The organism is Oceanomicrobium pacificus (assembly GCF_009833495.1).
In the GTDB taxonomy this organism is placed as follows: Bacteria; Pseudomonadota; Alphaproteobacteria; order Rhodobacterales; family Rhodobacteraceae; genus Oceanomicrobium; species Oceanomicrobium pacificus.
Genome location: NZ_WUWG01000001.1, coordinates 54,679 through 111,372, shown reverse-complemented (window position 1 = coordinate 111,372; position 56,694 = coordinate 54,679). Strand labels below are relative to the sequence as shown.

Sequence of the window (56,694 nt, the reverse complement as noted above, 5' to 3'; positions counted from 1 at the left end):
ATGGCGGACCCTATCCGGCCTCGACCAATTTCGGCGCGACCTCGGTCGGCACCCTGTCGATCCGCCGGTTCCTGCGCCCGGTCTGCTACCAGAACATTCCCGGATCCGTCCTGCCGGACGATCTGGCATCGGTCTGACAGGGCAGGCAGTCATTGAAATGGCGCGGCGGCTTGGGGAACCTTGCCGCCGCGTTTTGCATTTGTCCCTGTCGGACGAACGGACGGGAGGGTTCCGAATGCGGTTTGTGTTGCTGTTGACGGCGGGATTGGCGCTCGGCGCCTGCGGGACGCAATATGACGTGCCCGAGGTGGCCGCGAACACGCCCCTGCCGCAGGGCCAGCAGAAAGCGCGGGTCGTGCGCAGCGAGGCAAGTGCCATCGCGGCTTACGAGCGGGTCGCGCCGCGGGTCGAACGGGTGGCTGAACAGGTCTGCCAGAGCCAGAACCCGAGCGCGGGCCGCGCCTATTGCAACTACCGGTTCTTTGCCGATCCCGATCCGCGCCTGCCAGCGAACGCCTACCAGACGATCAACCGTCAGGGCCAGCCGATCGTGGTGATGACCATGTCGCTGATGCGGTCGCTGGAAAATGACGACGAGTTTGCCTTCATCCTCGGGCATGAGGTCGGGCACCAGATTTCCAACCATCTTGTCAAACGCAGCCAGCAGCAGGCGCTGGCCGGCATCGCGCTCGGCGGACTGGTGGCGGCGAGCGGCGGGGCGTCGGATGCGCTGATCCAGCAGGCAATCGAGACGGGCACCTTCCTCGGCGGACGGGCCTATTCCCAGACCTATGAGCTGGAGGCCGATGTGGTCGGCACCTATATCACGGAACTGGCCGGCTATGATGCGCGCCGGGGTGCGCAGTCCTTTGCTCGCATTGCGGGCGGCGGGGGCGGGCTGTCGACCCACCCGGCTTCGGGCCAGCGGCTCGCCACTGTCGCGGCCACCGCGGACCGGATCGAGCGCCAACGGGCGAGTGGCCAGCCGCTGACGCTCCCGCGCCGCTAGACGAATCACGCCTGACAAGGCAGGCAGCGAAGCCTAGACTTGCGGACGCGCGACTTCGCGCGGCCCTCAGGTGGTGACCATCGACAGCAAAGGAGTGCGGCACCCATGTCCCGGACCCTCGACGAGCGCCTGCGGGCGGAACTGGCCGATATTGAAGCGCAGGGGCTGACCAAGTCCGAGCTTGCGATCCGTTCGCCGCAGGCGGCGGAGGTCCGCACGGACGCAGGCGCGCTCCTCAATTTCTGCGCCAACAACTATCTGGGCCTTGCCAATGATCCGGTGCTGCGCGACGCCGCCAAAGCCGCGATCGACAGCCACGGGCTGGGGATGGCGTCGGTGCGGTTCATCTGCGGCACGCAAGACATTCACAAGGCGCTGGAAGCGGAACTGTCGGCGTTCCTCGGGACCGAGGACACGATCCTGTTTGCCTCCTGCTTCGATGCGAATGCCGGGCTGTTTGAAAGCCTGCTGGGGCCGGAGGATGCGATCATCTCCGATGCGCTCAACCATGCGTCGATCATCGACGGTGTGCGGCTCTGCAAGGCGCGGCGTTACCGCTATGCCAACAATGACATGGCCGAGCTGGAGGCGCGCCTGAAGGAGGCCGCCGACGCCCGGACGCGGCTCATCGTCACCGACGGGGTCTTCTCGATGGACGGGATTCTCGCCAACCTGCCGGCGATCTGCGATCTGGCCGAACGCCACGATGCGATCGTGATGGTCGATGACAGCCATGCGGTCGGCTTTGTCGGGCCGCGCGGCGCGGGCACGCCCGACCATTGGGGTGTGGCCGACCGGGTTCAGATCCTGACCGGCACGTTCGGCAAGGCGCTGGGCGGCGCGGCGGGCGGCTATGTGGCCGCATCGCAGCCTGTCGTCGACATGTTGCGCCAGCGGGCGCGGCCCTACCTCTTTTCCAACGCGCTGCCGCCGGCCGTGGTGGAGGCCACGCGCCGCGCGCTGCAACTGGTGCAGGACAGCGCCGGGTCCCGCGCCCGTCTGGCCGACAATGCCAAACGGTTCCGCGCGGGCATGGAAGCGGCCGGCTTCGATCTTGTGCCCGGCGAACATGCGATCATACCGGTGATGCTCGGAGAGGCCCGACTGGCAGCAGACATGGCTGCCGAGTTGCGCAGCGCCGGCATATACGTGACCGCCTTCTCCTATCCGGTCGTGCCCAAGGGACAGGCCCGGATCCGCACGCAGATGAACGCGGCCCACAGTCCGGCGGAGATCGACCGCGCCATCGCCGCCTTCACGGCTGCCGGGCGCAAGCTGGGGGTGATCGCATGAGGGCGCTTGTCAAACAGACCGCCGGTCCGGGCCTCGATCTGGTCGATGTGGCCATGCCCGAGCCGGGACCGGGCGAGGTGCGCATCCGCATTCGCAAAGTGTCGATTTGCGGGACGGACATGCATATCTGGAAATGGGATGCCTGGGCCGAGGCGACGATCCCGGTGCCGATGGTCGTGGGCCATGAATATGCCGGTGTGATCGACGCGGTGGGCGCGGGCGTGACCGGACTGGAGCCGGGCCAGCGTGTCTCGGGCGAGGGGCATATTCCCTGCGGCAGCTGCCGCAACTGCCAGACCGGCCGAGCGCATATCTGCGCGCGGACGCGCTCCATCGGGGTCAATGTGCCTGGTGCATTCGCCGATTATCTGGTCCTGCCCGCCGCCAATGTGCGCCCGCTGCCCGATTTCGTGTCGGACGATATTGCCTCGATCCTCGACCCGCTCGGCAATGCGGTCCACACCGCGTTGGCCTTCGATCTGACCGGAGAGGATGTGCTCATCACCGGGGCGGGTCCGATCGGCTGCATGGCGGCTGCGGTCTGCCGCCATGTGGGCGCGCGCCGCATCGTCGTGACTGACCTCAACGACGACCGTCTGGCACTCGCCTCGCGGATGGGCGCCAGTCGCACGGTCCGCGCCGACCGCGAGGACCTGCGCGATGTGATGACCGAGATCGGCATGCGGGAAGGGTTCGATGTGGGGCTCGAGATGTCGGGCGCGGCACCCGCGCTCGATGCGCTGATCGAGGCGATGATCACCGGCGGCAATATCGCGCTTCTGGGCCTTTTCGGGAAACGGCCCGAGGTCGACCTGAACAAGGCGATCTTCAAGGGCCTGTCGATGAAGGGCATCTATGGCCGGCGCATGTTCGAGACCTGGCACAAGATGTACGGGATGCTGGAAAGTGGGCTCGATGTGGCGCCCGTCATCTCCCACACATTGCCGTTCGAACGTTTCGCGGACGGGTTCGAGGCGATCGGCAGCGGCGCGGCGAACAAGGTCGTGCTCGATCTGACGGCGTAACCTTTCCTTTACGTAAGCTGGATGTGACAATCCGCACATTTCGACTCAGAGTCTTCCGCTAACACCTTGCGATGTATAGAAAACATGCATCGCAAGGAGTATCGAGCCGATGATGAAACTGAAGGCGTCCCTCGCCATTGCCGCCGTTCTGGCCGGCACGGCCGCGCAGGCCGGCAACATGAGTTTCGAAGAGCCCATCGAGGAAGTGGTCGTGGTCGAAGAGCCCGCCGGGTCCTCCGCCGGGTCCTGGGGCTGGGTGATCCCGGTTCTGGCGCTGGCCGCTGTGGCCTATGCCGTGACCCAGAACAATGACGACGATGATGACGACACGCCGGCATCGCCGCCGCCGGCGCCGCCGACCTGATCGAATAGGTCTTCTGACCTGCGCAGGGCCGGTTCGCGTGGCGGACCGGCCTTTTTGCTGCCAGCACCGGCGCGGTCCCTCGCGGCGTCAAATGGTTAACCAATTCTGTTCACATCGGATCGCGTTGCGGTAGAGTGCCCCGCAACAGCAAAAGGGGCATTCGATGGCGAAGAAGAAGATCGCGGTTCTGGGCGGTGGCGTCGGAGCGATGGCGGCCGCATATGCGCTGACATCGGTGCCGGGTGCGGCTGAAAAATACGAGGTGACCGTTTACCAGATGGGTTGGCGTCTCGGCGGCAAGGGCGCGAGCGGCCGGAACCCGGCCATCGCCCAGCGGATCGAGGAGCATGGGCTCCATGTCTGGTCGGGCTTCTATGACAATGCGATCCGGGTGATGAAGGAGATGCTGGGCGAGTTGAACGGCACGCCGGGCGTCTACCATTCCTTCGACGAGGCCTTCATCCCGCACAATAATATCGCGCTCGGCGACAGGGTGAACGGCGAATGGAAGCCCTGGGTGCTGGAACCGCCGATGAACGATGCGGATCCCGGATCGGACGGGGTCACCCTGTCGCCCTTCGAATATTTCCAGATGCTGGTGAAATTCCTGACGGAGGTGGCCGAGACACAGGCGAAGGCCGGCGGGCGCGGGGCCGGTGACCTGCAGCGGTTGAACGCCCATGTCGCCGCCATGCCCAAGGACGCCGCCAACCACGACCCGCAGGACATGGTGCGTCTCGGCGCGCATCTGGGCCGCTCTTTCGTCGAAATGGCCGACGACCGCGATATTGCCCGCACCATCCTGACCGACGAAGAAGGGCTGGAAGCCGATCTCGACGACGACCTGCGCCGCGCGGGCATCATGCTCGACCTCGGCTTCGCGGTGATGCGCGGGATGCTGGAGAATGACGTGTTCCGTCAGGGGTTCGACGTGATCGACGACGAGGAGATCACCCCCTTCCTGAAACGCTACGGGGCGTCGGACACCTCGCTCGACAGCGGCCTGATCCGGGCGATTTACGACTACGCGTTCGGCTTCATGCATGGCCGCACGACGGACGAGAACCGTGCCATCGGTGCGGGCACGTTCATTCGGGGCTGTTTCCGGCTCTTCTTCACCTACAAGGGTGCGATTTTCTACAAGATGCGCGCCGGTATGGGCGACACGATCTTCACCCCCTTCTACCGCATCCTGGAACAGCGCGGGGTGAAGTTCGAATTCTTCCACAAGGTCACGGCGCTCGGCCTCGACGCCCGGAAATCCGCCATCGAGACCATTTCCATGGACCGACAGGTGACGCTGAAATCCGGCAGCTACGATCCGTTCGTGCGCGTCGGCGACCTCGATTGCTGGCCCTCCGACCCGCTCTATGACCAGATTGTAGAGGGGGAGGCGCTGAAGACGCGCGGCATCAATCTGGAAAGCTGGTGGTCGGACTGGGAACCGAAGGCCAGGCGCGATCTGGTGCGCGGGCAGGATTTCGACGAGGTGATCCTCGGCATCTCGCTCGGCGCGCTGCCCTATCTGTGCAAGGATCTGGCCGACAATGACCCGCGCTGGAAGCGCATGTTCGACAAGGTCAAGACCGACAGCACGCAGAGCTTCCAGCTCTGGTTCAAGGACAGTGTGGAGGATCTGGGCTGGCCGCACGGGGATTCGATCCTCACCGCCTATGCCGACGATCTGAACACATGGGCCGACATGACCCATCTCGATCCGACCGAGGACTGGCCAGAGGACAACAAACCCGGCTCGATCGCCTATTTCTGCGGACCGCTCGCCGATCCCGATGTTATCCCGCCGTTCACAGATCACGGCTATCCGGCCCGCGTGAAAGCCGAGGTCGTCGCCCGCTGCCGCGACTGGATGGAGAAGGAGGGCGCGTTCCTTTTCCCCAAAGCCTATGACGCCAAGGGGAAGTTCAAACCGTCGAGCCTGTGCGTGCCGAAAGGGACGAAGGCGGCCGACGCGTGGGACGCGCAATATTTCCGCGGCAATATCGACCCGAACGAACGCTATGTCCTGTCGGCCCCGGGCTCCACATCTGCACGGCTGCGGGCCGACGAAAGCGGCTTTGACAATCTCTGGCTCGCCGGGGACTGGACCTATACCGGCATCAATGCCGGCTGCGTCGAGGCCGCGACCATGTCCGGTCTGCGCGCGGCCGAGGGGCTGACCGGCGTCGACATGAAGATCGTCGGCGAAAACGAAGTGCCGGGCGCGATGCCGAAGTCGAAGCCCGTCTACCCGACATTGACAACGCTGCGTCCGCAGAACACGAAATTCCCATGGTCCGGCGCCTATGGCATGGCCCAGACGACGGGCCCGACGGTGATGCTGGGTCGCCCGCGCGCTGAAGTGGAGAAGCTCCTGCCCGAAGGGCTGGAACTGGCGCCGCAGGACCTGACCGGTCCTGACCAGCATCCGATCATCCTGCTTTTCGGACGGCAACGCGACGTGCGGCCGAACCTGCTTCCCATCGGAATGGATTATCTCGAATTCATTTGCGCGGTGCCCTATGTGCGCCACACCGACCCCGCGTTGCAGGACATGCCGCCGCTTATCACCCCGACGCGGCTCTACCTGAATGCCTTGCCGCCGATCCTGCTCGGCGTCTACGGCTACGGCTTCCCGAAATTGCGTGCCCGGATGAGTTCGGATGCCTCCTGCTACGAAGTGTGCGACCCGCGCGACGGCAGCCCGATCATCTCCTGCGAGTTCAAGTTTTCCGGCCCGCAGGCGCGGGCGGAGGACTATGAGCCGATGGCACGGGTCCGCCCGGCCTATGAAATGGCAATGGTCAACAAGAACAAACTGGGGATGTGGCAGTACGCATATTACGACTTTTCGCTGGGACAGGCGCTTGTTCAGCCCCTTGACATGGAGATTAAAGTCTATTCGGATTGCTTCGGGCTCGAGCCCTGCGTATTGAAACCGCCATCGGTAAAAGACAGTCCCCTGGGCGGTTTCTTCCTGACAAGCGCGGCGACCATCAACAATCCGCTGCAAAGTTTCGAGCTCAGGGATACACTGCGAAAGATAAAGAGTTGACTGCCGAATGCCCGTCCTGCTCCAACCCGGTCCGCGCTGAAGACCGGTTTTGTTCCATCTGTGGCGCCAAGCTGCTCAACCCCGGACGGGCGCGGCCACGTTACCTGACTGTCCTGTTCATCGATCTGTCGGAGTCGACCAGCCTGACGGCGGCGCTTGGCAATGAAGCCATGTTCGACATGGTGTCCCACTACCAGCAACTGTGCCAGGAGGTCATCACCAGTGCCGGCGGCTATGTCGCCCGGTTCATGGGAGACGGCGTGCTGGCCTATTTCGGCTATCCCGAAGCGGTAAAGAACAGCGCGGAGCTGGCCATCCAGGCGGCCGATCGCGTGATCCGGGCCGTGCAGGCCATGGATGTGCCAGACGGCCATGCGCTGAACGCCAGCGCCGGGATCGCGGCCGGCTGGACCATGGTCGGCGAGATGCACGAGGGCAAGCCGGCGCAGGAAGCGCTCGCCATCGGCGATACGGTCAACACGGCGGCGCGGTTGCAGGCGCTGGCCGGGGCCGGACGCGTGGCCGTGGCCGAGGATATCGTGCGCAAGGTCGATCCGGCGCGGGTGACGCTCGACGCGGGCGGCACGCGGGAGGTCAAGGGCCTGTCGGAGCCGCTTCAGGTCTGGTTTGCTCATCCGGTCGAGCGCCCGGTGGACATGCAGGACCTGATCGGACGGCGCGGCGATCTGGCCCGTCTGAACGCGGCGTGGGACCGGGCGGCCGGCGGCGCGCCGGTGCTCCTCGACGTGGTGGCCCGCGGCGGGTTCGGGAAGACAACGCTTGTGCGCGAGTTCCTGCGCCAGACCGTGCCGGACGGGTTGATCCTCGAATTGCGCGGGTTGCAGCACCGCCGGTTCCAGAGCTTCGCACCCTTCCGCCGGATGATCCGCGAACGGCTTGGCCTGCATCCGGGCGACGCGCCGACCGATCTGGCCGAACGGCTGGCGGCATGGGCGCCGCCTGCGGTGGTGCCGGGCCTGTCGCTTCTGCTCGGGCTCGACCCGACGCCGCTTGCCCCGCTTGTCCGTGCCCAGCGGATCACCGAGGCGCTGCGGCTCCTGATGCTCGAACTTGTGCCCGACACACCCTCTGTCCTTTTCATCGAGGACGGGCACTGGATCGATCAGGCCTCGTTCGACCTGATGCGGGATCTGGTAGAGGGGCTCGCCAGCAAGCCGGTGCTGATCCTGAACGCCCGCCGCCCCGAACTGATGGAGGGGTTCGGCGGGGACGCGGCCGAGACGCTCGATTTGGCCGAACTGGACGCCAAGGATGCGGCCACGATGGTCGCCCATATCGACGCCGACAACCGCCTGCCGGCAGAGGTGCGCGACCGGATCGTGACGCAGGCGCGCGGCGTGCCGCTCTATCTGCGCCATATCACGCAAGCCGTTCTCGAACGTCCCGAAGGAGGCGTTGCACAGGGTATCCCGCCGAGCCTGATCGAGGCGCTGCTGGAGCGGTTCGACCGGGTCGAGGATGCCCAGCCGCTGGTCGAGGCAGCGGCCGTTCTCGGCGGCGAGTTGCGCAGCGCGCTTCTGGCCGAGATGATCGGCCAGCCCGAGGAGGTCGTGCAGGGCCAGATCGCCGAACTGGTCCGGCGGCGGCTTTTCGCGTCCGGACCCAAGGGCACCGTGACATTCGACCATGCGCTCATTCAGGAAGCGGTGCTGGAGACGCTCCATTCACGCGACCGGCGCGCTTTGCACGGCAAGGCGCTTGCCGCCTATCACAGTATCGACCCCGAAGGCTTGGCGGCCGCGCCCGGCATCGCCGCGCACCACCTGCTCGGGGCGGAGGATTTCGCCGCCGCCATTCCCGCACTGAACGGGGCCTCGCAACTCAGCCTCATGTCGGGCGATCTGGCAGCGGCCGGGCGGCTGCTGGAGCAGGCCGAAGGCGCGCTGGAGCGGCTCGAACAGGGACAGGCGCGCGAACAGCTGGAAATCACCACACGCGTCAGCCAGGGAAATCTGCTCGTCCAGTCGCGGGGCTTCAACGACGATTCCGTGGGCGCGGCATTCGACCGAGCCCTCCAACTCAGCCTGAAACACGAAGCTGGCGGGCTGGCCGAGTTTCAGACCGCATGGGGCATCTGGGCGCACAAGCTGGTGCGCGGCGACCAGCGCGATGCGGAAGTGCTGGTCGAGCGGATGCAGGCCATCGCGGAGGACAATCCCGAGCTGGAGGTGCTCGCTTGCAGCGCAGCCTCGGTCACGGCCTTCACCGCGGGCGATTTCGCATTGCAGGAAAAGATGCTCGCCCGCACCGCGGCGCTTTACGACCTTGATGCCCACCGGATGCAGGCTCTCGTCTACCAGATGGACAGTTTGCAACTGGCGCAGCTTTTCGGGGCGCATGGCCGCTGGATCACCGGCAATTATACCGGCTTCCTGTCCCTGTCGGAAAAGATCGACCGGCACATGGCGGCGCTCGACCTGAAACCGCTGGAACCCTATACGCGCATCTTCTCCAAGGCGCCACATGCCTATGGCACGCCCCCGCCGGCCGCGCTGTCGGATATTCTCGACGCGATGGGTCTCGCAGAGACGCTCGGCCAGCCCTTCTGGCTTCTGGCCGGTTCGGCATGGGCGTCCCTGTCCCGCCGCCAGCTCGAAGGCGGCGCAGCCGCGCTTCCCGACCAGATGCAGGCTGTGGCGATGCTCGGCGGCGCCGGTCTGCGCCTGACCGCACCCATTCACGAGGCCGGGCTGGCGCTGTCCTTCATCGAGGCGGGTGAACTGGAAGATGCCGAGGCCGCGCTGGCGCCCGCGCTGGCCGATTGCCGCGCGGACCAGCAACTCTGCTACGGGCCCGAGGTTCTGCGTGTTGCCGCCCGGCTGTGCGCGGCGCGCGGGCATGATGCGGGCGCGAAGGCACGGCTCGACGAGGCAGCCGCCATGGCCGAAGCACAGGGCGCGCGGGCCTGGCTGGCCCGCATCTATGCCGACCGCGCGGCGCTGGACGACCGTGGAGAAGCGGACCTGCCCGACCTGATCGGTGGCCTGCACAGCGCCGACATGGCGGACCATCCGGCACTGGCGGCCCTGTCGCAGGGCTGACGCCCTTGCCGGGCGTCAGAGCCCGGCGAGTTTCGCCTGAAGGCTTGTGCCCCGCAGGTTGATCTGGACGCGGTCGACAGGCTGTGCGGTCAGATCGACGCGGACCAGCCCGCAGGTCGGCTCGGCGGCAAAGTCACGGGCGAGCATGAAGCGCATCTCGACCACGCGGCCCCGCGCATCCAGCGTGGCATCCTGCACGATGCCGAGCACTTCATCGTCTCGACCGATGACCACGGTGCCGATCAGCGGCTCGAAAGCGGATCCGTCGCGGCAGGTCATCTCCGGCGCGCGGTCCGGCAATATGTCGGTGGCCAGTTCCGACGGGCTCGCCACCGGCTGCGCGATGGCTGCCACGGGGGCGCAGATCGCCAGTGCCGACAGGGCAAGAGCGCGACCGAATGTCTGTTTCACAAGGGTGCAGGGCAAGGGCATGGCTTTGGCCATGGGAACCTCCGGATACTCGTTACACGTCACACAAAGCGCCAACGCGGCGCGAACACTGTTAAATTTATCACAAGTTTTTATGGCGCCAATAGGGCTGTCATGCGGCCATATCAAATCTGAAGCAAATCTGCCGCATTTCGGGTTGGTCCCGTTCGGTGATATGATCCTACCGTCCCCACGTGACCGAACGGCAAGACGGCGGACGCTATGGCCCTCAACATCACTGGACCGAGTTCCATTTCCATCGATGCGGGGCAGAACAGCACATCCGCCCAGTATGTTTCGTCCAAGACGGGCGCCGACTGGTTCATTGTCTCCAGCAGTTCCGGAACGCTGGGGCCGGATGACTATACTGTTTCGATCAGCGATTTGGGGGTCCTGACGGTCAACCTGGAGCCCGGTGCGGATGTGCCGCCCGGGGGTGCCAATATCATCGTTGTCATACGTGCCTCCACAGGGCCGGGTCAGGGCAATAACGGCTTCAAGGTCGTCCGCGTCAGGGTGGACGAGGATGCCGTGCCCTGTTTCGTCGCGGGCACATTAATCGCGACGCCGGACGGCCTGCGACGGGTCGAGGAGATTTCGGTCGGGGACATGGTGCTGACCCGCGATGCGGGTCCCCAGCCGGTTGTCTGGCGGGCGGAGCGCAGGTTCGAAGCTGGGCGGATCGCGGCAGCACCCTGGCTTTGGCCGGTCCGGATCGCCGCCGACCGGTTCGGGCCGGGCCGTCCCGCGCGCCCGCTATTCCTGTCACCCCAGCATCGGGTGCTGATCGGCTCGGCCTGGGCGGAACTCTGTTTCGGCAGCCATGACGTGCTGGCCCATGCTGTGCATCTGTGCGACGGCGAGCGGATCACTCGGCCGGAACCGGACGGCGCCGTCACCTACGTCCATTTCGCCTGCCGGACGCACCAGATCGTCTGGGCCGAGGGCTTGCCTGTCGAATCCCTCTACCCCGGAGAAATGGCCCTGCGCGCCATCCCCGAGGCAAGCCGGAGCGAATTGCAGGAATTGTTTCCGGAACTCGCCGCCGGCGCACCACCCGTGCCGATGGCCTGCCGCAGTTTGAGGGGGTTTGAAGCTCAGGCGATGGTTGGATCCGGCGCGACCAATCGACATTGAGCTCTGTCGATGACGCAGATTTGCAACCCGGTTTTTGAGCTGGATGCTGGTTTACCCGCGTTCTTTGGTGCTCGAATTCCTAGGGAATTGGCGCACCCGAGAGGATTCGAACCTCTGGCCTCTGCCTTCGGAGGGCAGCGCTCTATCCAGCTGAGCTACGGGTGCGTCGGGGCTTTCTATAGCGGCTGCGACCGGCCTGCGCAATCGCGATAATCACTTGCGGATGCGCGTCCGTCTATGGTCCTGATGGGGCAGGAGGATTGCACCCTGACAAGCCGAACCGAGACCGCGCCCTTCACGCTTCTGGCGGTGGTGCAGGGCGGGCGCCTGCAATATGAGGCGCTCCTGCTTATGGCATCGCTGAAGGCGCGGGCGCCCGACAGTGCCGTCAGGGTGGTTCTGGCCGAGCCGGTGCTGAACGACGCCTGGACCGAGGACCCGTCGATCGCGGATGCCGAGACGCGGCAGATGCTCGTCGATCTCGGCACCGAGATCGTGCCGTTCGATGCGCACCCGTTCGGCGCGCGCTATCCGCATGGCAACAAGATTGCGGCCCTCAGTATCCTGCCGGAAGGCGAGCCGTTCCTGTTTCTCGACACCGATACGCTCATTCAGGACGACCCGCTCGGCGTGCCGTTCGACTTCGACCGGCCCGGTGCATCCGCGCGCGTGTCGGGCACATGGCCCGTGCCGGACCTCTACGGCCCGGAGATCGGGGACATCTGGAAGTCGCTCTATGACCGCGCCGGTCTTGATTTCGAAAGTTCGCTCGACCTGTCCCAGCCCGAGGATTACTGGCGCCGCTACCTCTATTTCAACGCAGGTTACTTCTACTACCGCTGCCCGCGGGACTTCGGCGCGCTCTACCGCGAACTGGCGCTGATGGTGGAAAACGACCCGCCGCCGGAACTGGACGGGCAAGCGCTCTATCCGTGGCTCGACCAGATCACCCTGCCGCTCGTCATCCATGCGCTGGGCGGCGGGCGGGACAGTCTCGCGCCGGGCTATCTCGACGGTTCTGTGACCTGCCACTACCGGACACTGCCGCTCCTCTATGCGCGGGAAGCGGATGAAACGGTCGCGCTTCTGGAAGAGATCTGCGCGCCCAACAAGCTGAAAAAGCTTCTGAAACCGCATGAGCCGATCCGGAAGCTCGTTTATCAGGGCGGCGGGGCTAAGGCGCGGCGGCTCTTCAAGGGCCGGCGGGACCTGCCGGAAGACATGATGCGCAAGCGGTTGCGCAATCACGGGCTCTGGCTGCGCTAGAGCCCCGTGGGCAAAGACGCGTATGTCAGCCCGTCGCGCGGGCGCGCTTTTCCTCGATGCCGGACGTGCCTTCGCGGCGCTGCAGTTCCTTCATCACATCGTCGAGCGACACGCCGCAGGCGGTCAGCATGACGAGCATGTGGAAGAGCACGTCTGCCGCTTCCTCGGTCAGGTTCTTGCGGTTGCCCTTGGCGGCGGCGATGATCGCCTCGATCGCTTCCTCGCCGAATTTCTCCGCGCATTTGCTCTTGCCGCGCGAAAAGAGCTTCGCGGCATAGGATTTCTTCACATCCGCGCCCTGCCGGCTCTCGATGGTTTTGGCCAGACGGGCCAGGACTTCGATGTCGCTCATGTCATCCTCACGGGTATGCCGGCGGCGGCCATATGCGCCTTGGCTTCCTGAATCGTGTGATCGCCGAAATGAAAGATCGATGCGGCAAGTACGGCGCTTGCATGGCCTTCGGTGACGCCCTCGACCAGATGGTCGAGCGTGCCGACCCCGCCCGAGGCGATGACCGGGATATGCACCGCGTCCGCGACCGCACGGGTCAGCGGCAGGTTGAAGCCCGCGCGCGTGCCGTCGCGGTCCATCGAGGTCAGGAGGATCTCCCCCGCGCCGCGGCGTTCCATCTCTCGGGCAAATTCAAGCGCGTCGATGCCGGTCGGGCGGCTGCCGCCGTGGGTGAATATCTCCCACTTGCCGGGCGCGACCGTCTTCGCGTCGATGGCCACCACGATGCACTGGTTGCCGAACTTGTTGGCGCTCTGGGAAACCACGTCCGGATCGGCCACCGCGGCGGAGTTGAAGGACACCTTGTCCGCGCCTGCGAGCAGCAGGTTGCGCACATCGACCGGCCCGCGCACGCCGCCCCCGATCGTGAGCGGCATGAAACATTGCTCGGCCGTGCGGCGTGCCACGTCATACATGGTGCTGCGGTTTTCCAGCGTCGCGGCGATGTCGAGGAAGCAAAGCTCGTCGGCGCCCGCGGCATCATAGGCGCGGGCGGCTTCCACCGGGTCGCCGGCATCGATCAGGTCGACGAAATTGACGCCCTTGACCACGCGGCCGTCCTTGACGTCGAGGCAGGGGATGATGCGGGTCTTGAGCATTGCGGCCCTCGGTGGCGGGGCGAATCCGCCCCTGATCTTGGATTTACAGCTTGCACAGACGACGGGACCGATCCAGCCCTTCGCATCCGAAAGCCGCGCGGCGTTGCCGTCCCGTCAGGCGGACAGGATCTCGACCGCGGACGGCACGTCGATCTGCCCGTCATAGAGCGCACGGCCCGAGATCACCCCGTCGAGCGGCGCGCCGCTGGCCTTGAGCGCGCGCAGATCGTCGAGCGAGGAGACGCCGCCGGAGGCGATGACCGGGATCGAGACGGCGTTGGCGAGTGCTGCGGTCGCGTCGACATTCGGTCCCTGCATCGCGCCGTCGCGGTCGATATCGGTGTAGATGATGGCCGCCACGCCCGCATCCTCGAAGCGGCGGGCAAGGTCGAGCGCGGTCACATCCGTGGTTTCCGCCCAGCCTTCAACGGCGACCCGGCCGTCGCGCGCGTCGATGCCGACCGCGACCTTGCCGGGGAAGGCGGCTGCGGCGTCCTTCACGAGGGCGGGGTCGCGCACGGCCACAGTGCCGAGGATCACGCGCGCCAGTCCGCGCTCCAGCCAGCTTTCGATGGTGGCCATGTCGCGGATCCCGCCGCCAAGCTGGGCGGGCACCGAACAGCAATCGAGGATCGCTTCCACCGCGGCTGCATTGACAGGCGCGCCCGCAAAGGCCCCGTTCAGGTCGACCAGATGCAGCCAGGCGCAGCCCGCCGCCTCGAAAGCCGCGGCTTGTGCGGCCGGGTCGTCGTTGAACACGGTCGCCTGATCCATTTCACCTTTGTAAAGGCGGACGCAGGCACCATCCTTCAGGTCGATGGCGGGGTAGAGGATCATGGGCACTCCTTTCAGTCTGCATGCCCTCTACCGCGTTCACGGGCGCGATGCAAAAGCCGAGTTTCGACGTTACGTCACCGTTGACCGGATGCGGCGCTGCGCCGCAGGATCGGCCCGCACCATTCTCTGGGGAGGAACAGATGAAAACCGCACTTCTGGCACTGGCTCTGGCCCTGCCGACCGCTGCATTTGCCGATGTCACCGGCACCTGGAAAACGCAGACCTCCGACACCGGCGCCTACCTGCTCGTCGATGTCAAACCCTGCTCGGCCGGATCGGACCTGATCTGCGGCTGGATCAAGGAAGCGAAGAACACCGAAAATCAGGGCATCGTGGGCAAGGCGATCATCAAGAACATGGCGGCCCGCGACGGCAACCGCTGGCACAAGGGCACCATCTGGGCGCCCGACGATGACAAGACCTACAAGTCCAAGATGGAACTGAACGGCGATGTGCTGAAGGTGGAGGGCTGCGTGGCCATCATCTGCCGCGGTCAGAACTGGACCCGCGTGAAGTAAGTCGCGCGAACGGCTAACCTCGTGAGAGCCGGTCCGCGCGCCGCGGGCCGGCTTTTTCATGCGCTGAAGCCCGTCAGGGCGCCCAGGTCAGGAAGTTGGCGATCAGGCGCAGGCCGGTGGCCTGGCTTTTTTCGGGGTGGAACTGGGTGCCGATAATATTGTCGCGCCCGACCACTGCCGTCACATCCTGCGCATAGTCGACCGTGGCGAGCCGCAGCGCCTCATCCTCCACCACCATATGGTAGGAATGGACGAAATAGGCGTGTGCGCCATGGTCGAGCCCCGCCAGCACAGGGTGATCGTGCCGGATCTCAAGCGCGTTCCAGCCCATATGCGGCACTTTGAGCGCAGGATCGGAAGGTGCCAGGCCTACGACCTCTCCCTTGATCCAGTCGAAGCCTGCACAGTCCTGCCCATGCTCGCGGCCGATCGTGGCCATCATCTGCATGCCGACGCAGATGCCAAGGAAGGGCACGCCGGCCTGCACACGTTCCTCGATGGCCTCGAAGAGGCCCGGGAAGCTGCCCAGCCCGGCGCGGCAATCGGCGAAGGCGCCAACGCCCGGCAGCACGATCCGGTCCGCGTGGCGCACCGTGTCGGGGTCGGATGTGACCGTGATGGTGCCGGCGCCGGTTTCGGCGGCCATGCGCTCGAAGCTCTTGGCCGCCGAGCGCAGGTTGCCGGAATTATAGTCGATGATGACGGTGTTCATCGCTCAGAGCGTGCCCTTGGTGGACGGAATGTCATCCGCCTTGCGCGGATCGGTCTCCAGCGCGTCGCGCAGTGCGCGGGCCACCGACTTGAAGGCGGCCTCGGCCACGTGATGGGCGTTGAACCCGTCGAGACACTCCACATGCAGCGTCAGGCCGCTGTTCATCGCGAGTGCGGTGAAGAACTCACGCACCAGTTGCGTGTCGAACGTGCCGATTTTCTCGGCTTCGAAATCGACCTTCCAGACGAGATAGGGCCGGCCGGAGATGTCGAGCGCGCTGCGCACCAGCGCATCGTCCATCGCCAGCAGGCAAGACCCGTAGCGGCGGATGCCGCGCTTGTCGCCCACGGCTTCCGACAGGGCGCGGCCGAGCGCGATGCCGACATCCTCGACCGTGTGGTGGTCGTCGATATGCGTGTCGCCCTCGGCACGGATCTTCGTGTCGATCAGCGCGTGGCGTGCGAGCTGGTCGAGCATGTGGTCGAAGAAGCCGACGCCCGTTTCATTGTCGTAACGGCCCGACCCGTCGAGGTCGATTTCCACCGAGATCTTCGTCTCGGCCGTCTGGCGTGCTATTCTCGCGGTCCGCATCGGATGATCCTTTTTGCCGGAAGCAGCGTTCTTATATGGCGGGCATGGAACCGTTCCAAGTCCCTTTGGGTTCAGGAAAAGACAAGCATAGCAAAGGGAACACAGAGATGCTCAGATCCGTCCTCACCGGTGCCGCCGCCCTCCTCATTGCCGCCTGCTCGGGCAGCGGCAACTATCGCGACACATCGGTGCCGATCTCCACGGTGGAGCGGGTCGATCTGGAGCGCTATGCGGGTCTCTGGTACGAGATCGCCCGTTTCCCCAACAGTTTCGAGCGCAATTGCGTCGGTGTGACGGCGGAATATCTGCCGCGCGCAGATGGCAGCGTCACGGTCATCAACACCTGCCGGAAGAACGCGCTTGATGGCGAGGTCGAGCGTGCCGAAGGGATCGCAACCGTCAAGGACGGGTCAAACGGGGCCTGGCTGAAGGTTAAATTCGTCCAGTGGCTGCCTTTTGCGGGCGATTACCTGATCCTTGGTCTGGCGGAAGATTACAGCCTTGCCGTCGTGGGCGATCCGAAAGGCAATACAGGCTGGATTCTGGCCCGCGACCCGATGATCGACGCGGAGACCCTGCAGACGGCCCGCGACGTTCTGGCGCGCAACGGCTATGATCTGTCGCAGTTGCAGATGACGCCGCAACCGCCGGCCTGATCCATCTGCGGTGGTCCGGCCGACGCGCCGGGCCGCCGGCCGGGCCGATATGGCGGGATTGCGGGGCGGACAGAAGGCTTGCACCAAAACTGAACATGTGTTCAGTTAACGCGGGTCAGAGGAGGAATCGTCCATGTTCACCGCGTCCATGAATTTCGCCTGCGGAGAAGAGATCGAGGCGCTGCGCGAGATGGTCCATCGCTGGGCGCAGGACCGTGTCGCGCCGATGGCGGCCGAGATTGACGCGAAGAACGCCTTCCCGCCGGAGCTTTGGCGGGAAATGGGCGATCTGGGCCTGCTCGGGATCACCGTGGATGAGGAATATGGCGGCGCCGGCATGGGCTACCTCGCCCACACGATCGCGGTGGAGGAGATCGGACGGGCCAGCGCCTCCGTCTCGCTCTCCTACGGCGCGCATTCCAACCTCTGCGTCAACCAGATCAAGCTGAACGGGTCGGCCGAGCAGAAGGCGAAATATCTGCCGCGGCTCATCTCGGGTGAACATGTGGGCGCGCTTGCTATGTCCGAAGCGGGCGCCGGATCGGATGTCGTCTCGATGCGCCTGCGGGCGGAGAAGCGCAACGACCGCTACGTGCTTAACGGTACGAAATACTGGATCACCAACGGCCCGGACGCCGACACGCTCGTCGTCTATGCCAAGACCGACCCGGAAGCCGGTCCGCGTGGCATGACGGCCTTCATCATCGAACGCGAAATGAAGGGCTTTTCCACCAGTCCGCATTTCGACAAGCTCGGCATGCGCGGGTCCAACACGGCCGAACTGGTGTTCGAGGATGTCGAAGTGCCGTTCGAGAATGTGCTCGGCGAGGAGGGGCGCGGTGTCAATGTGCTCATGTCCGGGCTCGACTATGAACGGGTGGTGCTCTCGGGCATCGGCGTGGGCATCATGCATGCGGTGCTCGACCATCTGATGCCCTATATGCATGAACGCAAGCAGTTCGGTCAGAGCATCGGGAACTTCCAGCTGATGCAGGGCAAGATTGCCGATATCTACACCGCGATGAATTCCGCCCGTGCCTATGTCTATGCCGTGGCCGGCGCTTGTGACCGGGGCGAGGTCACGCGGCAGGATGCAGCGGCTTGCGTGCTCTATGCGTCTGAAAAGGCGATGGAGATCGCCGTGCAGGGTGTGCAGGCCATGGGCGGCGCGGGATATATGAATGACAGTCCGCTGTCGCGGATCATGCGCGACGCGAAGCTGATGGAAATCGGCGCCGGCACGTCGGAAATCCGGCGTATGCTGATCGGCCGCGAACTGATGAAGGAAACCGGATAGGAGCCGCCATGGCCCGACCGACTTCGAAACAGGACAGGGCAAGGGCAACGCCGCCTGCCCGCGCCGATCTGGCGCGAAGCCTCGACGCCGTGCTGGCCGAGCAGGCGGCGTTCGAGCACCAGCGCAGCACTGTGCTCGGGCGTGGTGCAGAGAAACTGACCGCGCCTTTGGGCCGTGGGATCAGCCGGATGGTGCCGCCGGCGCTGGTGCGGCGCGGGCTCGACGCGGCGGATCGCGCGGCGGGGATCGCGCTTGGTGACCGGCCCGCCCATGACCTTGACGATATTGCCGCCTGCGATGCCGCCGCCCTGCGGGTGCAGGCACTGTCGGCGGGCTCCAACGCCGCCAGCGGCGGGGCTGCCGGCTGGTTCGGCGGGATCGGCATGACGGTCGATATCCCCACGACGATCGCGGTCGCGGCCCGCAATGTGCGGGCGACCGGCGCGGCCTACGGGTTCACGGGCGACGGGGCCGAGGAGCGCGCCTTCCGGCTGGCCATTCTCGAAATGGCTGCCACCACGGGGATGGAGGGACGGGCGCAGGCGCTCGGCCGGATCAACCGCATGGCCCGCGGTCTGACGGGGGGCGGCGGATGTGCCGCCGCCAGCGCGACGGACTGGGTGATCGAGACGGCGGTGGAACGTGTGTCGCGTCAGGTCGGTGCGGGGCTTCTGGGGCGCAAGGCCGCGCAGATCGTGCCGGTCCTCGGCGGGGTCATCGCGGCCGGTGTCAATGCAAGCTTCCAGACCGACGTGTCGCGTGCGGCGCGCTATGCCTACCGCCAGCGCTGGCTGATGGCACGGCAGGCCCTGCCGCCGCCGGACGGGGACGGGGGGACGGGCTGATGCTGAACGACAGGCAGGAAGCGCTCTGCGCGGCGAACCGGACCGACTATTCCGACCTGAAGGCGCTTCTTATCAACACATCGCTCACCCGCGACAGCGCGCAGAGCCACACGGCAACGCTCATGTCCGTTGTGCGCGAGATCTTCTCCCGCAACGGCATGCAGGCAGAGATGCTGCACCTTCTCGACCACCAAGTGCCGCCCGGCGTCTATCCCGACATGACCGAGCATGGCTGGGACCGCGATGACTGGCCAGACATCTGGCAGAAGGTGCTGGCCGCCGACATTCTGGTGATCGGCTCGCCGCTCTGGCTCGGGGAGGAAAGCTCCGTCTGCCGCGTTCTGATCGAGCGGCTCTATGCCATGTCGGGCGAGTTGAACGACAAGGGCCAGTCGATCTTCTATGGCAAGACCGGCGGGTGCGTGATCACCGGCAATGAAGACGGGATCAAGCATGCCGCCATGACGATCGGCTTCGCGCTCAGCCACCTCGGCTATACGATCCCGCCACAGGCCGATTGCGGCTGGATCGGAGAGGCCGGTCCGGGGCCATCCTACGGCGATGCTCTGGACGACGGGTCACGGGCCGGGTTCGACAATGAATTCACCCAGAGAAACACAACAATCATGAGTTGGAACCTCCTCCATCTCGCGCGGATGCTGAAAGATGCGGGCGGTTTGCCGTCGCATGGCAACGACCGCCGCGCATGGAAGGCAGGGTGCCGGTTCGACTATGCAAATCCGGAGCATCGCGCGTGAAGCTGACATCCGACCTGTCCCCCTCCGATTCCGCCTTCACGGCCAATCGGGATGCCCATCTGGCCGCGCTGGAGGAGGTGTCAGAGGCCGCACAGGCAGCTGCGCTTGGCGGCGGCGATCGCGCCCGCGAGCGCCATGTGAAACGTGGCAAGATGCTGCCGCGGCGGCGGGTTGCGAACCTGCTCGACCCGGGATCGCCCTTCCTCGAAATCGGTGCGACCGCCGCCCATGGCATGTATGACGGCGCGGCCCCCGCGGCCGGCGTGATTGCCGGCATCGGCTGGGTGCATGACCAACCGGTCATGGTCGTGTGCAACGATGCGACCGTGAAGGGTGGCACCTATTACCCGATGACAGTGAAGAAGCATCTGCGCGCACAGGAAATCGCAGAGGAAAACGGCCTGCCCTGCATCTATCTGGTGGACAGCGGCGGGGCCAATCTGCCGAACCAGGACGAGGTGTTTCCCGACCGCGACCATTTCGGGCGCATTTTCTACAATCAGGCGCGCATGTCCGCGAAGGGCATTGCCCAGATCGCGGTCGTCATGGGGTCCTGCACCGCCGGCGGCGCCTATGTGCCGGCCATGTCGGACGTGACGATCATCGTGCGCGAGCAGGGCACCATCTTTCTGGCCGGTCCGCCACTGGTGCGCGCCGCCACGGGCGAGGAGGTCACGGCAGAGGATCTGGGCGGTGGCGATGTGCATACGCGCCTGTCCGGCGTGGCCGACATGCTGGCCGAGGATGACGCCCACGCGCTGGCGCTGGCACGACAGGCGGTGGTCGGACTGAACCGGGCGCCGGGGCTGCATGCGGCCTGCCAGCCCCCGGAACCGCCGGCCTACGACCCCGATGAGATCCTCGGCGTTGTGCCCGCCGATTTGCGGACGCCCTATGACATCCGCGAGGTCATCGCACGGCTTGTCGACGGGTCGCGTTTCGACGAGTTCAAGGCCCGGTTCGGGACCACGCTTGTCTGCGGTTTCGCCCATGTGTCGGGCATGCCGGTCGGGATCATCGCGAACAATGGCGTGCTCTTCTCCGAAAGTGCGGTGAAGGGCGCGCATTTCGTGGAACTGTGTTCGCAGCGGAAGATCCCGCTGGTTTTCCTGCAGAACATCACCGGTTTCATGGTCGGCCGGAAATACGAGGCCGAGGGGATCGCACGCCACGGTGCAAAGCTGGTCACCGCGGTGGCCACGACCGCCGTGCCCAAGATCACCATGCTGGTGGGCGGGTCCTTCGGGGCGGGCAATTACGGCATGGCGGGGCGCGCCTATGGCCCGCGGTTTCTCTGGACATGGCCCAACAGCCGCATCTCGGTCATGGGCGGCGAACAGGCGGCAGGCGTGCTCGCCACCGTCAAGCGCGACGCGATCGAGCGGCAGGGCGGCAGCTGGTCGGCGGAGGAAGAAACCGCCTTCAAGGCGCCCACGCTCGAGATGTTCGAGCGCCAAAGCCACCCGCTCTACGCGTCGGCACGGCTCTGGGACGACGGGATCATCGACCCGCGCAAGAGCCGCGACGTGCTGACCCTTTCGCTTCGCGTGGCCCTGTCGCATCCGGTGGTCGACACGCGTTTCGGCCTGTTCCGGATGTGATGCCCATGTCCCGCAACCGATCTCTTTCCCTGACCGACCGCACAGGTGCCGCCCGTGTTTGACAAGATCCTCATTGCCAATCGCGGCGAAATCGCCTGCCGCATCATCCGCACCGCGCGCCGCCTCGGCGTGGCGACGGTGGCGGTCTATTCGGATGCCGATGCGACGGCACAGCATGTGGCGCTGGCTGATCAGGCGGTGCGGATCGGCCCCGCGCCGGTGGCGCAGAGCTACTTGCGCGGCGAGGCGATCATCGCCGCCGCCAAGGAGACCGGCGCTCAGGCGATCCATCCGGGCTACGGGTTCCTGTCTGAAAACCCGGAATTTGTGGACGCGGTAGAGGCCGCGGGCCTGACATTCATCGGCCCGTCGGGCACCGCGATCCGCGCCATGGGGCTGAAGGATGCCGCCAAGGCGCTGATGGCCGAGGCCGGCGTGCCGGTCGTGCCGGGCTATCACGAGGCCGACCAGTCCGACGAGGTGCTCGCCGCGGCGGCCGAGGAGGTCGGCTACCCGGTGCTCATCAAGGCGGTGGCCGGCGGTGGCGGCAAGGGGATGCGCCGCGTCGATACGCCGGACGGATTTGCCGCGGCGCTGGCCTCGGCCCGCGGCGAGGCGCGCACGGCCTTCGGCAATGACGCCGTCCTGATCGAGAAATTCATCCAGAGCCCCCGCCACATTGAAATTCAGGTCTTTGGCGACCGCCACGGCAATGTCGTGCATCTGTTCGAGCGCGACTGCACGTTGCAGCGCCGTCACCAGAAGGTCATCGAGGAGGCGCCGGCGCCCGGCATGACGCCGCAGGTGCGCGCCGCCATGGGCGCGGCAGCGGTCGCGGCGGCGGAAGCCATCGACTATCACGGGGCGGGCACGGTCGAGTTCATCGTCGACGGGTCCGACGGTCTGCGCGCCGACCGGTTCTGGTTCATGGAGATGAACACCCGCCTGCAGGTCGAACATCCGGTAACGGAGGCGATCACCGGTGTGGATCTGGTCGAATGGCAGTTGCGGGTCGCGTCCGGCGAGCCGCTGCCCGCCCGCCAGTCCGATCTGTCGATTTCCGGGCATGCGATGGAAGCCCGGCTTTATGCCGAAGATCCGTCGCGCGGCTTCCTGCCCGCGATCGGCACGCTCACCCATCTGGAATTTCCCGCCGCGGCGCGGGCGGACAGCGGTGTCGTGGCTGGCGATGCGATCAGCCCGCACTATGATCCGATGATCGCGAAACTGATCGTGCACGGCCCGACGCGGGACACGGCGCTCACGCAGATGCACCGCGCGCTGAGCGACACGGCCATCGCGGGAACGGTCACCAACCTGCCGTTTCTGGCGACGCTCGTGCGCCACCCGGGGTTCCGCGCGGCGGAGATGGATACGGGCCTGATCGACCGCGATCTGGAGGACCTCACCGACAGCCCGCCCTGTTCGGATGCGGTGATCGGTCTGGCCGCCATCGTGGCGCAGGGCGGCACGGATGATCCGCTCGCCGGGTTCCACCTATGGAAGCCGCTCGTGCAAGAAGTGGCGCTCGTCCATGATGACGAGGAAATCACCGTCCAGATCGAGCGGCTCGGTGCCGATCGCTACCGCGTCACGTTGGAAGAGGACCGGTTCCGCCTGTCGATCCGGCAGGAGGGCAACCGCTACCGGCTGGAGACGAATACAGGTGTCACCGCGGCCGTCACCTGCCTGCGGTCCGACACGATGGTGACGGTGCTGGCGGGTGCGCAGCCCTTCCGGTTCGAGCGCCGCGACCCGTTGCAGGGCAGGGGCGATGAAGGGGATCATGCTGGCGGCGATATCCGCGCGCCGATGCCCGGACTGGTGAAGGCAGTGCTGACCGAGGAAGGGGCCGAGGTCGAGAAAGGCGCACCGCTTCTCATCCTTGAAGCGATGAAGATGGAACATACGCTGACCGCGCCGCGCGCGGGCCGGATCGCCAGCCTGCCGGCCGCCGAAGGGGCGACCGTCACGGATGGGACGCTTCTTGCACGGCTGGAAGATGCCGATGGCTGAGCGGGTCACCATCTACGAGATGGCCCCGCGCGACGGGCTGCAGAACGAGAAGGCGATGATCGCGACGCCCGACAAGGTGCGGCTTGTCGATCTGCTGAGCCAGGCGGGGTTCGCACGGATCGAGGTGACGAGTTTCGTGTCGCCCAAATGGGTCCCGCAACTGGCCGACGCGGCCGAGGTGATGGGGGCCATCGCGCGCCGCCCCGGTACGGCATATGCCGCGCTTGCACCCAACATGCGGGGCTATATCGCGGCGCGGGATGCCGGCGCCGACGAAGTGGCGGTCTTCGCCGCCGCGTCGGAGAGTTTCAGCCGGAAGAACATCAACTGTTCGATCGCCGAGAGTTTCGAGCGGTTCGCCCCGATCCTCGATGCGGCCGCGCAGGACGGGATCACGGTGCGGGGCTATGTGTCCTGCGTGACCGATTGCCCCTTCGAGGGGGAGATCGCGCCCGAGGCCGTTGCGCGGGTCGCCGTCGCGCTGATGGAGGCAGGCTGCCGCGAAGTGTCGCTCGGCGACACGCTCGGGCGCGGCACGCCCGAGCGGGTGGACGCGATGTTGCAGGCGGTCTTGCGCGACGTTCCGGCTGACCGTCTGGCGGGCCATTTCCATGATACATCCGGCCGCGCCGTCGAAAATGTGGGCGTTGCGCTCGACCACGGGTTGCGGGTCTTCGACAGTGCTGCGGGTGGTCTTGGCGGCTGCCCCTATGCGCCGGGGGCCGCGGGCAATCTGGCGACCGAGACACTCGACAGCTACCTGCGCGACCGCGGCTTCGACACGGGCCTCGACCGGGCGGCGCTCGACCGCGCCGCAACCTTCGCGCGCAGCCTCAGAAAGGATCTGCCATGAGCCAGCCGACCATAAGGCTCGACCGCGACCCGCGCGGCATCGCAACCCTGACGCTCGACCAGCCGGATACGCATAATGCGCTCAGCCCCGCGATGGCCGACGCTTTGACCGCTGCGGCCGCGGAGATCAATGCGGACGAGAGCCTGCGCGCCGTGATCCTGACCGGCGCGGGCAAGAGTTTCTGTGCCGGCGGCGATCTGGGATGGATGCGGGCGCAGTTCGACGGCGACCGTGCGCAGCGCATCGCAGAGGCGCGCCGGCTGGCCCACATGTTGCGCGCACTCGACCGGCTGGCCGTTCCGCTCGTCGGGCGGATCAACGGACAGGCCTTTGGCGGCGGGATCGGCATGATGTCGGTCTGCGATAGTGCGATTGCCGTGACCGGACGGCGTTTCGGCCTGACCGAGACGCGGCTCGGTCTCATCCCGGCGACGATTTCCCCGTACGTCGTGGCCCGCATCGGGCCTGCGCAGGCGCGGCGGGTCTTTGCCAGCCCGAAGCTCTGGTCGTCGGAGGAACTTGTCGGTTTGAACCTTGCGGCGCGGGTGGTCGATGATGCTGATCTCGACGCCGCGGTCGAAGCGGAAGTGGCCCCCTATCTCGACGCCTCGCCGGTTGCGGTCCGCGCGGCAAAGGCGCTGTTGCGCGATCTCTCGCCCCCGATTGACGATGCGACGGTCGAGATGACCGTCTCGCGCCTGGCCGACACGTGGGAAACCGAAGATGCGCGGGAGGGAATTGCCGCATTTTTCAGCAAACGCAGGCCAAGCTGGGCGAGCTGAACCGGTTCCGGTCTGTTGTGCATTGCAATAGAAATCTCGCCATTGCAGCATCGGGCGCCGAAAGGGTGCCCATGTCCGACCTGCACATTGCCGTCATCGACCAGAATCCCGAGCGAGCCGAGATGATCCTCGACGCGCTTGGCGCGATGGGGTCGGTGCGCGTCAGCCTGATCGGAGACATGACCGGCATCGTGCGCCGGCTGGCCGATCTTGCGCCCGACATCGTGCTCGTCGATCTGGAGCATCCCAGCCGCGACGTCTTGAGTGCCCTGACGCTCGCGTCCGGCCCGACAGAACGGCCGGTGGCCATGTTCGTCGACCGGTCGGACAAGGAAATGATGCGCGCGGCCATCGAATCCGGGGTCAGTGCCTATGTGGTCGACGGCCTGCGAAAGGATCGGGTCCGCCCGGTGCTGGAAGCCGCAATGGCCCGCTTCGACAGTTTCGCGAAATTGCGCAGCGAACTGGCGACGACCCGTGCGGCGCTTGAGGATCGCAAGACGATCGACCGCGCCAAGGGGCTCTTGATGGCCGCGCGCGGGCTGAACGAGGACGAGGCTTACGCGCTTCTGCGCAAGACCGCGATGGACCGCGGCAAGAAGGTTGTGGAAGTGGCCGAAGGGCTGGTGACCGCGGCGGGGCTTCTGTCATGACGGATGTGTCGCTCACCTGCGGTTTCGTGCCGCTTGCCGATGCCGGATTGCTGATAGCGGCCGTCGAGCAGGGGTTTCTGGCGGAGGAAGGCGTTGCCGTCACGCTGCAGCGCTGTGCCAGTTGGTCGAGCCTTGCGGATCGGCTCGCCACCGGCCTGTTCGATGCCGCCCATCTCCTGTCGCCGCTCGCGCTTGCGATCCAGAGCGGCGCCATGCCCTTGCAGGCCGATCTGGTCGCGCCCTTCATCCTCGGGCGGGACGGAAACACGCTGGCGGCGACGCCGGCTCTTGCCGACCATTGCGCAACCCATCTGGCCGGCGCGGACGATCCGGCCGGGCTGGCGCAGGCGCTGCGGGCCTGGGCCGGGGTGCGGCCGCTCCGCGTGGGCGTGCCATTCGGCGCATCGATGCACCGCCTGCAACTGCTCGACTGGCTCGGGCCGGAGGCGGGCGACGGGCTGTCGACCGTCGTAGCGCCGCCCTCGATGCTGGGCGACGTGATGGACGAGGGCGAGATCGACGCATTCATGGTCGGCGAGCCCTACGGCTCGCTGGCGCAGGCGCGCGGGCGCGCGACACTTCTGATGCCGGTGCGGGCTCTGGGGCAGGATCTGCCGGAGAAACTGCTCGGCCTGCGGCGCGACTGGTGCGCAGCCCATCCCGAAGCGCTCGCGGCCATCGGGCGGGCCTTCTTGCGCACAGAACTCTGGCTGACCCAGCCCGGTGCGACGGCGGAACTGGCCGATATCCTGTCGCGGCCGGATTTCCTCAATCTGCCGCCGGAGGCGATCCGGCGGGCTTTCGATCCCGATCTGACGGTCATGGCCGGGCAGGCGGGCCGGCCTGTCCTGCGGCTCGGCGGCAACCGCTGGCCCGACCTGCTCGACACGGCGGCGGACTGGATTCCACCGCGTATGGGCGGGGAGCGTGCGGAAGAATCGGTGTACGACCTGTTTGACCGTCGGCCGCTCGATTCTGTTTTGGACGGCTTCGAACAGCGGGTTCTGGCGCCGCTCTGACCCGCCCATTTGCTGCTCCCTGACCTTTTTGCCTGTTTATTGGGCGCCGATTCCGAATTTTTTGCACATAATTTTTGCACTTTTGGTGCGATGCCAATTTTTGATACAGCGCATCTTTACTGCGCCGCAGCATGAGCTATGGTCAGGGCAACGGTCGACAAGGAGGTCGGCCCGACCGCTCCGCGAGGGGCATGGTTGCGAGCAAAGCCGCTCGATCCTGAACAGGCCGCATCCCCCGCGACCGGTTCAAGGGTCGGGCGGCTTTTGGTTTCAGGAGATGTGGAATGACGATCAGAACCTCAATTCTTACCGGCGCGGCGCTTCTGGCGCTTGTGGCACCGGCGGCGCAGGCCGAAATGCTGGATGTGGAGAAGGACGAGCTGACCTTCGGCTTCATCAAGCTCACCGACATGGCGCCGCTCGCCATCGCCTACGAGATGGGCTTTTTCGAGGATGAGGGGCTCTTCGTCACGTTGGAGCCGCAGGCCAACTGGAAGGTGCTGCTCGACCGAGTGATCGACGGCCAGCTCGACGGGGCGCATATGCTCGCCGGCCAGCCGCTCGCCGCCACGATCGGCTACGGAACCGAGGCGCATATCGTGACGCCCTTCTCGATGGACCTGAACGGCAACGGGATCACGGTCTCCAACTCGGTCTGGGAGCAGATGAAGCCCAATATCCCCGCCGATGCCGACGGCAAACCGGTCCACCCGATCAGCGCCGCCGCCCTGAAGCCGGTGGTCGACAGTTACAAGGATGCCGGCAAGCCCTTCAACATGGGCATGGTGTTTCCGGTCTCCACCCACAATTACGAACTGCGCTACTGGCTGGCCGCGGGCGGCCTGAACCCCGGCTACTATTCGCCGGACAACACATCGGGCCAGATCGACGCCGATGTGCTCCTGTCGGTGACCCCGCCTCCGCAGATGCCCGCGACGATGGAAGCCGGCACGATCGAAGGCTATTGCGTCGGCGAGCCGTGGAACCAGCAGGCCGTGTTCAAGGGGATCGGCGTGCCGGTCATCACCGACTACCAAATCTGGAAGAACAATCCCGAGAAGGTTTTCGGTCTGACGAAGGACTTCTCCGAGACCTATCCCAACACCACGCTGGCGCTGACCAAGGCGCTGATCCGCGCAGCCATGTGGCTCGACGAGAATGACAATGCCAACCGCGAGGAAGCTGTGGAGATCCTGTCGGGCGCGGAATATGTCGGCGCGGACGCCGAAGTGATCGGGGCTTCGATGACGGGCACGTTCGAGTTCGAGAAGGGCGATGTGCGCGACATTCCCGACTTCAACGTCTTCTTCCGCTACAACGCCACCTATCCCTTCTATTCCGACGCGATCTGGTACCTGACCCAGATGCGCCGCTGGGGCCAGATTTCCGAGCCGCAGACGGATGAATGGTATCACGACGTGGCCAAGTCCGTGTACCTGCCGGGCATCTATCTGGAAGCCGCGCAGATGCTGGTCGATGAGGGCTTGGCCGATGCGGCCGATTTCCCCTGGGACAGCGACGGCTACAAACCCGCGACCGACGAATTCATCGACGGTGTCGCCTATGACGGCCGCACGCCCAACGCCTATCTCGGCCAGTTCGCCATCGGCCTGCAGGGCGCCGAAGGCTGACGCCCACAACAGGGAGCGCCCGGTCGGGCGCTTCCGTCTGCCACACATGCAACGGAAAGACATCGAGACATGACCGCCATTGTCGACCCCAGCCCCAGCAAGACCGACCGACGCGAACGGCTGTTCAGCCGGATCACCGCCGCCGACCGCTATTTCACGGTGCTCGGCCTGAGCTGGATGACGCCGCTTCTGCGGATCCTTGCGGGCGACGACCCGAAGCGCAACGGGCGCGAGATCTGGCGCCTGCTCGGTATCCCGGTTCTGGCGATCCTCGTCTTCCTGATGGCCTGGGGCACGCTCGCGCCGAAGGTCCAGACGAGCCTCGGGGCGGTGCCGGGTCCGGCGCAGGTCTGGGAAGAGGCACGCGGCCTGCATCAGGAGTTCCTGAAGCAGAAAGCCAAGGAAGAAGCTTTCTACGAGCGGCAGGAGGCGCGCAACGCCAAGTTGGAAGCCAACGGCCAGTCCGACAAGGTCAAATGGCGGGCCTATACCGGAGCGCCGACCTACTATGACCAGATCTGGACCTCGCTCCAGACCGTCTTTTTCGGCTTCCTGATCGCGACCGTGGTCGCGGTGCCGATCGGGATCATGTGCGGCCTGTCGCCGAGTTTCAACGCGGCGATGAACCCGATCATCCAGATTTTCAAGCCGGTTTCGCCATTGGCCTGGCTGCCCATCGTCACCATGGTTGTCTCGGCCGTTTACGTGACGAATGACGGCATGTTCTCCAAGGCGTTCCTGACCTCGGCCATCACGGTGACGCTTTGTTCGCTCTGGCCGACGCTCATCAACACCGCGCTCGGTGTGGCTTCCATCGACAAGGACCTGATCAGCGTCTCCAAGGTGCTGAAGCTGAACACGCGGACCAAGATTTCCAAGCTGGTGCTGCCCTCGGCCCTGCCGCTCATCTTCACCGGTCTGCGCCTGTCGCTCGGTGTCGGCTGGATGGTGCTGATCGCCGCCGAGATGCTGGCGCAGAACCCGGGTCTGGGCAAATTCGTCTGGGACGAGTTCCAGAACGGCTCCTCCAGCTCGCTCGCCAAGATCATGGTTGCGGTGCTGACCATCGGGATCATCGGCTATCTGCTCGACCGGCTGATGTTCGCGCTCCAGTCCATGTTCACCTATTCGGCGACACGGTGAGCGCGATGAAACGTCCCATTCTGAAACTGGAAAATGTCTGCAAGTCCTATGGCGAGGCGCATGTGCTCGACGGGATCGACCTGGCGGTCGAGGAAGGCGAGTTCGTGGCCATCGTCGGCTTCTCGGGCTCCGGCAAGACGACGCTGATGAACATCCTGTCGGGTCTGGAAATGCCCGACACGGGGGCTGCGCTTTTCCGCAACAAGGAAATCACCGGACCGGGACCGGAGCGGGGACTGGTCTTCCAGTCCTATTCGCTGATGCCCTGGCTGACGGTGACGGGCAATGTGGCGCTCGCGGTCGACGCGGTGCATGGCAAGAAAAGCCGAGCGGACCGCGCGGACATCGTGAAGCACTATGTCGACATGGTGGGCCTGTCCCATGCGACCGACCGGCGGCCTGCGGAACTGTCGGGCGGGATGCGCCAGCGCGTGTCGGTTGCGCGCGCGCTTGCGATGCAGCCCGAAGTGCTTCTGCTCGACGAGCCCCTGTCGGCGCTCGATGCGCTGACCCGCGCCAACCTGCAGGATGAAATCGAGCGGATCAGCCAGATCGAGAAGAAGACGATCATCCTCATCACCAATGACGTGGACGAGGCGATCCTGCTGGCCGACCGGATCATCCCGCTGAACCCGGGTCCCGGTGCCGCCTTCGGTCCGGGGTTCGAAGTCAACATTCCCCGCCCGCGCGACCGCACGGCGATGAACGACAATACGGCGTTCAAAAAGCTCCGTGCGGATGTCACCCAGTATCTGATGGAGGTCGGGTTCGAAGCGCGCGAGGCCGGCACACGCTTGCTGCCCGACGTGACGGCGGTGCACCAGATGGCGCCCAAGGCCTATCGCGAGGCGTCGGCCGCGAGCCTCGATGCGCGCTACCTCCAGTTCAGCCAGGTCCACAAGATCTATCCGACGCCGAAAGGCCCGCTGACGGTGGTCGAGGATTTCGACATGACCGTGAACAAGGGCGAGTTCATTTCCGTCATCGGCCATTCGGGCTGTGGCAAGTCCACGGTCCTGACGATGGCGGCGGGGCTCAACCCGATTTCCAAGGGCGGGATCGTGCTCGACGGCAAACATGTCGAAGGAGCCGACCCGGAACGCGCCGTTGTCTTCCAGTCGCCGAACCTCTTTCCCTGGCTCACCGCGCGGGAGAATGTCGCGATCGGGGTGGACAAGGTCTATCCCTCCGCGAGCCGCGCCGAGCGGCAGGATGTGGTGGAATATTACCTTGAACGTGTCGGTCTGGCCGATGCGATGCACCAGCCCGCCGACAGCCTGTCCAACGGGATGAAACAGCGGGTCGGCATCGCGCGGGCCTTTGCGCTCAGCCCGAAGCTCCTGCTGCTCGACGAACCGTTCGGTATGCTCGACAGCCTGACGCGCTGGGAGTTGCAGGACGTGCTGATGGAGGTCTGGTCGCGCACCAAGGTCACGGCTATCTGCGTCACCCATGACGTGGACGAAGCGGTGCTCCTGTCCGACCGGGTGGTGATGATGACGAACGGACCGCGCGCCCGGATCGGCAAGGTCATGGACGTGACCCTGCCGCGCCCGCGCAGCCGCAAGGCGCTTCTGGAACATCCCGATTACTACCGCTACCGGGCCGAGGTTCTGCAATTCCTCGAGGATTACGAACACGGCCATACCAAGAAGAAGGACGCAGCCTGATGGCGATGAAACTGGTTGTCATCGGCGCCGGTATGGCGTCGGGCCGGGCGATGGAACATCTGCTCGAAGCCAATGACGAAATCTACGACATCACGCTTTTCGGCGCCGAGCCGCGGGGCAATTACAACCGCATCATGCTCTCGCCGGTGCTCTCGGGCGAAAAGCAGTTCGAGGAAATCGTGACCCACGATGCGGACTGGTATGAAAGCCACGGCGTCACCTGCCGGTTCGGCGAACTGGTCACGGGCATCGACCGGATGCGCAAGGTTGTCATAAGCGAGAAGGGCGAGACGCCCTATGACAAGCTCCTGATCGCCACCGGATCCTCGCCCTTCATCATCCCGGTGCCGGGGCGGGACCTCGACGGCGTGCTCGCCTATCGCGACCTCGGCGACGTGAACCGGATGATCGGCTATGCCGAGCGCCCGGGTGCCAAGGCCGTGGTGATCGGCGGCGGACTTCTGGGGCTGGAGGCGGCCGCAGGCCTGTCGATGCGCGGTATGGAGGTGACCGTCGTGCATCTGATGGGACACCTGATGGAGCGCCAGCTCGACGCATCTGCGGGCTATCTCTTGCAGCGCGAACTGGAGAACCGCGGCATCCGTGTGCTCTGCGGCGCCAACACGAAAGAGATCGTGGGCGAGGGCAAGGTCGAGGCGGTGCATCTCGAAGACGGGACCGTGCTCGCCGCCGACATGGTCGTCATGGCGGTCGGCATCCGGCCGAATTTCGGCCTCGCCCAGGCGGCGGGCCTGAAATACAATCGCGGGCTTCTGGTCAATGACGAGATGAAGACCGACGATCCCGAAGTGTTCGCGATCGGCGAATGCGTGGAACATGCGGGAAGCTGCTACGGGCTGGTCGCACCGCTCTATGACATGGCCCGCGTGGCCGCGCGCAACATGCTGGGGTTCCATGAACGGTTCGAGCCGGTGGAAATCTCCACCAAGCTGAAGGTCACGGGCGTGGATCTCTTCTCCGCCGGCGACTTTGCCGAAGGCGGCGGCCGAGAGGAAATCGTCTACCGCGACGCCACGCAAGGCATCTACAAGCGGCTCGTGATCCGCGACAACCGGATCATCGGTGTCGTCATGTATGGCGACACGAGCGACGGCGCCTGGTTCCTGCAGAAGCTGAAGGACAAGGAGGATATCTCCGAGATCCGCGATGTGCTCATCTTCGGACCGGGATTTGCCGCGGGGGCCGACGCGGACCCTATGGCAGCCGTTGCAGCCTTGCCGGATGAGGCAGAGATTTGCGGTTGCAACGGCGTATCCAAAGGCACGATCATCGCGGCAATCGAGGCGGGCGCGACCTCGCTCGACGCGGTCAAGGCGGTCACCAAGGCCAGCACATCCTGCGGGACCTGCGCGGGTCTGACAGAACAGGTGGTCGCGCTCACGCTCGGCGACGATTTCGTGCTGCCGCAGGCGGCGGGCATGTGCAAATGCACCGATCACAGCCATGACGATGTGCGCCGGATGATCGTCGCACAGGCGTTGAAGTCGATCCCGGCGGTGATGCAGGCGATGGGCTGGAAAAGCTCGGGCGGCTGCGCCTCCTGCCGCCCGGCGCTCAACTATTACCTGCTCTGCGCATGGCCCGACGACTACCGCGATCACGGCCAAAGCCGGTTCATCAACGAGCGCGTCCACGCCAACATCCAGAAAGATGGCACCTATTCGGTCGTGCCGCGCATGTGGGGCGGGATCACCACGCCGCAGGAACTGCGCGCCATCGCGGATGCGGCGGAGAAGTTCAACGTGCCGACCGTGAAGGTCACGGGCGGCCAGCGGATCGATCTGCTCGGCGTCCGCAAGGAGGACCTGCCCGCAATCTGGTCCGATCTGAACGACGCCGGCATGGTGTCAGGCCATGCCTATGCCAAGGGGCTGCGCACCGTGAAAACCTGCGTCGGTTCGGAACATTGCCGTTTCGGGACGCAGGACAGCACGGGGCTTGGCATCAAGCTTGAAAAGGCGCTCTGGGGTGCCTGGTCGCCGCACAAGTTCAAACTCGCCGTGTCGGGCTGTCCGCGCAACTGTGCGGAAGCGACCTGCAAGGATTTCGGCGTGGTTTGCGTGGATTCGGGCTACCAGCTGCATGTTGGCGGGGCGGCCGGCATGGACGTGCGCCAGACCGACCTGCTCGCACAGGTGGAAACCGAGGAAGAAGCCATCGAATATTGCGCGGCTTTCTACCAGCTCTACCGCGAGAATGCGCAATATCTGCACCGGCCTTACAAATGGATCGCCAAGGTCGGGCTCGACTGGGTCAAGGCGCGCGTGGTCGAGGATGCGGACAGCCGCAAGGCACTCGCCGACCGGTTCTTCCATGCCCAGCGCATCTTCCAGAAAGACCCGTGGGCAGCACGTGTTGCCGGCACGGATTCTCATGAATACCGCCCGTTGGCGGACCTGACACAGGTGGCAGCAGAATGACGACCGCGATCGATATCGGCGCGCTGGAGGATATCCCGCGTCAGGCCGCCCGGCTGGTGAAGACGCATTTCGGCTGTATCGCCGTCTTCCGCACCGCCGAGGACAAGGTCTTTGCGCTTGACGATGCCTGTCCGCACAAGGGCGGGCCCCTGTCGAACGGCATCCAGCATGGCGAGCAGGTGACCTGCCCGCTCCACAACTGGGTTTTCGACCTCAACACCGGTCAGGCGCAGGGCGCCGACGAGGGCGCGGTGCGCACCTATCCGGTGCGGGTGGAGGCCGGGCGCATCCTGCTCGACCGCGCGGCACTTGCACCACAGGTCGCCGCGGAATGAGCGGACCGGCAGGCACCGGCGCGCCGGTCCGCACGACCTGCGCCTATTGCGGTGTCGGGTGCGGGGTTCTGGCGACGCCCGAGGCGGACGGTGGGACCGCGATTGCCGGTGACCCGGACCATCCGGCCAATTTCGGGCGGCTCTGTTCCAAGGGATCGGCACTGGGCGCGACGCTCGGGGCTGAGGGCCGGCTTCTCGATCCGCTGATCGCCGGTCAGCGGTCGAGCTGGGTGGATGCGACCGCCCTTGTCGCCGCTCGGTTTGCGGACACGATCGCCCGACATGGGCCCGACAGCGTCGCTTTCTATGTCTCGGGCCAGTTGCTGACCGAGGATTATTATGTCGCCAACAAGCTGATGAAGGGTTTTATCGGCTCGGCGAATATCGACACGAATTCAAGGCTTTGCATGGCGTCCTCGGTGGCGGGGCACAAGCGCGCCTTCGGCTCGGACACCGTTCCCGGCTGCTACGAGGATCTGGAGGAAGCCGATCTGGTCGTCTTGGTCGGATCGAACCTTGCCTGGTGTCATCCGGTGCTGCACCAACGGCTCATGGCGGCGCGGGACAAGCGCGGCACGCGGATCGTGACCATCGACCCCCGCCGGACCGTGACAGCCGACCAGTCGGACCTGCATCTGGCGCTGCGACCCGGCAGTGATACGAGCCTGTTCAACGGGCTCCTGCACCATCTGGCCGATCGCGGCCATCTGGCGGCAGGCGCGATCGATGCGGTCGAAGGGCTGGCTGATGCGCTCGCACTTGCCGCATCCGACGCGGCTGCCGGACTGGCCGAGCGGTGCGGCCTGTCGACAGGCGAAATCGCGGCCTTCTTCGCGGAATGGGCCGGGACGGAGCGCGTCGTCACCGTCTATTCGCAAGGGGTCAACCAGGCGCGCAACGGGACCGACAAGGTCAATGCGATCCTGAACTGCCACCTTGCCACGGGCCGGATCGGACGGGTCGGGATGGGGCCGTTTTCGGTCACCGGCCAGCCCAACGCGATGGGCGGGCGCGAGGTTGGCGGGCTTGCCAACATGCTCGCCTGTCATCTCGATCTTGAAAATGCCGCGCATCGCGCCGCTGTGCAGGATTACTGGTCCTGCGGGCCGCTGCCGCAAAGCGCCGGACTGAAGGCGGTGGACCTTTTCGATGCCTGTGCCAGCGGGCAGGTGCGCGCGCTCTGGATCATGGGAACGAATCCGGCCGTGTCGCTGCCACGGGCCGACCATGTGCGGGACGCGATTGCGGCCTGTGACTTCACCGTCGTCAGCGACGTGACAGCCGACACCGACACGGCCGAACTGGCCGATGTGCTCCTGCCTGCCGCCGGATGGGGCGAGAAGGACGGCACGGTGACAAATTCGGAGCGCCGCATCTCGCGCCAGCGGGCATTCTGCCCCGCGCCCGGTCAGGCGCGCCCCGACTGGCAGATCATCTGTGACGTGGCGCGGGCGATGGGGTTCGGCGCGGGTTTCGACTTTGGCGGTCCGCACGCGATTTTCGCGGAATATGCCGGCATGACGGCGCTAAGCCGCCGTTTCGGCCGCGACCTCGATCTGACCGGGCTCGCCGGGCTCGACCGTGCGGGATATGACGCGCTCCGGCCTGTGCAATGGCCGGTGGCACCGGGCGGAGCGGGCACCGACCGGATGTTTGGTGACGGCGACTATTTCACCCCATCGGGCCGTCCGCGGGCGGTTGCGGTGGCCGCAGGGCCCGAGCTTGAGCCGCAGGGGGGGGCGCTTCTGCTCAACACAGGGCGCATCCGGGACCAGTGGCACACGATGACCCGCAGCGGGCAGGCCGAGGTGCTCACCCGTCACATTGCCGAACCTTTCCTTGAAATCCATCCCGAGGATGCGGCGCGGCGCGGCATCGGTCCGGCCGATATCGTGACCGTCTCGGGGCAGGGCTCCACGGCCACGCTGCGTGCGCTCGTCACGTCCCGTGTGCGGCCCGGCACGCTCTTTGCCCCGATGCACTGGTCGGGACAGTTCGCAGCCGATGCCCGCGTCGACGCGCTGGTCGCGCCCGACCGCGATCCGGTCTCGGGCCAGCCGGCGCTGAAATCCGCGCCCGTCCATCTGTCGAAATGTGCCTGGTCCTTCTACGGCTTTGCGCTGGGCGCGGGGCTCGTCGCCCCCGACACGCCATACTGGGCCCGGGCCGCGCTGGCAGGCGGCGCGCAGATGGAGTTTGCCGCACCAGAAGCGCCCGCCGACATGGCCGCCTTCTTTCGCAGGCTTGCCGGCTTGCCGGCGGGTGCCGATCTGATCGAGGTGGAGGATAGGTCGGGCGGCGGCTATCGCGCCGTGTGCCGCAAGGACGGGCGGGTCGTGGCCGCGATCTTCACGGCGGCCGAGCCGGTGCCGGTCAGCCGTGCATGGCTGCGGGATGCCTATGGCGATACCGGACCGGCGGACCTTCTTGCCGGCCGGCCCGGTGCCGACCGACCCGATCCGGGGCCGACGGTCTGTGCCTGTTTCGGCGTCGGGATGAACACGATCCGGCAGGCGATTGCCGAGCAGGGCCTGTCATCGGTGGACGAGATCGGCGCCGCCCTGCAAGCCGGTACCAATTGCGGCTCCTGCAAGCCGGAACTGGACGCGCTGCTGGCGCGTTCAACTGCGAGACTGGCGGCGGAATAGCCGCCCCTTTGCTTCCCGCCGTCAGCCATGTAGAAGGCAGGCGGGAACCTCGCGAAAGGGCATTTCATGCTGAACCTGCAGGACATGTCGGCCGAACTTGCGGCCAGCTATGACCTTGAACCGTCGCTGACCCTCGTGGACGAGATGCGCGACATTTACGAGCGCGTCGACAGGGTCCTGCCAGAGGTCGAATTTGCCGGATACGCACCCTATATCCGCGCGATCAACCGGCTGAAAGCCGAGCGGAACGCCGTCATCCTCGCGCACAATTACATGACCCCGCAGATCTATCACGGGGTAGCCGATGTGGTCGGCGACAGTCTGCAACTGGCCATTGCGGCGACCAAGGTCGATGCCGAGGTGATCGTGCAATGCGGCGTACATTTCATGGCCGAGACCTCGAAAATCCTGAACCCGCAGAAAACCGTGCTGATCCCCGATGCGACCGCCGGCTGTTCGCTCGCGGCCTCGGTCACGTCCGCCGACATTGCGCGGATGCGCGCGGAATATCCCGGTGCGCCGGTCGTGTCCTACGTGAACACCACGGCGGCGGTGAAGGCGGCGTCTGATATCTGCTGCACCAGCGCAAACGCAGTGCAGATCGTCGATGCGATGGAGGGCGATACGGTCATCATGACGCCGGACGGGTTCCTAGCCCAGAACGTGGCCCGCGAAAGCCGCAAGCGGGTCGTCTACTGGCAGGGCAGTTGCATCGTGCATGAGCAGTATACCGCAGCGGAACTGCGTGAATACCGGGCCCACGATCCGGGCCTGAAGATCATCGCCCATCCCGAATGCCAGCCCGAGGTGGCCGAGGAAGCGGACTATACCGGCTCCACCAGCGGCATGATCGACTGGGTGCGTGACAACCGGCCCGAAAAAGTCATGCTGGTGACCGAATGTTCCATGGCCTCCAACATTGCCGACAGCGTGCCGGATGTGGAATTTGCGAAGCCCTGTAACCTCTGCCCCTACATGAAGAAAATCACGCTGGAGAAGATCCTCTGGTCGCTTCACCGCATGGGGGAGGAAGTGACCGTGCCGGCAGAGCATCTGGAGCCCGCGCGCGCCGCAGTGGAGCGGATGATCGACCTCAGCCAGCGGCTGAACGTGTGAGCGCCGCGCTGGCGACCGACCGCGTCGTCATCGTCGGGGCGGGGCTGGCGGGGCTCTATGCCGCGCTTCACCTTGCGCCGCGCCCGGTTCTTGTGCTGACACCCGATCCGCTCGGCACCGGGGCGAGTTCCGCCTGGGCGCAGGGCGGTGTTGCGGCGGCGATGGACCGCAGCGACAGCCCCGCGGCCCATGCGGCCGATACGGTCGCGGCGGGCGCCGGTATTGTCGATGCGCAGGTGGCTGCGAGCGTCACCGGCGAAGCACCGGACCATATTGCGCAACTCACGGATTTCGGAACGCCCTTCGACCGCGACGATGCCGGGCGCTATGTCCTGTCGCGCGAGGCGGCCCATTCCATCGCCCGCGTGGTCCGTGTGAAGGGCGACCAGGCGGGCCGTGAAATTATGGAAACGCTGATCGAGGAGGTTCGCGACTGCCCCTCGGTGCAGGTCATGGACGGGGTGCTCGTCTGCGGGCTGGCGACCGGGGACGGGGGCGTCACCGGCGTGGACCTGCTGCCGGCTGCGGGCGGCGGCGAGCCCGTTCGCCTGACGGCACCTGCGGTGCTGCTCGCGGGCGGCGGATCGGGCGGGCTCTACGCGCTCACCACCAACCCGTCGCGCATTCGCGGGCAGGTGATCGGCGCGGCGGCCCGTGCTGGCGCTGTGATTGCCGATCCCGAATTCGTCCAGTTCCACCCCACGGCCATGGATGTCGGGCTCGACCCGGCGCCGCTTGCAACCGAAGCGTTGCGCGGCGAGGGGGCGGTGCTCATCGACCGCAATGGCCACCGGTTCATGCCGGAGGTCCATCCCGATGCCGAACTGGCGCCGCGCGATGTTGTGGCCCGCGCCATCTTTGCCCAGACACAAGCCGGGATGCGGCCCTGCCTCGACACGCGCAGCGCCGTCGGCGCGGAGATCGGGACCCGCTTTCCCTATGTGGCCGCGGCCTGTGCGGCCGCGGGCATCGATCCGGTGACCGAGGCGATCCCCGTGGCGGCCGCCGCGCATTACCATATGGGCGGCGTCGCCGTGGACGCATCGGGGCGTGCCGGTCTCGACAGGCTCTGGGTCTGCGGAGAGGCAAGCTCCACCGGGTTGCACGGAGCGAACCGCCTGGCGTCGAACGGCCTGCTGGAAGCGCTGGTCTACGGCCGCGCCTGCGCGGCGGATATCGCAGCCAGCCTTGGCGCGGCGCCTGCGGCGAACAATGTTCCACCGGTGCCCAAGCCCGATTTTCCGCCGGCACCCGCAATCGACACGACTGCCGCCACGATGCGTCTGCGGCAGGCCATGACCGACCATGTCGGCGTGGTCCGCGATGCGGCAGGCTTGCGCGAAGCATTGCGCCTGCTCGCCGACCTCGACGCGGCGCCCGAGGGCCGCGACCCTGTCTTTGCCACGATGATTGCGACCGCGACCCTCATCACTGCGGCAGCCCTGCAGCGGCGGGAATCGCGTGGCGGCCATTATCGCAGCGATTTTCCGACCCCCGATCCGGCGCAGGCCGCCCGCACACGGTTGCGGCTCGCCGACGCCATCGCCATCCGAGACGCCGCCCGAGGAGACTGACATGTCTGCAGCCCAGCCCGTGCCCGATCTGCCCGACCTGATGCTCACCCCGCTCATCGCCCGCGCGCTGGAGGAGGATTTCGGCCAGGCGGGCGACCTGACCACGGCGGCGACCATCGACCCTGCGACCCGCTACCGTGCGCAGCTCAATGCACGCGAAACGGGCCGTGTTTCGGGCTTGCAGGTGGCGCGGCTGACTTTTGCCGCCGTCGACCCGTCGCTGACCATCACCCAGCATGTAGGCGAGGGGGCCGCGGTCGAGCGCGGCACCTGCCTGATGGAGATCGAGGGCGCTGCTGCCTCGATCCTGATGGCCGAGCGTGTCGCACTCAACTTTGCCGGCCGCCTGTCGGGCATCGCCACCCTGACCGCCGCTTTTGTGGCGGAAACGGGCGGTCACCCGACGCGGATCACCTGCACGCGCAAGACGACACCCGGTCTGCGGGTCGTGGAGAAGCGCGCCGTCCTGCATGGCGGCGGTGCAAACCACCGGTTCGCGCTGAGCGATGCGATCCTGATCAAGGACAATCATATCGCGGCCGCGGGCGGTGTGCGGCCTGTGCTCGACCGCGTGGCCGCGCGCGCGGGCCATATGGTGCGGGTGGAGATCGAGGTCGACCGGCTCGACCAGTTGCAGGAGGTGCTGGACGCGGGCACCGCCCATGTCGTCCTGCTCGACAATATGGACACGCCCACGCTTGCCCGCGCGGTCGAACTGGTGGGCGGCCGCCTTGTGACGGAAGCGTCGGGCAACATGTCGCTCGACCGGATTGCGGAGGTCGCGGCGACCGGCGTGGATTACATCTCGGCCGGGGCGCTCACGCATTCGGCGCGGACGCTCGATCTCGGCCTCGATTTCTGAGCGGCGCCCCGCACGCGGGCGACGGTTGCAGCGCGGCGGGAAGTCTGAAACGGTCGCCGCGTGCCCGTAGCACCGACGCCGGAGGAGCCCGCCATGCCAGACACCCGCACCACCCATGACGCGCTGGAAGACCCGCGCAACGCCGACATTCTGATCTATGTCGACGGAGCGTTGCGCCCGCGCGCCGAGGCGACCGTGTCGGTCTATGACAGCGGCTTCATGCTGGGCGACGGGATCTGGGAGGGGCTGCGCCTCCATGACGGGCGCTGGGCGTTTCTGGGCGACCATCTCGACCGGTTGTTCGAGGCGGCTGCCGCGCTCGACCTCGATATCGGGATGGACCGTGCGGGCGTTGTCGACGCGCTGGAGCGGACCCGCGCCGCGAACGGCATGGAGACTGATGCCCATGCCCGCCTGATGGTCACCCGCGGCGTGAAGGAGCGGCCCTTCCAGCATCCGTCCCTGTCGCGCTCCGGTCCGACCATGGTCATCATCATGGAACATTCCGTGCCACGCCCGTTACCCGAGACAGGCGGCATCCGGCTTGCCACCGTGCCGCAGGTGCGTGGGCTGCCGATGAGCCAGGATCCGAAGCTCAATTCCCACAGCAAGCTCAACTGCATCCTGGCTTGCATTCAGGCGGAAAAAGCCGGTGCGGACGAGGCGCTGATGCTCGACCCGCACGGGTTCGTCAACACGACCAATGCCTGCAATTTCTTCATCGTCCGCAAGGGGGAGGTTTGGACCTCGACCGGGGATTACTGCATGAACGGCATCACGCGGGCCAAGGTGATCGACCTGTGCCGCGCGAACGGCATTCCGGTACACGAACGCAATTTCTCGCTCGTCGATACTTACGGCGCGGACGAGGCGTTCCTGACCGGCACATTCGGCGCGCAAACCCCTGTGGCCGAGATCGACGGGCGAACGATCGGGACGGGCGGCGCCGGACCCGTCACACGACGGATCCGCGGCCTTTATGCCGATCTGATCGCGGCGGAGACCTGCGCGTGACCCGCCGCATCGCCATGTGGTCGGGGCCGCGGAACCTGTCGACCGCGATGATGCGCAGCTTCGAGGCGCGCGGAGATTGCACGGTGCGTGACGAACCATTCTATGCCGCCTATTTGCGGAAGACCGGCCTGACCCACCCGATGCGGGCAGAGATCCTCGCGGCCGATCCGCGTGACTATCCGACCGTGGCGCGGGATTGCGCGCAGGAGGAGGTCGCAACGCCGCTCCTGTTCCAGAAACACATGACACAGCACATGCTGGACGACAGCGATCTGGGCTGGACGGACGGGCTGACGCATTTTTTCCTGATCCGCGCGCCCGAGCGGGTGATCGCATCCTACGCGGCGAAACGCGAGGCGCCGCGCGCGGAGGATATCGGATTTGCGCAGCAGGCGCGGCTCTTCGACCAACTGTCAGTCCGGCAGGGCCGGCCGCCTATCGTGATCGACAGTGCCGCGATCAGGGCCGCACCCGAGCGGATGCTGAAGGCGCTCTGCGCGGCGCTTGGCATCGAAGGGCGTGCGTCCATGCTGGGCTGGGCGCCCGGACGCCGGCCGGATGATGGCGTCTGGGCCGCGCACTGGTACGGCGCTGTCGAGGGATCGACCGGCTTTGCCGGACCGGAGGGCGACCTGCCCGAACTGGACGGCGATCTGGCGCGTCTGGCAGACGGTGCCCGGCCGCATTATGCGCATCTCGCCGCTCATGCCCTTGTGGGCTGAGCGCGGTCAGGCCTGATCGTCGTCGACCGGGAAGGTTTCGGTGGCGATCGGTTCGATGATCGTCGGCTCCCAGAAAGTGAAGCCGGCGCGGTAGGCTGCGCGGCCGATCAGGTGCGAGCCGATCGGGGCTGTCGCGATCATGAATAATGTCACGGCCACGGCCTTGCCGGCCACGATCCATGTCGGGCCGACCAGCACCAGCGACAGGCAGGTCAGGCCCACGCCGACCGTACCCGCCTTGGTCGAGGCATGCATCCGCATGAACAGGTCGGGCAGTTTCACGACCCCGATCCCGGCCACGAGGCAGAAGAATCCGCCCGCCAGCACCATCAGACCGGCAATGATTTCAAGCGCCTGTTCCATCACGCATCCCCCCCGGCATCGGCTGCGGTGGCGGCCGTCTCCGCGGCCTCGTCCTCGCGCGCCTGATGGGCGCTGCGGTCGATGAACCGCGCATAGGCGACGGTGGCCAGGAATGAGGTCAGCGCCAGCGCGATGGCCGCGTCGAGATAGGCGGGTTTCGCGGTGGCCAGCGCGAAGAGCGCAAGGAAGGCCACGAGCAGCATGGAGATCAGGTCGAGTGCCACCACCCGGTCGGCCAGCGACTTGCCCGCCACCAGCCGGTAGAGCGCGCAGAGCAGGCCGATCAGGATGAAGGCGGCGGAAATCTCGATGCAGAGCCCGAGGAACCCGTCGACGGATTTTTGCAAGATGGTCATCGTGTTGCTCCGATCACGCGCGCCTCGATCCCGTCCTTGAGCGGCTGGACCGCGTCCATATTGTCCTTGGCGTCGAACATGGAGTGGATGAGCAGGCAGCTGCGATCCTCGCTCACATCCACGGTCAGCGTGCCGGGCGTCAGCGAGATCAGGTTCGCGGTCAGCAGGATTTCCGTGTCGCTCTTGGCGTCGAGCGGCATCACCACCAGACGCGGCTTGGAGTTGATCGATGGAGTCACAACGTCATAAGCGATCCGCACCGACGAGGAGAGCAGATCGTACAGGAAATAGAGCGTCAGCCGGATCGTGCCCAACAGGCGGCGGAAGAAACTCATGACGGGTCCTCCATCACGGCGGAAATATAGGTCGACGGATCGGCAATGCCGGCAGCTGCACTGTCCGACCAGCTATAGAGCAGGTCGGGATAGAGACCGATGCCGACCGTCAGGATCGTCAGCAGGACGATCGGCGCGACCATGAGGGCAGGGGCGGGGGCACAGCCTTCTCCGCGCTCGTCGGATTTCCAGAAGATCTCAAGCCAGATGCGGGCGACCGAATAGATGGTCAGCAAGCTGACGACGAGCACAAGGACGGTGAGCGCGAGCGACGGCAGGTCGATCGTGGCCCGCAGGATCAGGAACTTGCCCCAGAAGCCCGACAGCGGCGGGATGCCAGCCAGCGACAGCGCGGGCACAAGGAACAGAACCGCGATCCACGGGGCCTGTTCGTAGATGCCGCCCACCTTGTCGAATTCCTCCGATCCCTTGATTTTCAGCACCAGTCCCGCATGCAGGAAGAGCGCCGCCTTCACCAGCATATTGTGCACCAGATAGAAGATCGCCGCGGTGATCGCGAGCGGCGTGTCGATCCCGATGGCCATGATGAGCAGGCCGATGGACGAGATGATGTTGTAGGACAGGATGCGCCGGATCTCGCGGTGGGTGACGGCGCCGAGCACGCCGACCACGGCGGTGATCGCACCGGCGACGATGAGCACCGGCGCCAGCGGTGTGCCGTCGGTCTCGAACACCAGCGTGAAGACCCGGAGGATCGAATAGACGCCCACCTTGGTCAGAAGCGCCGCGAAAAGCGCGGAGGTCGCCGCCGCAGGCGTATGGTAGGAAGCCGGCAGCCAGAAATAGACCGGGAAGAGCGCCGATTTGGCCCCGTAGGCAAAGAGCAGGAACCCGGCCGAGGCAAGGATCGCCGTCTCCGTCATCCGGCCGCTGACGGCCTGATTGAGGTCGGCCATGTTGAGCGTGCCGGTCGCGCCGTAGAGCAGGCCCACGCCGGTCAGGAAGGCCAGCGTCGCAATCAGGTTGAGACCGACATATTTCACCGCCCCGTCGAGCTGCGCCTTGCCGCCGCCGATCACCAGAAGACCGAAGGAGGAGATGAGCAGCACCTCGAACCAGACATAGAGGTTGAAGATATCGCCGGTCAGGAACGCCCCCATGACACCGGCGACAAGCGCATGTACCAGCGCCTGATAGCCCAGCCGCTCCTGTTCGCGCTCGATTTCCGACAGGCTGAAGATCACCACGCACAGAAGCACGATGGCGGTCGACAGAACGAGAAGCGCCGACAGCGTGTCGGCCACAAGCGTGATCCCGAAAGGCGCGGGCCAGCCGCCCATCTGCGCCGAAAGCGGGCCGGAGGTGGTCACGGTCCACAGAAGCGCCACGGCGAGCGCCACCTGAATGAGCGCGCCGCCGAGCGACGCCAGCATCTGTCCCTGCCGCTGGTCGCGCATAAGGAAACAGAAAACGGCCGTGCCCAGGGCCGTGAGGATCGGAAAGGCTACCAGCATAAAGGCTCAGTCCTCCGCGCGCGGTTCGGCGCTTCGCATATCATCCATCAGCGCCGTGCCTTCCGAGGCAAAGGCGCGTTTCGCGAGCGCCAGCGCAAACACCGTCAGGCCGAAGCCGATGACGATCGCGGTCAGCACCAGCGCTTGCGGCAGCGCATTGGCCACCGGTTCGAGCGGCGCTTTTTCGCCCTCCGCGATCAGCGCCGGCGCCCCGTAGGAGAGCCCGCCGGACACGAAAATCGCGAGGTTGGCCGCATTGGAGAAGAGCGCCAGCCCATAGAGGAACCGCACAAGGTGCCCCGACATCATCAGGTAGGCGCCCGATGTGACCAGAAGTCCGACGATCAGAACGAAAAGAAAATCCATCAGCCTGCGCCTCCGTCCCGGGTTTCGTCCTCGTCCGGTTCCGGGGCGACCACTTCTTCCATGGCGAAGAGCATGCCCAGCACGCCGCCGATCACCACAAGGTAGACGCCGAGGTCGAAGAGGAAGATCGAACCGACCGGCAGGCCGGATTTCGATCCGTCCGCGGCGACGGTGATGAAGGGCCAGACGCCCTTCAGGACCGTGCCGTAAACGATATAGCCCCAGACGCCCGATACAACGGAACAGCCGAGCCCGATGGCCGCCAGCGACAGCGGCTCGATCCGCAGGAAGTCGCGGGCGGCGCGCACACCTTCGGCCTTGGACATGATGACAAGGCCCAGCACGGCGACCAGACCGCCGATGAACCCGCCACCCGGTTCGTTATGGCCACGCCAGAGCACATAGAAGGACACGATCAGGAGCGTCGGCATCAACGCGCGGGACGCGACGGAGAGGATGAGCGACTTCATTTGCGGGCCTCCCGTCCGGCGCGCATCACCGCGACAGCAGCGATGGCGGCGATCAGCACCACCGACACTTCACCGAGCGTGTCGAGCGCGCGGAAATCAACGAGGATCACGTTGACGATGTTGCGTCCCAGCGCTTTCGGTGCCGAGTATTTCTCGAAATATTCGGTCAGGTAGAGGTTCAGCTCGGTCCCGAGCACGGCCCAGAGCGTAACAATAACGCCAAGCCCCAGCGCCACGCTCAGCGCCATGTCGAACGGGCGGAACCCGAGCGAGATCGGCGTGCGCGGCAATTGCAGAAGCGCGATGGCGAAGAAGACGACCACGAGGATTTCCACCAGTAGCTGGGTCATGGCGACGTCGATGGCGCCATACATCACGAACAGCATGGCGATGCCCGAGCCGACACCGCCAAGCGCACAGATCGCGATCAGCCGCGACGGCGTGAAGGTCACGACCACCGTCGAGACAAGGATCAGGACGACGACGCCGAACTGGAAAAGCGGCACCCGGAAGTCCGGGCGGCTCAGTTCGGTGTTGCTCATCAGGATCGCCATCCAGATGACACCGGCAAAGACCGCGAAGCTTAGCTTGAGGTAGACCGTCATCCGGCCGCCCTGCAGCGACCGCGTGACCCATGCGGACAACCGGTCGATCCCCGCCAGCCCGAGGTCATAGCCATCCTCTGCGCCCGGCACGCGGGCGGCCTGAAGCGCGCGCCGCACGGCACCGATCACGAGGAAGAGCCCGATCCCGGCCGCGAATGTCAGCAGGCTGAGCAGGAAGGGCAGGTTGACCCCGTGCCAAAGGTAGAGTTTCACCTCTGCCGCCTTGCCCGTCACCGCGCCGAGCGCGGGTTCGAGCAGGTCATGGCCAAGGGCGGCGGGAAATAGCCCGAACCAGAGGCCGAGAGCCGCGAGCACCGCCGGCCCGAACCAGAGGCCGAAGACCGGATCGCCGGGGTTTTTCTGTGCCCGCCGCTCGCCAAAATAGGGTTTGATTGCCACCAGTCCGGCACAGGCCACCATCATGATGTTGGCCGCCAGCGCCGATCCGGTCACCAGAAGCGGGGATGCCGCGCTGTGGAGCGCGCTCTCGTAGATCACTTCCTTGCCGATGAAGCCGATGAAGGGCGGGAAGCCTGCCATGGACAGGGCCGCCAGCGCGGCAATGGCGAAGCTGAGCGGCATCGCGCCGCGCAGACCACCGAGATCGTCGACCATCCGCGACCCGGCCTGCTTGTCGAGAATGCCGACGGACAGGAAGAGCGCGGCCTTGTAGAGCGCATGGACAAGCAGGAACAGAACGGCCGCCTTCGCCGCTTCTTTGGTGCCCGAGCCGAGCAGCATCACGAGCGCACCGAGACCCATCAGCGTGGTGTGGGCCAGCATCAGTTTCAGGTCGTCCTGCTTCATCGCCCAGACCGACCCGACGATCATCGTGATCGCGCCACAGATGGTCAGGCTCCACATCCAGATCTCGGTGCCGCCGAGCGCGGGGCTCATCCGCATCAGCAGGTAGACGCCGGCCTTCACCATCGTCGCCGAATGGAGATAGGCGCTGACCGGCGTGGGCGCGGCCATGGCGCCGGGAAGCCAGAAGTGGAACGGGAACTGGGCCGATTTGGTGAAGCAGCCGAGCAGCACGAAAATGGTCGCGGCAATGTAGATCTCGGACGCGCGGATCGCATCACCCATCAGGACCATTTCGCTCAGCCTATAGGTGCCCGCGAACTGGCCGAGGATGATGAGCCCGGCGAGCAGCGCCAGCCCGCCCAGCCCGGTGATGATCAGCGCCTGAAGCGCACTCGCGCGGGCATAACGGCGGTTATGGTCGAAGCCCACCAGCAGGAAGGAGGTCACGGTCGTGCCCTCCCAGAAGACGAAGAGCGAGATCGCATCGTCGGCCAGAACCAGTCCCAGCATCGAGATGCCGAAGAGCATCAGGAGCGTGAGCAGGCGCGGCAGCCTGTCATCGTTGCGGAAATAGGCTGCGGTATAAAGGAAGATGAGCGTCCCGATCCCGGTGATCAGCAGCGCGAAGAGGAGCGACAGCCCGTCGATCCGCAGCGCCAGCTCGACCCCCTGATCCGGCAGCCAGGCCCAGGCCCAGCTGCGGGTTTCACCGGCGGAAATCGCCGGCAGGAAGCTCCAGAACCACGCCGTGGCCATGAAGGCCAGAAGCGCGGGCAGGAAGCGCATGAAACTGGGCTGTGAATCCCTGGTAAAGGCAGTCGGCAAAACCTGTCCCCGTATCGCTGGCCGTTTGGCGGTCGAACTTACGGAAAGGAAACCGGATTGCCAATGTGTCCCGGGGCCTTTTTCGCAGGAATTGCGCAGCTTTCAGACCGGCGGACTGGTCAGCACGGGTCCGCACTTGTATGGATTGGCCGACAGGTGGCACCGGGCAACCGTCCGGAGGCCGGAAAACGACAGGGACGGACCAGATTTTCATGGGCAAGGGTCAATGACGGCGCGGCGGATCGTGATCGCCGGCGAATGTATGGCGGAAATTTCGGGCAATGCGGACAGCGGCTGGGCGTTCGGCTTCGGTGGCGACACGTTGAACACGTCCGTCTACATGAAGCGCCTGCTCGGCGACGCGGCCGACCTGTCCTATCTGACGCGTGTCGGGGACGACCCGTTCAGCGCCCGGATGACGCAAGCCTGGGCGGACGAGGGCATCCGGCTCGACCTCGCCACGCCGGTGCCGGGGCGCACGATCGGCCTCTATGCCATTTCTACCGATGCCATGGGCGAGCGCAGTTTCACATACTGGCGCGAGAATGCGCCGGTGCGCGACATGTTCCGCGACGGGGTGGATGCGGCGGTGCAATCAGCTGTGTCCGGTGCCGATCTGTTCTTCTTTTCCGGCATCACGCTGGCGGTGCTGAGCGCCGAGGGGCGCGCGGCGCTCTTCGGACTGGCCCGCGACGTTCGGGCGGCCGGTGGGCAGGTGGCCTTCGATCCGAATCACAGGCCGCGGCTCTGGCCCGGCGCGGAAGCGGCCGCCGCCGCCGCAACCGAGGCGTTCGAGGTCGCGTCGCTCGTGCTGACCTCCGTCGAGGAACAGGAGGCGATTTTCGGAGACCGCACCCCCGAGGACACTGCCGCGCGGCTGGCGGCAGCCTCTGTCGGCGAATGGGTGCTCCGCGACGGGCCGGCGCCGATGCTGGTGGCTGCGGATGGTGCGCGGGCGGAGATCGCCTTTGACGGTGTGGCGCGGCCGCGCGACACGACCGGTGCGGGCGACAGTTTCAACGCGGGCTATCTGTCGGCGCGGCTCCTCGGGCTCGATCCGTTCGACGCGGCCCGCGCGGCGCAGAAACTGAGCGCGACGGTCATCAACCATCCCGGCGCCATCATTCCCGCCGCGGCGATGCCCGCCAGATGGCCCTGACCGGCCAGCGCACCCGTGACCGGGCGGCTTGCCCCGATCGCGGAACCACGGTTTACTCGCCCGCGGTCGCCCGGCGACTCGACCGGACCGACGGCTTGAAAAGGACGTGACCCATGCAATGTGTTTTCATCCAGCTGCGCTGTGCGCCCGGCCGCACCTACGAGGTGGCCGATGCGATCTACGAGCGGGAGATCGTGTCCGAGCTCTATTCCACCAGCGGCGACTATGACCTTCTGATGAAAGTCTATGTGCCCGAGGGCAAGGATGTGGGCAAATTCATCAATGACAAGCTGCTCGATATAGACGGGATCAGCCGGTCGCTGACCACGCTGACATTCCGGGCCTTCTGATCCGGACCGGCCCGGCCGGAACCACCAAAACAAAGACAAGACCAACAGGGAAGTGACGAGAATGAAGAAACTGATGGGCGCCGCGACGGCAGCACTGATCGCGGCGAGCGCCGCGCAGGCGGATACGAAAATCGGGATGATCACCACGCTCTCGGGTGGTGGGTCGCATCTGGGCACGGATGTGCGCGACGGGTTCATGCTGGCGATGGAACAGGCCGGATCGGATGTGGAGGTCATCATCCGTGACGATGCCCGCAAGCCCGACGTGGCCAAGTCGCTGGCCGACGAACTGGTGCAGAAAGACAAGGTCGACATTCTGACCGGCATCATCTGGTCGAACCTCGCCATGGCCGTGGTGCCGGGCGTGACGGCCGGCGGCACCTTCTACCTGTCGCCCAACGCGGGCCCCTCCGCGCTTGCCGGCAAGAACTGCCATGAGAATTATTTCAACGTTGCCTGGCAGAACAACAACCTGCACGAGGCGATGGGCGCCTACATGAAGGCCGAGGGGATCAAGAAGCCCTTCATCCTCGCACCCAACTATCCAGCGGGCACCGACGCGCTCACGGGCTTCAAGTCGCGTTTCGGCGACGATGTGGCGGGCGAGATCTACACCAAGCTCGGACAGGAAGATTATGCCGCCGAGATCAGCCAGATCCGGGCGAGCGACGCGGACAGCATCTTCTTCTTCCTGCCGGCCGGCATGGGCATCGCCTTCACCAAGCAATATGCGGCCTCGGGTGCGGAACTGCCGCTCTACGGCCCGGCCTTCTCCTTCGATGAGATCATCCTCGGCGCGGTGGGCGATGCGGCGCTCGGCGTGAAGAACAGCTCGCAATGGGCCTATGATCTGGACAATCCGGCCAATGCCGCCTTCGTGGACAGCTTCCGCGCCAAATATGACCGTACGCCGACGCTTTATGCGAGCCAGGGTTTCGACACGGCCAACCTAATCCTGTCGGCGCTCGGCAAGGCGGACCCGTCGGACAAGGACGCGTTTCGTGCCGCGCTGAAAGAGGCCGATTTCGACAGCGTGCGCGGGGACTTCGCCTTCGGGAACAACAACCACCCGATCCAGGATATCTATATCCGCGAGGTGGTCGCCGGAGAGGGCAAGCCCACGAACAAGCTGGTCGGTGTCGCGATCGAGGACCTGCAGGATGCCTATGCGGCGGAGTGCAAGCTCTGATCGACTGAACTGACGGGCCGGCGGCGCGGGGGTCGACCCCACGCCGCCGGCCGTCCTGCTGCGCATGACGCTTCCCCTCTTCATCGAACAGCTGCTGAACGGCGTGCAGCTTGGCGTGACCCTGTTCCTGATGGCGTCCGGGCTGACGCTCGTCTTCGGCGTCATGGGGCTGATCAATCTGGCTCACGGCTCGCTCTACATGATCGGCGCTTTCACCTGCGCGACGGTCACCGGCAGCACGGGCAGTTTTGCGCTCGGCCTCGGGGCGGGCGTGATCGCGGCGGCACTTGCAGGCGCGCTCATCGAATGGAGCGTCATGCGGCGGCTCTATGCGCGGGACCATCTCGACCAAGTGCTCGCGACTTTCGCGCTTATCCTCATCATCTCCGAAGGCACGCGCTATCTCTTTGGCGGTGCGCCGCTCTGGCTCGACGTGCCGGACGCGCTGTCGGGCGCGGTGGCCCTGCCGGGCGGGGCGGTCTATCCGCTCTATCGGCTTGCGATCATCGGGGTCGGGCTCCTGGTGGCGCTGGGCCTGTTCCTGCTCATCGCGCGCACCCGGCTCGGCATGCAGATCCGTGCGGGCGAGAGCGACCGCGAGATGATCGCCGCACTCGGCGTGAACATCGCAAGCCTCTACACGATTGTCTTTGCGCTCGGCGCGGGGCTGGCCGGGCTGGCCGGTGCCATGGTCGGCGCGCTGCAATCGGTGCGGGTTGGCATGGGCGAACCCGTGCTGATCCTCGCCTTCGTCGTGATCGTGATCGGCGGGATCGGGTCGATCCGGGGGGCGCTGGTGGGCGCGGTGCTTGTCGGCGTGACCGACACGCTGGGGCGGATTTTCCTGCCCGAGCTCTTTGGGCTGGTGCTGCCGCCCTCCGAAGCGACGACGGTGGGCGCATCGCTCGGCTCGATGCTCATCTATCTTGTCATGGCCGTGATCCTCGCCATCCGGCCGCAAGGACTGTTCCCCGCCAATGCCTGACCTGTCGCGCGAGACCCTTGTCAATGCGGTGCTTCTGCTGCTCCTGCCGGCCGCTGCGCTGACCGCGCTGGCGCTCGGCGAGACATTCTATATCAACCTCGTCAGCCGGATCGCGATCGTGGCGCTGGCCGGTGTCGGGCTCAATCTCGCGCTCGGCGCGGGCGGGCTCGTCAGTTTCGGCCATGCCGCCTTTTTCGGCGTCGGCGGCTATGCGGCGGGCATCGCGGCGCATCATGCATTCGACATGTCGCTTTTTCTGGGCCTCTTGCCGGGCACCGTCTGGATGCCCGTCATCTGGATGACGGCGCTCCTGTCGGCGGCGCTGCTCGCACTCGGGATCGGCGCGATCAGCCTGCGGACGCGCGGGGTCTATTTCATCATGATCACGCTCGCCTTTGCGCAGATGACCTATTATTTCGCCATCTCGCTGACCCCCTATGGCGGCGAGGACGGATTGCCCATCTACCTGCGCAACCAGATGCCGGGGATGAATACCAACGATCCAATCCAGTTTTTCGCGTTGGTCTTCGGGGTGCTTTTGCTGACGCTCTGGGCGATGAGCCGCGTGACCGGGTCGCGGTTCGGCGCGGCGCTCGACATGGCGCGCCTGAACGATGTGCGGCTGGCCAGTTCCGGCATCAGCCCGTTTCCGGTCCGGCTCACCGCCTTTGTCATCTCGGCCATGGTCACGGCGCTTGCGGGCGCGCTCTTTGCCGATCTGAACGGGTTTGTCGGCCCGTCGATGCTCAGCTGGCACCGCTCGGGCGAGATCATGGTGATCGTGATCCTCGGCGGGGTGGGACGGCTCTTCGGTCCGGTGGCGGGGGCGATCCTGTTCATCCTGCTGGAAGTGCTGCTCGGCGGCTGGACCGATTTCTGGCAGTTCTGGCTGGGTCTGGTGCTACTTGGCGCGGTGCTGTTCGCGCGCGGCGGGCTCTTGGGGCTTTTGGCCGGGCGGGCGCGCCATGACTGAGACACGGCTGGCCATATCGGGGCTGATGAAGGCCTTCGGCGCGCTGACTGTGACGCAGGATGTATCGCTGACGCTGGAGACAGGCGAGATTCATGCGCTGATCGGGCCGAACGGCGCGGGCAAGAGCACGCTCATCGGCCAGATCGCGGGCTTCATAACGCCCGATGCGGGCCGGATCGAGATTGCCGGCCGGGACATGACGGAAGCGCGGCCGGCGGCGCGGGCCCGTGCCGGGCTGGGGCGTACGTTCCAAGTCTCGCAACTGGCCGAGCCGCTGTCGGCCCGCCGAAACGTGATGCTGGCGCTGCAGGGCGCGCAGGGGCGGACCTACCGCTTCTGGGGCGCAGTGACGCAGGACAGCGAATTGCGCGACGCGGCGGATGCGGCGCTGGCCCGTACCGGTGTCGCGGACCGGGCCGGGGTCGCGGTGTCCGACCTGTCGCATGGCGAGCGGCGACGGGTCGAACTGGCCTGCGCGCTGGCGCTCGGTCCGAAGCTCCTGCTGCTCGACGAACCGCTGGCGGGTCTCGGCCCCGAAGGCTCGGCCGAGATGGTCGCGCTGCTGGATACACTCCGCACGGAAGTGCCGTTGCTGCTCGTCGAGCATGACATGGATGCGGTCTTCCGGCTCGCCGACCGGATTTCGGTCCTTGTGTCGGGCGCGATCATCGCGTCCGGCGATGCGGACACGGTGCGCGCCGACCCGCGGGTGCGCGACGCCTATCTGGGGGACGGCGATGCTTGAACTGGAGCGGATCACCGCCTTCTACGGCGCGAGCCAGGCGCTTTTCGATGTGTCGCTGTCACTTGGCACGGGCGAGGCGCTGGCGCTCCTTGGCCGCAACGGCATGGGGAAATCGACGACGATCCGCGCCATTTGCGGCTTGACGCCACCGCGCGACGGGCAAATCCGCCTCGACGGGCAGGCTATAGGCGGTCAACCGTCCCACAGGATCGCGCGGGCCGGTATTGGACTGGTGCCCGAGGGGCGGCGGATTTTCCCCAACCTCACGGTCGCGGAGAACCTGACCGCCGCCGCGCGGCCGGGCTACTGGGACCGCGCACGGGTGGAGGCGCTCTTTCCCCGTCTGGGTGAGCGCCGCGGGCAATATGGCCATTCGCTATCGGGGGGCGAGCAGCAGATGCTGGCCATCGGGCGGGCGCTCACGACCAACCCGCGGCTCCTGATCCTCGACGAGGCGACCGAGGGGCTGGCCCCGGTCATCCGGCAGGAAATCTGGACCGCGCTGCGCCGGTTGAAGGACGAGGGCCTGTCGCTCCTGATCGTCGACAAGATTCTGGCCGAGTTGCTGCCGATCGCCGACAGATGCACGATCCTGGAAAAAGGGGTCAGTGTCTGGTCGGGCGCGCCCGACGGGCTCGATCCGGCCACGCGGGACCGGTTTCTCGGCGTGTGACGACGCCCCCGCGACTGTGGCAGGGGCGCCAGACCAGTGTCAGGCGGCCTTGCGGCCGGTTTCCTCGGGGATCAGGCCGCGCGGGCTGAAACGCAACACCAGAAGCAGGATCAGCCCCATCAGGAAGAGCCGCAAATGCGGAGCCGCCTGCAGCAGATGCGCCTTCAGTGCGCTGCCCTCGGCCAGTGGCATCGTCAGCACATTCATCAGCCACAGGCCCGCCGGTTCGGCCTGGATCCACAGGAACCAGATCAGGAACCCGCCAAGGACCGAGCCGTAATTGTTGCCCGAGCCGCCCACGATCACCATCACCCAGATGAGGAACGTGTAGCGCAGCGGATTGTAGGTGCCGGGCGTGAATTGCCCGTCGATGGTCACGAGCATCGCCCCGGCGATGCCGACGACGGCGGACCCGAGCACGAAGGTCTGCAGGTGGCGCTTGGTGACATCCTTGCCCATCGCTTCGGCCGCATCGCGATTGTCACGGATCGCGCGCATCATCCGGCCCCAGGGGGAATGGAGCGCGCGCTGCGACAGCCACAGGATGGCGAGCAGCACGATGGTGAAGAGCGCCGCATAGCAGAGCTTCACGAAAATGCCCGCGAAGGCCACCGGGTCGGCGCCGATCCGGGCCGACAGGTCGGTGAACCAGGGCGACTGGATGAGGTTGATCTCCAGCGGCACCGGGCGCGGCAGGCCGGAGACATTCTTGACCCCGCGGGTCAGCCAGTCCTCGTTTTTCAGGATCGCGATGATGATCTCGGAAATGCCGAGTGTGGCAATGGCCAGATAGTCCGACCGCAGCCCGAGCGCGATCTTGCCCACGACCCAGGCCGCGCCCGCGGCAAAGACCCCGCCGATGCCCCAGCTGAAGATGATCGGCAGGCCGAGGCCGCCAAGAAAGCCCGACTTGGCCGGATCGACGGCCTCGATCGCATCGACCGCCGGATCGAAGACCGCACGGACCAGGAAATAGCCGCCCGCGACAAGGGCCACGGTGGCCAGGCTGCGGGTGCGGCCCTCCAGCGTGCGGCGGGCGAAGACGACCGCCGCGATCACAGCCAGAACCAGAAGGCCGGAGCCGATCACCTGCAGGCCACCGGCGGCCCACGCCTCGCGCACGGGCGGGACAGAGACGAGCATCGCGCCGACGCCACCGAGCGCGGCAAAGCCCATGATCCCGACATTGAACAGGCCCGCATAGCCCCACTGGATGTTGACGCCGAGCGCCATGACCGACGAGATCAGGCAGAGATTGAGGATCGCGAGCGCGACCGACCAGCTCTGGAAGATGCCCACCAGCACGAGCAGAAGCCCCATGATGGCGAACTGGGCGGGGACGGGCAGTTTCATATCACTTTCCCCTTGAAGATGCCGGTCGGGCGGATCAGGAGCACGAGCACCAGGATCACGAAGGAGACGGCGAATTTATAGTCGGTCGACAGAAGTTGGACGAGCCCGTCGGGGGCCCAGCCCTCGGGGCCGAGATAGATCAGGAACTTCTTGTAGGCATAGGTCACCGTCACCTCAGAGAAGGCGATGACGAAACCGCCCGCAATCGCGCCGAGCGGGTTGCCGATCCCGCCGACGATCGCCGCTGCGAAGATCGGCAGCAGAAGCTGGAAGTAGGTGAAGGGCTTGAAGCTCTTGTCGAGCCCGTAGAGCGTGCCCGCGATGGTCGCCAGCGCGGCCGCGATGATCCACGTGTAAAGCACCACCCGGTCGGGATTGATGCCCGACAGGAGCGCTAGATCCTCATTGTCGGAATAGGCCCGCATCGCCTTGCCAGTGCGCGATTTCTGCAGGAACCAGAAGAGTGCGATCATCACGAGGAAGGCCACGATGATGGTGATCCCCTGCGAGGTCTTGATCGCCAGCCCCTCGTTCAGCCCGGTCATCTCCTTGAATTCGCGCGCCTTGATCAGGAACCGTCCGCCATCGGAAAAATTCTGGTCGCCGGGGCCGATGATGAACCGCACGATCCCGTTCAGCATGAACATCACGCCCACCGAGGCGATGACGAAGACAACGGGCGGCGATTTCTTGGTGCGGTAGAATTTGTAGACGCTCCGGTCGAACAGGAGCGATATTCCGATCGCGGCCAGAATGCCGAAGGGCAGGGCGAGCAGCGCCGTGGGCACCGGTCCGGCCGAGATGCCCACCGACTGGAAGGTCCAGGTCACAAGGATCACGGCCATGGTGCCGAAGGCCATCAGGTCGCCATGGGCGAAGTTCGAAAAGCGCAATACGGCGTAGATCAGCGTCACGCCGAGCGCGCCGAGCGCAAGCTGCGCCCCATAGGCGAGCCCGGGCACGATCACGAAATTCGACAGAAGGACGATGGCGTTGAGGATATCTTCCATCTCAGCCCCCGAGGAAGGATTTGCGGACGTCCGGGTCGGCCATGAGCGCGGCCCCGGTGTCTGTGAAACGGTTCTGCCCCTGCACGAGGACGAACCCGTGATCGGCAATGTTGAGCGCCTGGCGGGCATTCTGCTCCACCATCAGGATGGCGATGCCGGTCGCCGCCACTTCGAGGATGCGGTCGAACAGTTCGTCCATCACGATCGGGCTGACGCCTGCGGTCGGCTCGTCGAGCATCAGAAGCTTCGGCCGGGTCATCAGCGCGCGGCCCACGGCCACCTGCTGGCGCTGCCCGCCCGACAGCTCGCCCGCCGGCTGGTTGCGCTTTTCCTTCAGGATCGGGAACAGGTCGAAGACCTGCGCCATCGTGTCCGCGAAATCGTCCTCACGGATATAGGCGCCCATCTCCAGATTTTCCTGAACGGTCATCGAGGCGAAGACGTTGTTGGTCTGCGGCACGAACCCCATGCCCGCGCGCACGCGGTCCTGCGGTGTCAGGTGGGTGATATCCTCGCCGCCCAGCGTCACCCGGCCCTCGCGCAGGGGCAGCATGCCGAAGACGGCCTTCATGGCGGTCGACTTGCCCGCGCCGTTCGGCCCGACGATGACGGCG

54 protein-coding genes and 1 tRNA gene (2 of these 55 cut by a window edge) are annotated in these 56,694 nt (G+C 65.9%); 38 read left to right on the top strand and 17 right to left on the bottom strand.

Annotated elements, in window-relative coordinates; translation table 11 throughout:
* From GSH16_RS00555 to GSH16_RS00525, 7 genes are all read left to right on the top strand, one after another.
* Positions 1-137, top strand: the final stretch of a protein-coding gene (locus tag GSH16_RS00555) for an aldehyde dehydrogenase (NADP(+)) (RefSeq protein ID WP_160850909.1). The gene continues 1,375 nt to the left of window position 1, outside the view; 137 of the gene's 1,512 nt are visible here — the last part of the coding sequence; the start codon falls outside the window, past its left edge; its stop codon occupies positions 135-137.
* 98 nt (positions 138-235) lie between these two features.
* The gene (locus tag GSH16_RS00550; protein ID WP_160850908.1) at positions 236-1,009 is read left to right on the top strand and encodes a M48 family metalloprotease; all 774 of its coding nucleotides are present in this window, start codon (positions 236-238) and stop codon (positions 1,007-1,009) included.
* A 105-nt stretch (positions 1,010-1,114) separates the two neighbouring features.
* Entirely contained in the window at positions 1,115-2,302 is a 1,188-nt protein-coding gene (locus GSH16_RS00545; protein ID WP_160850907.1) for a glycine C-acetyltransferase, read from the top strand.
* The gene (gene tdh, locus GSH16_RS00540) at positions 2,299-3,327 is read left to right on the top strand and encodes an L-threonine 3-dehydrogenase (RefSeq protein WP_160850906.1); all 1,029 of its coding nucleotides are present in this window, start codon (positions 2,299-2,301) and stop codon (positions 3,325-3,327) included. The genes GSH16_RS00545 and tdh overlap by 4 nt, the downstream gene beginning before the upstream one ends.
* A gap of 109 nt (positions 3,328-3,436) precedes the next feature.
* Positions 3,437-3,691 (top strand): hypothetical protein, encoded by a 255-nt coding sequence (locus GSH16_RS00535; protein WP_160850905.1) that lies wholly within the window; start codon positions 3,437-3,439, stop codon positions 3,689-3,691.
* Between the two features lie 163 nt (positions 3,692-3,854).
* Positions 3,855-6,743, top strand: a complete 2,889-nt coding sequence (locus GSH16_RS00530) for an NAD(P)-binding protein (protein ID WP_160850904.1) — start codon at positions 3,855-3,857, stop codon at positions 6,741-6,743.
* On the top strand, positions 6,740-9,805 hold the full coding sequence (locus tag GSH16_RS00525) for an ATP-binding protein (protein ID WP_160850903.1): 3,066 nt from the start codon (positions 6,740-6,742) through the stop codon (positions 9,803-9,805). Before GSH16_RS00530 ends, GSH16_RS00525 begins: the two co-directional genes overlap by 4 nt.
* Before the next feature lie 15 nt (positions 9,806-9,820).
* Here the strand turns inward: GSH16_RS00525 and GSH16_RS00520 are convergent, their stop codons facing one another.
* A complete protein-coding gene (locus GSH16_RS00520) occupies positions 9,821-10,249 on the bottom strand; it encodes a hypothetical protein (protein ID WP_160850902.1) in 429 nt (142 codons plus the stop codon).
* Between the two features lie 207 nt (positions 10,250-10,456).
* Here GSH16_RS00520 and GSH16_RS00515 point away from each other — a divergent pair, with 207 nt between their 5' ends.
* A complete protein-coding gene (locus GSH16_RS00515) occupies positions 10,457-11,371 on the top strand; it encodes a Hint domain-containing protein (RefSeq protein ID WP_160850901.1) in 915 nt (304 codons plus the stop codon).
* Between the two features lie 88 nt (positions 11,372-11,459).
* Here GSH16_RS00515 and GSH16_RS00510 read toward each other — a convergent pair.
* Positions 11,460-11,536: transfer RNA gene (locus GSH16_RS00510), tRNA-Arg, on the bottom strand.
* 81 nt (positions 11,537-11,617) lie between these two features.
* Here GSH16_RS00510 and GSH16_RS00505 point away from each other — a divergent pair.
* Positions 11,618-12,637 (top strand): hypothetical protein, encoded by a 1,020-nt coding sequence (locus tag GSH16_RS00505; RefSeq protein WP_160852880.1) that lies wholly within the window; start codon positions 11,618-11,620, stop codon positions 12,635-12,637.
* 25 nt (positions 12,638-12,662) lie between these two features.
* Here the strand turns inward: GSH16_RS00505 and GSH16_RS00500 are convergent, their stop codons facing one another.
* The 3 genes from GSH16_RS00500 to hisA form a co-directional block, all read right to left on the bottom strand.
* Positions 12,663-12,980, bottom strand: a complete 318-nt coding sequence (locus GSH16_RS00500) for a phosphoribosyl-ATP diphosphatase (RefSeq protein ID WP_160852879.1) — start codon at positions 12,978-12,980, stop codon at positions 12,663-12,665.
* A 5-nt stretch (positions 12,981-12,985) separates the two neighbouring features.
* The gene (gene hisF / locus GSH16_RS00495) at positions 12,986-13,747 is read right to left on the bottom strand and encodes an imidazole glycerol phosphate synthase subunit HisF (RefSeq protein ID WP_160850900.1); all 762 of its coding nucleotides are present in this window, start codon (positions 13,745-13,747) and stop codon (positions 12,986-12,988) included.
* A 114-nt stretch (positions 13,748-13,861) separates the two neighbouring features.
* On the bottom strand, positions 13,862-14,584 hold the full coding sequence (gene hisA / locus GSH16_RS00490) for a 1-(5-phosphoribosyl)-5-[(5-phosphoribosylamino)methylideneamino]imidazole-4-carboxamide isomerase (RefSeq protein WP_160850899.1): 723 nt from the start codon (positions 14,582-14,584) through the stop codon (positions 13,862-13,864).
* A gap of 140 nt (positions 14,585-14,724) precedes the next feature.
* On the opposite strand from hisA, the gene GSH16_RS00485 reads away from it, so the two are divergent.
* Positions 14,725-15,102 carry a DUF2147 domain-containing protein gene (locus GSH16_RS00485; RefSeq protein WP_160850898.1) on the top strand — a complete coding sequence of 126 codons (378 nt, stop codon included), beginning with the start codon at positions 14,725-14,727 and terminating at the stop codon, positions 15,100-15,102.
* A 73-nt stretch (positions 15,103-15,175) separates the two neighbouring features.
* On the opposite strand, the gene hisH is transcribed toward GSH16_RS00485, so the two are convergent.
* Together hisH and hisB are read right to left on the bottom strand one after the other, a co-directional pair.
* The gene (gene hisH / locus GSH16_RS00480; RefSeq protein WP_160850897.1) at positions 15,176-15,814 is read right to left on the bottom strand and encodes an imidazole glycerol phosphate synthase subunit HisH; all 639 of its coding nucleotides are present in this window, start codon (positions 15,812-15,814) and stop codon (positions 15,176-15,178) included.
* A 3-nt stretch (positions 15,815-15,817) separates the two neighbouring features.
* Positions 15,818-16,405: an imidazoleglycerol-phosphate dehydratase HisB gene (hisB, locus tag GSH16_RS00475; protein ID WP_160850896.1), complete on the bottom strand. Its 588-nt coding sequence runs from the start codon at positions 16,403-16,405 to the stop codon at positions 15,818-15,820.
* A 107-nt stretch (positions 16,406-16,512) separates the two neighbouring features.
* Here hisB and GSH16_RS00470 point away from each other — a divergent pair, with 107 nt between their 5' ends.
* The 21 genes from GSH16_RS00470 (at position 16,513) to GSH16_RS00370 (ending at position 42,041) form a co-directional block, all read left to right on the top strand.
* A complete protein-coding gene (locus GSH16_RS00470) occupies positions 16,513-17,061 on the top strand; it encodes a lipocalin family protein (protein WP_160850895.1) in 549 nt (182 codons plus the stop codon).
* A 133-nt stretch (positions 17,062-17,194) separates the two neighbouring features.
* On the top strand, positions 17,195-18,358 hold the full coding sequence (locus tag GSH16_RS00465; protein WP_160850894.1) for an isovaleryl-CoA dehydrogenase: 1,164 nt from the start codon (positions 17,195-17,197) through the stop codon (positions 18,356-18,358).
* An 8-nt stretch (positions 18,359-18,366) separates the two neighbouring features.
* Positions 18,367-19,203 (top strand): EcsC family protein, encoded by an 837-nt coding sequence (locus GSH16_RS00460; protein WP_160850893.1) that lies wholly within the window; start codon positions 18,367-18,369, stop codon positions 19,201-19,203.
* A complete protein-coding gene (locus tag GSH16_RS00455) occupies positions 19,203-19,961 on the top strand; it encodes a flavodoxin family protein (protein ID WP_205523928.1) in 759 nt (252 codons plus the stop codon). Before GSH16_RS00460 ends, GSH16_RS00455 begins: the two co-directional genes overlap by 1 nt.
* Positions 19,958-21,562: a carboxyl transferase domain-containing protein gene (locus GSH16_RS00450; protein WP_160850892.1), complete on the top strand. Its 1,605-nt coding sequence runs from the start codon at positions 19,958-19,960 to the stop codon at positions 21,560-21,562. Before GSH16_RS00455 ends, GSH16_RS00450 begins: the two co-directional genes overlap by 4 nt.
* A 54-nt stretch (positions 21,563-21,616) precedes the next feature.
* Positions 21,617-23,578 carry an acetyl-CoA carboxylase biotin carboxylase subunit gene (locus GSH16_RS00445; protein WP_160850891.1) on the top strand — a complete coding sequence of 654 codons (1,962 nt, stop codon included), beginning with the start codon at positions 21,617-21,619 and terminating at the stop codon, positions 23,576-23,578.
* A complete protein-coding gene (locus tag GSH16_RS00440; protein ID WP_160852875.1) occupies positions 23,571-24,431 on the top strand; it encodes a hydroxymethylglutaryl-CoA lyase in 861 nt (286 codons plus the stop codon). The genes GSH16_RS00445 and GSH16_RS00440 overlap by 8 nt, the downstream gene beginning before the upstream one ends.
* Positions 24,428-25,213 (top strand): crotonase/enoyl-CoA hydratase family protein, encoded by a 786-nt coding sequence (locus tag GSH16_RS00435; RefSeq protein ID WP_160850890.1) that lies wholly within the window; start codon positions 24,428-24,430, stop codon positions 25,211-25,213. The genes GSH16_RS00440 and GSH16_RS00435 overlap by 4 nt, the downstream gene beginning before the upstream one ends.
* Positions 25,214-25,284: 71 nt before the next feature.
* On the top strand, positions 25,285-25,866 hold the full coding sequence (locus tag GSH16_RS00430) for an ANTAR domain-containing response regulator (protein WP_160850889.1): 582 nt from the start codon (positions 25,285-25,287) through the stop codon (positions 25,864-25,866).
* Positions 25,863-26,885: an ABC transporter substrate-binding protein gene (locus tag GSH16_RS00425; RefSeq protein ID WP_160850888.1), complete on the top strand. Its 1,023-nt coding sequence runs from the start codon at positions 25,863-25,865 to the stop codon at positions 26,883-26,885. The genes GSH16_RS00430 and GSH16_RS00425 overlap by 4 nt, the downstream gene beginning before the upstream one ends.
* A gap of 284 nt (positions 26,886-27,169) precedes the next feature.
* On the top strand, positions 27,170-28,516 hold the full coding sequence (locus GSH16_RS00420; RefSeq protein ID WP_160850887.1) for a CmpA/NrtA family ABC transporter substrate-binding protein: 1,347 nt from the start codon (positions 27,170-27,172) through the stop codon (positions 28,514-28,516).
* A 69-nt stretch (positions 28,517-28,585) separates the two neighbouring features.
* Entirely contained in the window at positions 28,586-29,659 is a 1,074-nt protein-coding gene (locus GSH16_RS00415) for an ABC transporter permease (RefSeq protein ID WP_160850886.1), read from the top strand.
* Between the two features lie 5 nt (positions 29,660-29,664).
* Entirely contained in the window at positions 29,665-31,329 is a 1,665-nt protein-coding gene (locus GSH16_RS00410) for an ABC transporter ATP-binding protein (protein WP_160850885.1), read from the top strand.
* On the top strand, positions 31,329-33,770 hold the full coding sequence (nirB, locus tag GSH16_RS00405) for a nitrite reductase large subunit NirB (RefSeq protein ID WP_160850884.1): 2,442 nt from the start codon (positions 31,329-31,331) through the stop codon (positions 33,768-33,770). The genes GSH16_RS00410 and nirB overlap by 1 nt, the downstream gene beginning before the upstream one ends.
* Positions 33,767-34,105, top strand: a complete 339-nt coding sequence (gene nirD / locus GSH16_RS00400) for a nitrite reductase small subunit NirD (protein ID WP_160850883.1) — start codon at positions 33,767-33,769, stop codon at positions 34,103-34,105. The genes nirB and nirD overlap by 4 nt, the downstream gene beginning before the upstream one ends.
* Positions 34,102-36,753 (top strand): nitrate reductase, encoded by a 2,652-nt coding sequence (locus GSH16_RS00395; protein WP_160850882.1) that lies wholly within the window; start codon positions 34,102-34,104, stop codon positions 36,751-36,753. Before nirD ends, GSH16_RS00395 begins: the two co-directional genes overlap by 4 nt.
* Before the next feature lie 66 nt (positions 36,754-36,819).
* Positions 36,820-37,869, top strand: a complete 1,050-nt coding sequence (gene nadA / locus GSH16_RS00390; protein WP_160850881.1) for a quinolinate synthase NadA — start codon at positions 36,820-36,822, stop codon at positions 37,867-37,869.
* Entirely contained in the window at positions 37,866-39,443 is a 1,578-nt protein-coding gene (locus tag GSH16_RS00385; RefSeq protein WP_328803122.1) for an L-aspartate oxidase, read from the top strand. The genes nadA and GSH16_RS00385 overlap by 4 nt, the downstream gene beginning before the upstream one ends.
* Position 39,444: 1 nt before the next feature.
* Positions 39,445-40,305, top strand: coding sequence for a carboxylating nicotinate-nucleotide diphosphorylase (gene nadC, locus GSH16_RS00380; RefSeq protein WP_160850880.1), 861 nt, complete (start codon positions 39,445-39,447; stop codon positions 40,303-40,305).
* 93 nt (positions 40,306-40,398) lie between these two features.
* Positions 40,399-41,319 carry a D-amino acid aminotransferase gene (locus GSH16_RS00375; RefSeq protein ID WP_160850879.1) on the top strand — a complete coding sequence of 307 codons (921 nt, stop codon included), beginning with the start codon at positions 40,399-40,401 and terminating at the stop codon, positions 41,317-41,319.
* 14 nt (positions 41,320-41,333) lie between these two features.
* Positions 41,334-42,041, top strand: a complete 708-nt coding sequence (locus GSH16_RS00370) for a sulfotransferase-like domain-containing protein (protein WP_160852871.1) — start codon at positions 41,334-41,336, stop codon at positions 42,039-42,041.
* Between the two features lie 6 nt (positions 42,042-42,047).
* On the opposite strand, the gene mnhG is transcribed toward GSH16_RS00370, so the two are convergent.
* From mnhG to mbhE, 7 genes are read right to left on the bottom strand one after another with little or no spacing between them, the layout of a single operon-like run.
* Entirely contained in the window at positions 42,048-42,404 is a 357-nt protein-coding gene (gene mnhG / locus GSH16_RS00365) for a monovalent cation/H(+) antiporter subunit G (protein WP_160850878.1), read from the bottom strand.
* On the bottom strand, positions 42,404-42,760 hold the full coding sequence (locus GSH16_RS00360; RefSeq protein ID WP_160850877.1) for a monovalent cation/H+ antiporter complex subunit F: 357 nt from the start codon (positions 42,758-42,760) through the stop codon (positions 42,404-42,406). Before GSH16_RS00360 ends, mnhG begins: the two co-directional genes overlap by 1 nt.
* The gene (locus GSH16_RS00355; protein ID WP_160850876.1) at positions 42,757-43,095 is read right to left on the bottom strand and encodes a Na+/H+ antiporter subunit E; all 339 of its coding nucleotides are present in this window, start codon (positions 43,093-43,095) and stop codon (positions 42,757-42,759) included. The genes GSH16_RS00360 and GSH16_RS00355 overlap by 4 nt, the downstream gene beginning before the upstream one ends.
* Positions 43,092-44,570, bottom strand: a complete 1,479-nt coding sequence (locus GSH16_RS00350) for a Na+/H+ antiporter subunit D (protein ID WP_160850875.1) — start codon at positions 44,568-44,570, stop codon at positions 43,092-43,094. Before GSH16_RS00350 ends, GSH16_RS00355 begins: the two co-directional genes overlap by 4 nt.
* Positions 44,571-44,576: 6 nt before the next feature.
* Complete coding sequence (locus GSH16_RS00345) at positions 44,577-44,936, bottom strand: NADH-quinone oxidoreductase subunit K (protein WP_160850874.1); 360 nt, start codon at positions 44,934-44,936, stop codon at positions 44,577-44,579.
* A complete protein-coding gene (locus tag GSH16_RS00340; RefSeq protein WP_160850873.1) occupies positions 44,936-45,406 on the bottom strand; it encodes an MnhB domain-containing protein in 471 nt (156 codons plus the stop codon). The genes GSH16_RS00345 and GSH16_RS00340 overlap by 1 nt, the downstream gene beginning before the upstream one ends.
* Positions 45,403-47,604, bottom strand: a complete 2,202-nt coding sequence (gene mbhE / locus GSH16_RS00335; protein ID WP_160850872.1) for a hydrogen gas-evolving membrane-bound hydrogenase subunit E — start codon at positions 47,602-47,604, stop codon at positions 45,403-45,405. Before mbhE ends, GSH16_RS00340 begins: the two co-directional genes overlap by 4 nt.
* Before the next feature lie 265 nt (positions 47,605-47,869).
* Here mbhE and GSH16_RS00330 point away from each other — a divergent pair, with 265 nt between their 5' ends.
* From GSH16_RS00330 to GSH16_RS00300, 7 genes are all read left to right on the top strand, one after another.
* On the top strand, positions 47,870-48,802 hold the full coding sequence (locus tag GSH16_RS00330; RefSeq protein WP_160850871.1) for a sugar kinase: 933 nt from the start codon (positions 47,870-47,872) through the stop codon (positions 48,800-48,802).
* Between the two features lie 113 nt (positions 48,803-48,915).
* Complete coding sequence (locus tag GSH16_RS00325) at positions 48,916-49,152, top strand: Lrp/AsnC ligand binding domain-containing protein (RefSeq protein WP_160850870.1); 237 nt, start codon at positions 48,916-48,918, stop codon at positions 49,150-49,152.
* Positions 49,153-49,213: 61 nt separating this feature from the next.
* Positions 49,214-50,341, top strand: coding sequence for an ABC transporter substrate-binding protein (locus tag GSH16_RS00320; protein ID WP_160850869.1), 1,128 nt, complete (start codon positions 49,214-49,216; stop codon positions 50,339-50,341).
* Positions 50,342-50,405: 64 nt separating this feature from the next.
* Positions 50,406-51,326: a branched-chain amino acid ABC transporter permease gene (locus tag GSH16_RS00315; protein WP_160850868.1), complete on the top strand. Its 921-nt coding sequence runs from the start codon at positions 50,406-50,408 to the stop codon at positions 51,324-51,326.
* A 1-nt stretch (position 51,327) separates the two neighbouring features.
* Entirely contained in the window at positions 51,328-52,299 is a 972-nt protein-coding gene (locus tag GSH16_RS00310; protein WP_235912952.1) for a branched-chain amino acid ABC transporter permease, read from the top strand.
* Positions 52,292-53,044 (top strand): ABC transporter ATP-binding protein, encoded by a 753-nt coding sequence (locus tag GSH16_RS00305; protein ID WP_160850866.1) that lies wholly within the window; start codon positions 52,292-52,294, stop codon positions 53,042-53,044. The genes GSH16_RS00310 and GSH16_RS00305 overlap by 8 nt, the downstream gene beginning before the upstream one ends.
* Positions 53,037-53,717 carry an ABC transporter ATP-binding protein gene (locus tag GSH16_RS00300; protein ID WP_160850865.1) on the top strand — a complete coding sequence of 227 codons (681 nt, stop codon included), beginning with the start codon at positions 53,037-53,039 and terminating at the stop codon, positions 53,715-53,717. The genes GSH16_RS00305 and GSH16_RS00300 overlap by 8 nt, the downstream gene beginning before the upstream one ends.
* 39 nt (positions 53,718-53,756) lie before the next feature.
* Here GSH16_RS00300 and GSH16_RS00295 read toward each other — a convergent pair whose 3' ends face one another.
* The 3 genes in view from GSH16_RS00295 to GSH16_RS00285 are tightly spaced (at most 1 nt apart) and all read right to left on the bottom strand, a layout consistent with a single transcriptional unit that may run on beyond the window.
* A complete protein-coding gene (locus GSH16_RS00295; RefSeq protein ID WP_160850864.1) occupies positions 53,757-55,070 on the bottom strand; it encodes a branched-chain amino acid ABC transporter permease in 1,314 nt (437 codons plus the stop codon).
* On the bottom strand, positions 55,067-56,080 hold the full coding sequence (locus GSH16_RS00290) for a branched-chain amino acid ABC transporter permease (protein ID WP_160850863.1): 1,014 nt from the start codon (positions 56,078-56,080) through the stop codon (positions 55,067-55,069). Before GSH16_RS00290 ends, GSH16_RS00295 begins: the two co-directional genes overlap by 4 nt.
* A 1-nt stretch (position 56,081) precedes the next feature.
* Positions 56,082-56,694, bottom strand: partial view of an ABC transporter ATP-binding protein gene (locus GSH16_RS00285; RefSeq protein WP_160850862.1) — the 3' portion only. Its footprint extends 92 nt past the window's final position; the window shows 613 of its 705 coding nt (coding positions 93-705); its start codon lies beyond the right edge, outside the window; its stop codon occupies positions 56,082-56,084.

Bases quoted from the DNA above. Each gene is read 5' to 3' on its own strand.
- GSH16_RS00420 (WP_160850887.1), top strand. From the start codon at position 27,170: ATGACGATCAGAACCTCAATTCTTACCGGCGCGGCGCTTCTGGCGCTT.
- GSH16_RS00315 (WP_160850868.1), top strand. From the start codon at position 50,406: ATGACGCTTCCCCTCTTCATCGAACAGCTGCTGAACGGCGTGCAGCTT.
- GSH16_RS00290 (WP_160850863.1), bottom strand. From the start codon at position 56,080: ATGGAAGATATCCTCAACGCCATCGTCCTTCTGTCGAATTTCGTGATC.
- GSH16_RS00550 (WP_160850908.1), top strand. From the start codon at position 236: ATGCGGTTTGTGTTGCTGTTGACGGCGGGATTGGCGCTCGGCGCCTGC.
- GSH16_RS00460 (WP_160850893.1), top strand. From the start codon at position 18,367: ATGGCCCGACCGACTTCGAAACAGGACAGGGCAAGGGCAACGCCGCCT.
- nirB (WP_160850884.1), top strand. From the start codon at position 31,329: ATGGCGATGAAACTGGTTGTCATCGGCGCCGGTATGGCGTCGGGCCGG.
- GSH16_RS00470 (WP_160850895.1), top strand. From the start codon at position 16,513: ATGCTCAGATCCGTCCTCACCGGTGCCGCCGCCCTCCTCATTGCCGCC.
- GSH16_RS00410 (WP_160850885.1), top strand. From the start codon at position 29,665: ATGAAACGTCCCATTCTGAAACTGGAAAATGTCTGCAAGTCCTATGGC.
- GSH16_RS00330 (WP_160850871.1), top strand. From the start codon at position 47,870: ATGACGGCGCGGCGGATCGTGATCGCCGGCGAATGTATGGCGGAAATT.
- GSH16_RS00440 (WP_160852875.1), top strand. From the start codon at position 23,571: ATGGCTGAGCGGGTCACCATCTACGAGATGGCCCCGCGCGACGGGCTG.
- GSH16_RS00395 (WP_160850882.1), top strand. From the start codon at position 34,102: ATGAGCGGACCGGCAGGCACCGGCGCGCCGGTCCGCACGACCTGCGCC.
- GSH16_RS00425 (WP_160850888.1), top strand. From the start codon at position 25,863: ATGACGGATGTGTCGCTCACCTGCGGTTTCGTGCCGCTTGCCGATGCC.
- GSH16_RS00355 (WP_160850876.1), bottom strand. From the start codon at position 43,095: ATGAGTTTCTTCCGCCGCCTGTTGGGCACGATCCGGCTGACGCTCTAT.
- GSH16_RS00455 (WP_205523928.1), top strand. From the start codon at position 19,203: ATGCTGAACGACAGGCAGGAAGCGCTCTGCGCGGCGAACCGGACCGAC.
- GSH16_RS00505 (WP_160852880.1), top strand. From the start codon at position 11,618: ATGGGGCAGGAGGATTGCACCCTGACAAGCCGAACCGAGACCGCGCCC.
- GSH16_RS00360 (WP_160850877.1), bottom strand. From the start codon at position 42,760: ATGACCATCTTGCAAAAATCCGTCGACGGGTTCCTCGGGCTCTGCATC.
- GSH16_RS00530 (WP_160850904.1), top strand. From the start codon at position 3,855: ATGGCGAAGAAGAAGATCGCGGTTCTGGGCGGTGGCGTCGGAGCGATG.
- GSH16_RS00325 (WP_160850870.1), top strand. From the start codon at position 48,916: ATGCAATGTGTTTTCATCCAGCTGCGCTGTGCGCCCGGCCGCACCTAC.
- GSH16_RS00305 (WP_160850866.1), top strand. From the start codon at position 52,292: ATGACTGAGACACGGCTGGCCATATCGGGGCTGATGAAGGCCTTCGGC.
- GSH16_RS00545 (WP_160850907.1), top strand. From the start codon at position 1,115: ATGTCCCGGACCCTCGACGAGCGCCTGCGGGCGGAACTGGCCGATATT.
- GSH16_RS00515 (WP_160850901.1), top strand. From the start codon at position 10,457: ATGGCCCTCAACATCACTGGACCGAGTTCCATTTCCATCGATGCGGGG.
- GSH16_RS00430 (WP_160850889.1), top strand. From the start codon at position 25,285: ATGTCCGACCTGCACATTGCCGTCATCGACCAGAATCCCGAGCGAGCC.
- GSH16_RS00340 (WP_160850873.1), bottom strand. From the start codon at position 45,406: ATGAAGTCGCTCATCCTCTCCGTCGCGTCCCGCGCGTTGATGCCGACG.
- hisB (WP_160850896.1), bottom strand. From the start codon at position 16,405: ATGCGGACCGCGAGAATAGCACGCCAGACGGCCGAGACGAAGATCTCG.
- GSH16_RS00520 (WP_160850902.1), bottom strand. From the start codon at position 10,249: ATGGCCAAAGCCATGCCCTTGCCCTGCACCCTTGTGAAACAGACATTC.
- GSH16_RS00345 (WP_160850874.1), bottom strand. From the start codon at position 44,936: ATGGATTTTCTTTTCGTTCTGATCGTCGGACTTCTGGTCACATCGGGC.
- GSH16_RS00320 (WP_160850869.1), top strand. From the start codon at position 49,214: ATGAAGAAACTGATGGGCGCCGCGACGGCAGCACTGATCGCGGCGAGC.
- GSH16_RS00435 (WP_160850890.1), top strand. From the start codon at position 24,428: ATGAGCCAGCCGACCATAAGGCTCGACCGCGACCCGCGCGGCATCGCA.
- mbhE (WP_160850872.1), bottom strand. From the start codon at position 47,604: ATGCGCTTCCTGCCCGCGCTTCTGGCCTTCATGGCCACGGCGTGGTTC.
- tdh (WP_160850906.1), top strand. From the start codon at position 2,299: ATGAGGGCGCTTGTCAAACAGACCGCCGGTCCGGGCCTCGATCTGGTC.
- nadA (WP_160850881.1), top strand. From the start codon at position 36,820: ATGCTGAACCTGCAGGACATGTCGGCCGAACTTGCGGCCAGCTATGAC.
- hisA (WP_160850899.1), bottom strand. From the start codon at position 14,584: ATGATCCTCTACCCCGCCATCGACCTGAAGGATGGTGCCTGCGTCCGC.
- hisF (WP_160850900.1), bottom strand. From the start codon at position 13,747: ATGCTCAAGACCCGCATCATCCCCTGCCTCGACGTCAAGGACGGCCGC.
- hisH (WP_160850897.1), bottom strand. From the start codon at position 15,814: ATGAACACCGTCATCATCGACTATAATTCCGGCAACCTGCGCTCGGCG.
- GSH16_RS00465 (WP_160850894.1), top strand. From the start codon at position 17,195: ATGTTCACCGCGTCCATGAATTTCGCCTGCGGAGAAGAGATCGAGGCG.
- GSH16_RS00350 (WP_160850875.1), bottom strand. From the start codon at position 44,570: ATGCTGGTAGCCTTTCCGATCCTCACGGCCCTGGGCACGGCCGTTTTC.
- GSH16_RS00370 (WP_160852871.1), top strand. From the start codon at position 41,334: ATGTGGTCGGGGCCGCGGAACCTGTCGACCGCGATGATGCGCAGCTTC.
- mnhG (WP_160850878.1), bottom strand. From the start codon at position 42,404: ATGGAACAGGCGCTTGAAATCATTGCCGGTCTGATGGTGCTGGCGGGC.
- nadC (WP_160850880.1), top strand. From the start codon at position 39,445: ATGTCTGCAGCCCAGCCCGTGCCCGATCTGCCCGACCTGATGCTCACC.
- GSH16_RS00485 (WP_160850898.1), top strand. From the start codon at position 14,725: ATGAAAACCGCACTTCTGGCACTGGCTCTGGCCCTGCCGACCGCTGCA.
- nirD (WP_160850883.1), top strand. From the start codon at position 33,767: ATGACGACCGCGATCGATATCGGCGCGCTGGAGGATATCCCGCGTCAG.
- GSH16_RS00415 (WP_160850886.1), top strand. From the start codon at position 28,586: ATGACCGCCATTGTCGACCCCAGCCCCAGCAAGACCGACCGACGCGAA.
- GSH16_RS00300 (WP_160850865.1), top strand. From the start codon at position 53,037: ATGCTTGAACTGGAGCGGATCACCGCCTTCTACGGCGCGAGCCAGGCG.
- GSH16_RS00375 (WP_160850879.1), top strand. From the start codon at position 40,399: ATGCCAGACACCCGCACCACCCATGACGCGCTGGAAGACCCGCGCAAC.
- GSH16_RS00295 (WP_160850864.1), bottom strand. From the start codon at position 55,070: ATGAAACTGCCCGTCCCCGCCCAGTTCGCCATCATGGGGCTTCTGCTC.
- GSH16_RS00535 (WP_160850905.1), top strand. From the start codon at position 3,437: ATGATGAAACTGAAGGCGTCCCTCGCCATTGCCGCCGTTCTGGCCGGC.